This window comes from Kitasatospora sp. NPDC127111 (assembly GCF_042677465.1).
GTDB lineage: Bacteria > Actinomycetota > Actinomycetes > Streptomycetales > Streptomycetaceae > Kitasatospora.
Window position 1 is genome coordinate 1 of record NZ_JBHXTG010000012.1, and the last position, 56693, is coordinate 56693.

48 protein-coding genes, 1 tRNA gene and 2 pseudogenes (1 of these 51 running past the window's edge) are annotated in these 56693 nt (G+C 74.9%); 28 read left to right on the forward strand and 23 right to left on the reverse strand.

Annotated features, from left to right (window positions below; genetic code table 11):
• Positions 1–102: 102 nt before the first annotated feature.
• The 5 genes from ACFVHB_RS10490 to ACFVHB_RS10510 form a co-directional block, all read right to left on the reverse strand.
• Positions 103–240 (reverse strand): SapB/AmfS family lanthipeptide, encoded by a 138-nt coding sequence (locus tag ACFVHB_RS10490; protein ID WP_360199162.1) that lies wholly within the window; start codon positions 238–240, stop codon positions 103–105.
• 99 nt (positions 241–339) lie between these two features.
• Positions 340–3069, reverse strand: coding sequence for a class III lanthionine synthetase LanKC (lanKC, locus tag ACFVHB_RS10495; RefSeq protein ID WP_380318264.1), 2730 nt, complete (start codon positions 3067–3069; stop codon positions 340–342).
• Between the two features lie 765 nt (positions 3070–3834).
• On the reverse strand, positions 3835–5211 hold the full coding sequence (locus ACFVHB_RS10500) for a DHA2 family efflux MFS transporter permease subunit (RefSeq protein ID WP_380318602.1): 1377 nt from the start codon (positions 5209–5211) through the stop codon (positions 3835–3837).
• Positions 5212–5303: 92 nt separating this feature from the next.
• Positions 5304–5501: an MbtH family protein gene (locus ACFVHB_RS10505; protein WP_380318268.1), complete on the reverse strand. Its 198-nt coding sequence runs from the start codon at positions 5499–5501 to the stop codon at positions 5304–5306.
• On the reverse strand, positions 5494–13188 hold the full coding sequence (locus ACFVHB_RS10510; RefSeq protein WP_380318271.1) for an amino acid adenylation domain-containing protein: 7695 nt from the start codon (positions 13186–13188) through the stop codon (positions 5494–5496). The genes ACFVHB_RS10505 and ACFVHB_RS10510 overlap by 8 nt, the downstream gene beginning before the upstream one ends.
• Positions 13189–13399: 211 nt before the next feature.
• Between ACFVHB_RS10510 and ACFVHB_RS10515 the strand changes: the two genes are divergently transcribed.
• Entirely contained in the window at positions 13400–14542 is a 1143-nt protein-coding gene (locus ACFVHB_RS10515) for a M20 family metallopeptidase (protein ID WP_380318605.1), read from the forward strand.
• 122 nt (positions 14543–14664) lie between these two features.
• On the opposite strand, the gene ACFVHB_RS10520 is transcribed toward ACFVHB_RS10515, so the two are convergent.
• The 6 genes from ACFVHB_RS10520 to ACFVHB_RS10545 all read right to left on the reverse strand — a co-directional run bounded on the left by ACFVHB_RS10520 (position 14665) and on the right by ACFVHB_RS10545 (position 20534).
• Complete coding sequence (locus ACFVHB_RS10520; protein ID WP_380318274.1) at positions 14665–15438, reverse strand: AMP-binding protein; 774 nt, start codon at positions 15436–15438, stop codon at positions 14665–14667.
• Positions 15438–15662, reverse strand: coding sequence for a phosphopantetheine-binding protein (locus tag ACFVHB_RS10525; RefSeq protein ID WP_360188425.1), 225 nt, complete (start codon positions 15660–15662; stop codon positions 15438–15440). Before ACFVHB_RS10525 ends, ACFVHB_RS10520 begins: the two co-directional genes overlap by 1 nt.
• Before the next feature lie 5 nt (positions 15663–15667).
• Positions 15668–16300 carry an isochorismatase family protein gene (locus ACFVHB_RS10530; RefSeq protein ID WP_380318277.1) on the reverse strand — a complete coding sequence of 211 codons (633 nt, stop codon included), beginning with the start codon at positions 16298–16300 and terminating at the stop codon, positions 15668–15670.
• 12 nt (positions 16301–16312) lie between these two features.
• Positions 16313–18094, reverse strand: a complete 1782-nt coding sequence (locus ACFVHB_RS10535) for a (2,3-dihydroxybenzoyl)adenylate synthase (protein ID WP_380318608.1) — start codon at positions 18092–18094, stop codon at positions 16313–16315.
• A gap of 113 nt (positions 18095–18207) precedes the next feature.
• Positions 18208–19407 carry an isochorismate synthase DhbC gene (dhbC, locus tag ACFVHB_RS10540; protein WP_380318611.1) on the reverse strand — a complete coding sequence of 400 codons (1200 nt, stop codon included), beginning with the start codon at positions 19405–19407 and terminating at the stop codon, positions 18208–18210.
• 356 nt (positions 19408–19763) lie between these two features.
• Positions 19764–20534: a 2,3-dihydro-2,3-dihydroxybenzoate dehydrogenase gene (locus ACFVHB_RS10545; RefSeq protein WP_380318613.1), complete on the reverse strand. Its 771-nt coding sequence runs from the start codon at positions 20532–20534 to the stop codon at positions 19764–19766.
• A gap of 276 nt (positions 20535–20810) precedes the next feature.
• Here ACFVHB_RS10545 and ACFVHB_RS10550 point away from each other — a divergent pair, with 276 nt between their 5' ends.
• From ACFVHB_RS10550 to ACFVHB_RS10565, 4 genes are all read left to right on the forward strand, one after another.
• Positions 20811–22103: an MFS transporter gene (locus ACFVHB_RS10550; RefSeq protein WP_380318280.1), complete on the forward strand. Its 1293-nt coding sequence runs from the start codon at positions 20811–20813 to the stop codon at positions 22101–22103.
• Between the two features lie 4 nt (positions 22104–22107).
• Entirely contained in the window at positions 22108–22758 is a 651-nt protein-coding gene (locus ACFVHB_RS10555) for a TetR/AcrR family transcriptional regulator (RefSeq protein ID WP_380318283.1), read from the forward strand.
• Positions 22759–22860: 102 nt separating this feature from the next.
• Positions 22861–23574, forward strand: a complete 714-nt coding sequence (locus ACFVHB_RS10560) for a siderophore-interacting protein (RefSeq protein WP_380318286.1) — start codon at positions 22861–22863, stop codon at positions 23572–23574.
• Positions 23575–23832: 258 nt separating this feature from the next.
• On the forward strand, positions 23833–24237 hold the full coding sequence (locus ACFVHB_RS10565; protein ID WP_380318289.1) for a hypothetical protein: 405 nt from the start codon (positions 23833–23835) through the stop codon (positions 24235–24237).
• On the opposite strand, the gene ACFVHB_RS10570 is transcribed toward ACFVHB_RS10565, so the two are convergent.
• Positions 24173–25333: a CapA family protein gene (locus tag ACFVHB_RS10570; protein WP_380318292.1), complete on the reverse strand. Its 1161-nt coding sequence runs from the start codon at positions 25331–25333 to the stop codon at positions 24173–24175. The genes ACFVHB_RS10565 and ACFVHB_RS10570 overlap by 65 nt on opposite strands.
• A gap of 359 nt (positions 25334–25692) precedes the next feature.
• Between ACFVHB_RS10570 and ACFVHB_RS10575 the strand changes: the two genes are divergently transcribed.
• From ACFVHB_RS10575 to ACFVHB_RS10590, 4 genes are all read left to right on the forward strand, one after another.
• A complete protein-coding gene (locus tag ACFVHB_RS10575) occupies positions 25693–26487 on the forward strand; it encodes a universal stress protein (protein WP_380318295.1) in 795 nt (264 codons plus the stop codon).
• Between the two features lie 217 nt (positions 26488–26704).
• Positions 26705–27916 carry a M48 family metalloprotease gene (locus ACFVHB_RS10580; RefSeq protein ID WP_380318298.1) on the forward strand — a complete coding sequence of 404 codons (1212 nt, stop codon included), beginning with the start codon at positions 26705–26707 and terminating at the stop codon, positions 27914–27916.
• Between the two features lie 54 nt (positions 27917–27970).
• Positions 27971–28393: a MarR family winged helix-turn-helix transcriptional regulator gene (locus tag ACFVHB_RS10585; RefSeq protein ID WP_380318301.1), complete on the forward strand. Its 423-nt coding sequence runs from the start codon at positions 27971–27973 to the stop codon at positions 28391–28393.
• 144 nt (positions 28394–28537) lie between these two features.
• Complete coding sequence (locus ACFVHB_RS10590) at positions 28538–29713, forward strand: PP2C family protein-serine/threonine phosphatase (protein WP_380318304.1); 1176 nt, start codon at positions 28538–28540, stop codon at positions 29711–29713.
• Between the two features lie 24 nt (positions 29714–29737).
• Here ACFVHB_RS10590 and ACFVHB_RS10595 read toward each other — a convergent pair whose 3' ends face one another.
• Both ACFVHB_RS10595 and ACFVHB_RS10600 read right to left on the reverse strand, forming a co-directional pair.
• The gene (locus tag ACFVHB_RS10595) at positions 29738–31153 is read right to left on the reverse strand and encodes an ABC transporter substrate-binding protein (RefSeq protein ID WP_380318307.1); all 1416 of its coding nucleotides are present in this window, start codon (positions 31151–31153) and stop codon (positions 29738–29740) included.
• Entirely contained in the window at positions 31144–31764 is a 621-nt protein-coding gene (locus ACFVHB_RS10600) for a hypothetical protein (protein ID WP_380318310.1), read from the reverse strand. Before ACFVHB_RS10600 ends, ACFVHB_RS10595 begins: the two co-directional genes overlap by 10 nt.
• A gap of 212 nt (positions 31765–31976) precedes the next feature.
• Here ACFVHB_RS10600 and ACFVHB_RS10605 point away from each other — a divergent pair, with 212 nt between their 5' ends.
• The 4 genes from ACFVHB_RS10605 (at position 31977) to ACFVHB_RS10620 (ending at position 36354) form a co-directional block, all read left to right on the forward strand.
• Entirely contained in the window at positions 31977–32753 is a 777-nt protein-coding gene (locus ACFVHB_RS10605; RefSeq protein ID WP_380318313.1) for a hypothetical protein, read from the forward strand.
• A 12-nt stretch (positions 32754–32765) separates the two neighbouring features.
• Entirely contained in the window at positions 32766–34748 is a 1983-nt protein-coding gene (locus tag ACFVHB_RS10610; RefSeq protein ID WP_380318316.1) for an ABC transporter permease, read from the forward strand.
• 38 nt (positions 34749–34786) lie between these two features.
• Positions 34787–35572, forward strand: a complete 786-nt coding sequence (locus ACFVHB_RS10615) for an ABC transporter ATP-binding protein (RefSeq protein WP_380318319.1) — start codon at positions 34787–34789, stop codon at positions 35570–35572.
• 110 nt (positions 35573–35682) lie between these two features.
• Positions 35683–36354 carry an ABC transporter ATP-binding protein gene (locus ACFVHB_RS10620; protein ID WP_380318322.1) on the forward strand — a complete coding sequence of 224 codons (672 nt, stop codon included), beginning with the start codon at positions 35683–35685 and terminating at the stop codon, positions 36352–36354.
• Here the strand turns inward: ACFVHB_RS10620 and ACFVHB_RS10625 are convergent.
• The gene (locus ACFVHB_RS10625) at positions 36299–36718 is read right to left on the reverse strand and encodes a MerR family transcriptional regulator (RefSeq protein WP_380318616.1); all 420 of its coding nucleotides are present in this window, start codon (positions 36716–36718) and stop codon (positions 36299–36301) included. The two genes, ACFVHB_RS10620 and ACFVHB_RS10625, sit on opposite strands and share 56 nt — an antisense overlap.
• 230 nt (positions 36719–36948) lie before the next feature.
• Between ACFVHB_RS10625 and ACFVHB_RS10630 the strand changes: the two are divergent.
• Positions 36949–37781, forward strand: a pseudogene (locus ACFVHB_RS10630) (NAD(P)-dependent oxidoreductase).
• A 50-nt stretch (positions 37782–37831) separates the two neighbouring features.
• Here the strand turns inward: ACFVHB_RS10630 and ACFVHB_RS10635 are convergent.
• From ACFVHB_RS10635 to ACFVHB_RS10645, 3 genes are all read right to left on the reverse strand, one after another.
• A complete protein-coding gene (locus ACFVHB_RS10635) occupies positions 37832–38632 on the reverse strand; it encodes an SDR family NAD(P)-dependent oxidoreductase (RefSeq protein ID WP_380318324.1) in 801 nt (266 codons plus the stop codon).
• Positions 38633–38795: 163 nt separating this feature from the next.
• On the reverse strand, positions 38796–39953 hold the full coding sequence (locus ACFVHB_RS10640) for a CU044_5270 family protein (RefSeq protein ID WP_380318327.1): 1158 nt from the start codon (positions 39951–39953) through the stop codon (positions 38796–38798).
• Positions 39950–40570 carry an RNA polymerase sigma factor gene (locus ACFVHB_RS10645; protein WP_380318330.1) on the reverse strand — a complete coding sequence of 207 codons (621 nt, stop codon included), beginning with the start codon at positions 40568–40570 and terminating at the stop codon, positions 39950–39952. Before ACFVHB_RS10645 ends, ACFVHB_RS10640 begins: the two co-directional genes overlap by 4 nt.
• Before the next feature lie 31 nt (positions 40571–40601).
• On the opposite strand from ACFVHB_RS10645, the pseudogene ACFVHB_RS10650 reads away from it, so the two are divergent.
• Positions 40602–41177, forward strand: a pseudogene (locus tag ACFVHB_RS10650) (IS5/IS1182 family transposase); the annotation flags it as partial.
• A 124-nt stretch (positions 41178–41301) separates the two neighbouring features.
• Positions 41302–41808 carry a DUF6624 domain-containing protein gene (locus tag ACFVHB_RS10655; protein WP_380318333.1) on the forward strand — a complete coding sequence of 169 codons (507 nt, stop codon included), beginning with the start codon at positions 41302–41304 and terminating at the stop codon, positions 41806–41808.
• Between the two features lie 313 nt (positions 41809–42121).
• Here ACFVHB_RS10655 and ACFVHB_RS10660 read toward each other — a convergent pair whose 3' ends face one another.
• Positions 42122–43051, reverse strand: a complete 930-nt coding sequence (locus ACFVHB_RS10660) for an NADP-dependent oxidoreductase (protein ID WP_380318336.1) — start codon at positions 43049–43051, stop codon at positions 42122–42124.
• A 154-nt stretch (positions 43052–43205) separates the two neighbouring features.
• Between ACFVHB_RS10660 and ACFVHB_RS10665 the strand changes: the two genes are divergently transcribed.
• Positions 43206–44702: a LuxR C-terminal-related transcriptional regulator gene (locus ACFVHB_RS10665; protein WP_380318339.1), complete on the forward strand. Its 1497-nt coding sequence runs from the start codon at positions 43206–43208 to the stop codon at positions 44700–44702.
• Between the two features lie 4 nt (positions 44703–44706).
• On the opposite strand, the gene ACFVHB_RS10670 is transcribed toward ACFVHB_RS10665, so the two are convergent.
• Positions 44707–46218 (reverse strand): glycosyltransferase family 39 protein, encoded by a 1512-nt coding sequence (locus tag ACFVHB_RS10670; protein ID WP_380318342.1) that lies wholly within the window; start codon positions 46216–46218, stop codon positions 44707–44709.
• A 290-nt stretch (positions 46219–46508) separates the two neighbouring features.
• Here ACFVHB_RS10670 and ACFVHB_RS10675 point away from each other — a divergent pair, with 290 nt between their 5' ends.
• From ACFVHB_RS10675 to ACFVHB_RS10685, 3 genes are all read left to right on the forward strand, one after another.
• Positions 46509–46949, forward strand: coding sequence for a protein-tyrosine phosphatase family protein (locus tag ACFVHB_RS10675; RefSeq protein WP_380318345.1), 441 nt, complete (start codon positions 46509–46511; stop codon positions 46947–46949).
• Between the two features lie 218 nt (positions 46950–47167).
• The gene (locus tag ACFVHB_RS10680) at positions 47168–48391 is read left to right on the forward strand and encodes a glycosyltransferase (protein ID WP_380318348.1); all 1224 of its coding nucleotides are present in this window, start codon (positions 47168–47170) and stop codon (positions 48389–48391) included.
• Between the two features lie 413 nt (positions 48392–48804).
• On the forward strand, positions 48805–49431 hold the full coding sequence (locus ACFVHB_RS10685; protein WP_380318351.1) for a class I SAM-dependent methyltransferase: 627 nt from the start codon (positions 48805–48807) through the stop codon (positions 49429–49431).
• A 211-nt stretch (positions 49432–49642) separates the two neighbouring features.
• On the opposite strand, the gene ACFVHB_RS10690 is transcribed toward ACFVHB_RS10685, so the two are convergent.
• The gene (locus tag ACFVHB_RS10690; protein WP_380318354.1) at positions 49643–50395 is read right to left on the reverse strand and encodes a hypothetical protein; all 753 of its coding nucleotides are present in this window, start codon (positions 50393–50395) and stop codon (positions 49643–49645) included.
• A 404-nt stretch (positions 50396–50799) separates the two neighbouring features.
• Between ACFVHB_RS10690 and ACFVHB_RS10695 the strand changes: the two genes are divergently transcribed.
• Positions 50800–51312, forward strand: a complete 513-nt coding sequence (locus ACFVHB_RS10695) for a DinB family protein (RefSeq protein ID WP_380318357.1) — start codon at positions 50800–50802, stop codon at positions 51310–51312.
• Positions 51313–51430: 118 nt separating this feature from the next.
• Positions 51431–51868 (forward strand): SRPBCC family protein, encoded by a 438-nt coding sequence (locus ACFVHB_RS10700; RefSeq protein WP_380318360.1) that lies wholly within the window; start codon positions 51431–51433, stop codon positions 51866–51868.
• Between the two features lie 173 nt (positions 51869–52041).
• Here the strand turns inward: ACFVHB_RS10700 and ACFVHB_RS10705 are convergent, their stop codons facing one another.
• Positions 52042–52497, reverse strand: coding sequence for an ATP-binding protein (locus ACFVHB_RS10705; RefSeq protein ID WP_380318363.1), 456 nt, complete (start codon positions 52495–52497; stop codon positions 52042–52044).
• Positions 52498–52624: 127 nt separating this feature from the next.
• Here ACFVHB_RS10705 and ACFVHB_RS10710 point away from each other — a divergent pair, with 127 nt between their 5' ends.
• From ACFVHB_RS10710 to ACFVHB_RS10730, 5 genes are all read left to right on the forward strand, one after another.
• Entirely contained in the window at positions 52625–53506 is an 882-nt protein-coding gene (locus tag ACFVHB_RS10710) for a Scr1 family TA system antitoxin-like transcriptional regulator (protein ID WP_380318366.1), read from the forward strand.
• Positions 53503–53739 carry a DUF397 domain-containing protein gene (locus ACFVHB_RS10715; protein WP_380318369.1) on the forward strand — a complete coding sequence of 79 codons (237 nt, stop codon included), beginning with the start codon at positions 53503–53505 and terminating at the stop codon, positions 53737–53739. Before ACFVHB_RS10710 ends, ACFVHB_RS10715 begins: the two co-directional genes overlap by 4 nt.
• A gap of 275 nt (positions 53740–54014) precedes the next feature.
• A complete protein-coding gene (locus ACFVHB_RS10720) occupies positions 54015–54542 on the forward strand; it encodes a GNAT family N-acetyltransferase (protein ID WP_380318372.1) in 528 nt (175 codons plus the stop codon).
• Positions 54543–54717: 175 nt separating this feature from the next.
• Positions 54718–55065, forward strand: coding sequence for a hypothetical protein (locus ACFVHB_RS10725; RefSeq protein ID WP_380318375.1), 348 nt, complete (start codon positions 54718–54720; stop codon positions 55063–55065).
• Position 55066: 1 nt separating this feature from the next.
• Positions 55067–56083, forward strand: a complete 1017-nt coding sequence (locus ACFVHB_RS10730) for a tyrosinase family protein (RefSeq protein ID WP_380318378.1) — start codon at positions 55067–55069, stop codon at positions 56081–56083.
• A 67-nt stretch (positions 56084–56150) separates the two neighbouring features.
• Here the strand turns inward: ACFVHB_RS10730 and ACFVHB_RS10735 are convergent.
• Positions 56151–56219, reverse strand: a tRNA-Glu gene (locus tag ACFVHB_RS10735).
• A 171-nt stretch (positions 56220–56390) separates the two neighbouring features.
• On the opposite strand from ACFVHB_RS10735, the gene ACFVHB_RS10740 reads away from it, so the two are divergent.
• Positions 56391–56693, forward strand: partial view of a hypothetical protein gene (locus ACFVHB_RS10740; RefSeq protein WP_380318381.1) — the beginning only. Its footprint extends 861 nt past the window's final position; 303 of the gene's 1164 nt are visible here — the first part of the coding sequence; the start codon lies at positions 56391–56393; the stop codon falls past the right edge of the window.

Here is a 56693-nt window from a genome sequence, read left to right on the forward strand (position 1 = left end):
AACACCCCGGCGGTGACCGCTGCGGCCCGGGGGCCGGCCGGGTGTCCGGAGATCACCCGGCCGGCCCTCCATGCGGCCCGCCCTACGGGCGGGTGGCACGGGTCAGAGGCAGACGAGCGTGCTGACCGTGCTGGTGCCGCAGTTGAGGACGCTCAGCGAGCTGGTGCTGGCGAGGGTGTCGTCGATCGGGGCCGCCTCGGTCTCGGGCAGCTCCAGGGTCTGGAGGTCGAGGATCGCCATGACTTTCTCCTTCACTGTGCGGTGAAATCACCCGGCCGGGCGGCCGGGAGCCGGTGGGGCGCGGGAGTCGCGCCGGGGGCGGACGGGCCTGGCGGGCCGTCAGCGGGCGGTCGGGCGCTTGCGCGGCGGTGCGGTGCCGGGCGCGCCCGTGAACGGGAGGAACGGTGTGCCCGCGAGGGCGGTGCCCAGGGCCAGCAGCACGCCGGCGGAGCCGGTGGCGAGGTCCGCCGAGAGCCGCAGCAGCTGGTCGCCGGGGAAGGCGAGCCGCCCTTGGTAGGGGACTTGGTGCAGGGCGAGCAGCGCCCGCTGGCGGTCCGGCGGCGCGGCGTCGGTGCCGTGCGCCGGGACGGTGCCGGGCGCGGCGTCTGCGGCATGCCCGGTGGCCGTGCCGTGCGCGGCGTCGGGGCCGGGCGCGACGTCGGTGCCGTGCGCGACGTCGGTGCCGCTCGGGGTGACGGTGCCGCTCGGGGTGACGGCCCGGTGGCGGGTGAGGGCGAGGTGGCCGAGGAGTCCGGCCCGGCCGTTGAACAGGCCGGGCTGGATGACGAACTCCGGCTCGGCGGCCCGGCGGATGGCCGGCTCCCGGGCCGCCAGGGCGGAGTCCGGCCGGTGGGCGAGCAGCGCGTCCAGTGCCACGCCGATGCCGGTGCTGCCGGTCTCGATGTAGGGCAGGACCCGGCGGCCGTCGACCACCTGCAGCGTGCCGTCGGCGACCTCCACGCACCGGTCGAGGTCCAGCTCAAGCAGCGTTTCGGCCTGGTCGAGCAGGGCGTGGTCGCCGGTGTGCTCGTGGAGCCGGACGAGGGCGAGGGCCGCGCCCGAGGCGCCCGCGAGCAGTCCGGCACGGCGCTTGGGGTCGCCGCGGCCCGCCTTCTCCCAGGTCGCCGCGGCGGTCCTGGCGAGGGTGAGCGCCTCGTCCAGCAGGCGATCGTCGCCGGTGGCGAGCGCGAAGTGGAGCAGGGTGAGGGCGATGCCGGGACCGCCGGTGGCCAGCCCCGGCCCCGGTTCGGCCTCCGCGGACCCGGTGAGCCGCGACAGGAGCACCAGCGCCTGTTCGTCCTCGCCCAACAGGTCCAGGACGTAGGCCACGCCGTGGCCGCCGTGGTAGAGGCCGGCCGGGAGGCTGCGGTCGCGGGCGGCGTCGGCCAGCCAGCGGACGTGGCCCGGGTCGACGGCGGCTCCGGTGACGTGAAGGGCGTAGAGGACGCCGGCGGCGCCGTGGGCCAGGCCGAGCCCGCCCTGCGTGAACTGGGCGATGTCACCGGGGAAGAGCCGGTCGGTGCGGTCGGGGGTGGCCATCGCGGCGATGCCGGCGGCCAGCGAGTCCCTGATGGCCGGCCAGTCGGCGACCGGCGCCTCCAGCAGCGCCCGGGTCTCGGCCCGGCCGCGGTCCAGTTCGGGACGGGGCGTGCGGCCGTCGGACGGCGTGGCGCCGAGGAAGCGGCGGATGTCGTCGGTGTAGCCGGGCGGCACCGGGAAGCGGCGTTCCACGGCGTCGGCGAGCTGCCCGGCCTTGCCCGGGTCGAGGGCGGTCAGCTGGGCCAGCGGGTAGAAGAGCCAGAGGCGGATCGCCGCCAGCCCGTACCGGTCGACGTCCGTCCCGGTGTAGCCGGGCGGGGCGGTGAATCCGGCGGCTCCCAGCGCCGGCCGGAGGAAGTCCTCGACGGTGCTGGCGAGTTCGAAGTCGATGAGGCAGAGTTCGCCGTCCGGCCGGATGATCAGGTTCCGCGGGTGGAGGTCTCCGAAGACCACGCCGCGGGCATGGATCTCCGTGAGCGCCCGTTCCACCTGGCCGACGATCGCGAGGGCGTCCCGGGTGTACTCGGCGACGGCGTCCTCGTCGGCGCCGGGGTGGATCAGCGGGTAGCGGGCCGTCAGCCACTCGCTGAGCGACTGCCCCTCGACGTACTCCTGGACGAGGAACTCGTGCTCCCAGGCGGTCAGCAGCCCGTGCTCGGCGGGGACTCCGGGGGCGCCGGCCAGGCGGACGAGGACGTCGTGCTCGTTGCGCAGCCGGGTCACCGCGTCGACGCCCCGTTGGTCGAGGCCGGCGAAGGGACGGGCCTCCTTCAGCACCACGGGGGGCCGGTCCGCGCCGTCGCGGGCCAGGTAGACGCCGCCGGCGTTGGAGAAGTGCAGGACGCGCTCCACCGTGTAGGGCAGTCCGGTGTCCCGTTGGGCCGCGCGCTCGGCCACGGCCGGGGCGATGCACTCCGGGACGGGCGCCCAGGGCGGGACGGCGAACCCCGCCCCGCGGACGTCCGGGACGAGCCGGCCGTCCGGTCCGGTGAGCGCGAGCACCCGCTCGCCCTCCTCGTTGCGGCAGTGGCGTTCGGCGAAGCCGCCGTACCGCAGGTAGAGCGGTCCGTCCTGCCAGCGCAGGTCGCTGAGGATGTACGGGCCCTTGCGGCCGGCCAGCAGGGCGCCCAGACCGTCGAGACATCGCTCGAGTTCCGCGTCGTCCACCGGGTAGAGCGTGCAGAACTTCCCGCTGGAGCCGCGCGGGGCGTACTTGGAGTTCTGGACCTGGAGGATCGGCAGCCCGCGCAGGAACTTGAAGGTGACGCGCTCCCGCAGGCAGTAGGCGTGGACGGTCTCCAGGACCTCCTCCGCGGTCTCGATGCACGAGGAGACGTGGATCTTCCAGCCCTGGTCGGGGATGCGGACGTCGACGGGACGGACGACGGCCCACATCTCCAGGTCTCCGCGCTCCCAGCCGTCCGGCAGCGGCCGGGCGACGGCGGCGAATTCCTCGTGCGCTCCCCAGCGCCGGGGAGAGTCGTAGAAGAGCGGGTCGGCGTAGGCGTAGGCCTCGTACCGGTTGTCCAACGGAAACCCTCCTCGGTGCAGGGGTCTGCGCAGGCGGGACGGTGGAGAAAGAGGGGTGCTGGCGAAGAGCCGGTGGGTGTCGCGCCCGGCGTCGCGGAGGTGCCGGCCGGATGCCAGGGACGAGAAAGTCCTGTATGGCGATGCGACCATCCGAATAGTGGAGCCGCCAGTGATTCCTCCGCAACGGCGCACTGGGACTTCGACAAAACGATTCTGCGTACCGGATCGCACACGGAGCCGACCCGCAAGCCCGGCGCAGGGCCGTGCGCCGCCCCGTGGCGCGGCCGGGCCTCCGGTGCCGGGCGGGAGCCTGCGGGGCGATCAGTCCGCGTCGGCCGGCCCGCGGCCGGCCCGCCAGGAGGGCGGCTCCGACCTGCGATGACACCTCCCCCCTTCAGACCACCCCTCCCCTGGGGGCCGCCTCGCACCGCCGTGGCGGGCTCCGGCGCACGCCCAGCGGAGGGGACGATTCCGCCCCTTCGCGTTCACCTGCCCGCACCCGCCGATTCCTCCGGAATATCGAACTGAATCGTTTCTCTCGTATTTCTGTTCCATGGCGGGAGTATTTCGCGGAACCGGATAATTCGTTTCCGACCGACGTCCCGCAGCCGCCGGAACCGCCCGAAGGCCGGCCGGTGAGTCCCGGGAGAAGCCTTCCGGCGCGGCGCCGGTCGGCCTCGCGGAGTGCGGCCCGCAGGCGCTGGAAGCACCGCGGGCCCGCCCCCTGCGACGGGGGCGGGCCCGCTCGGGCACTGCGGCGGTTCGCTAGTCCAGCGGCGGCGGTCCCGGGGCCTCCCCGGGGAGGCGGGCCGCGATCAGCGTGCCGGCCGCTACCACCGCCGCCGTGACGAGCAGGGCGGCGCGGTACGGGCCCGGTTCGGCGGTGTGCGGGCCGTCCTCGGAGAGGGCGCCGACCAGGGCGGCCGTGACGGCGATGCCCAGCGCGCCGCCGAGGGTGCGGACGATGGTGAACAGGCCCATCGCCCGGCCCATCGCGGGCGGCGGGACGTCGGCGAACCCGGCGATCTGCAGGGTGAGCACGGCGGTGCCGAGGATCAGGCCGACGCCGAACATCAACGCCCGGACCGCCCAGGCGCGCTCGCCGACGCCCGGCACGGCCAGCGCGGCGAGGACCAGCGCGGCGAGCAGCAGGGCGGGCACCGCGAGCCGGCGCGGGCCGAACCGGGGCAGCAGCCGGTCGACCACCTGGGAGGCGGCCATCAGGCCGATCGCCTCCGGGAAGACGCTGAGGCCCGCGTCCAGGGCCGACGCCCCGAGGGCCGCCTGGTAGAGCAGCGGGAAGACGAACAGCGCGCCCATCAGCCCGGCGGCGGTCAGCAGGGCCAGCCAGGTGGCCGCCCCGAAGGCGCGGTCGGCGAGCAGCCGCAGGTCCACCAGCGGGTCTTCGGCACTCAGTTGATACCGGACGGCGAGACCGAGCAGCAGGACGCCGAGCACCCCGCCGATCGCGACGGCCGGGGAGGACCAGCCGTGCGCAGGGCCGAAGCCGAGCGCGTAGGTGAGCAGGCCGAGGCCGGGGGTGGCGAGCAGGAAGCCGGTGGTGTCGAAGCGGCCGGCCGCCTCCTCGTCCTGGTCGCCCAGTCCGAACAGGCCGGTGAGGACCGCCGCCACCCCGATCGGCACGTTGACCAGGAACAGCCAGTGCCAGGACAGGTGTTCGGTGAGGAAGCCGCCGACCGGCGGCCCGAGGGCGGGCATCAGCGCGGTCGGCACGATCAGCACCTTGCCGAGTCCGGCCCGCTCGTGCGGGGCGAAGGCGCGGAAGAGCAGGGTCATCCCGACCGGGGTGAGCAGCCCGCCCGCCACGCCCTGGACGGCCCGGGCGGCGGACAGCGTGCCGAGTCCGGGCGCGGCGGCGCACAGGGCGGAGGAGAGGGTGAAGGCGGCCAGCGAGCCGAGGAAGACCCGCCGGACGCCGAACCGGTCGCCGAGCCAGCCGGCCACCGGCAGACCGACGGCCAGACCGACCAGGAAGGCCACCTCCACCGCGTTGGCGGCGGAGACCGGGCGGCCGAAGTCCTCGGCGATGGTGAAGAGTGCCGGGTTGACGATGGTCGAGTCCAGGCCGTTCATGCACATCGCGGCCGTGTAGACGACCACCACCGCGACGCGCCCGGCCAACGGCGGGCGCGTCGCGGGGGCCTCGGCGGCGGCGTCCTCGGCGTCGGTGGCGGCGGTGGCAGCGTCCTCGGCGTCGGTGGCGTCGGTGGGGGTCACCGGACCGGACACAGGTCGGTCCAGTTCGCGGTGATCCGGTCGAGGGCCTCGGCACGGGCGCAGGGCCCGTGGGCGACGGTCCAGCCGGCCGGGACGGCGGCGAAGGCCGGCCAGAGCGAGTACTGACCCTCGTCGTTGACCAGGGCGAGGAACTCGCCGTCGCCGTCGAAGGGGTTGGCGGGCGCATCACTCATGGGTCGGGTTCTCCTGGGGTGCGGGGCGGTCGGCGTGGGCGGGGCGGTCGGGGTGGTCGAGCCGGGCCAGGCGGTCGGCGATCACGCGGGCGATGTGCGCGATCGGTTCGGGCAGGGTCATGTCCTTGTGCGAGCAGGCGACGTTCGTGTTGTCGATCCGGCCGGTGACGTACGGGGCCCAGAGCTCGGGTACCAGGGTCGCGTCGATGGTGTCGACGGTGGCGCGGAAGAAGAGCACGTCGCCGTCGAACGGGCGGTGGTCGTAGCCGCGGACCAGGTGGTTGGTGTTGAGGTAGATCCGGTTGAGCGCCTCGACCGTCGCGTCGTCCAGGCCGGCCAGCGGGCTGCCCTCGCGGCGCAGCAGCTCGGTGACGTGGGCGAGTTCGAGCGGGCGGCCGTCGAGGTCCTCGGGGCCGTAGCCGCCCATGGTCAGCAGTGCCTCGAGTGCCTCGGCCTGGTCGGGGACGGGCAACTCCCGGAACCCCTCGGCCGGGTAGGCGTCGAGGATCGCCAACAGCTCGACGGTGCAGCCGAGTTCCTGGAGCCGGACGGCCATGGCGTGGGCGATGATGCCGCCGGTGGACCAGCCGAGCAGGCGGTAGGGGCCGTCGGGCTGCACCTCGCGGAGCCGGTCGACGTAGTGGGCGGCCAGCTCCTCCATCGTCCGCGGCAGTGGCAGCGCGGCGGTGGCGGCGCCGACGCCCTGGGCCTGGAGGCCGTAGATCGGCACCTCGGCGGGGAGGTTGCGGATCAGCCCGGTGTAGCACCAGCTGAGGCCGCCGGCCGGGTGGACGGCGAACAGCGGTGCCGGTCGGCCGGGGGCGGTGGGCCGCAGCGGCAGCAGGACGTCGAGCGCGTCGGCGGCACGGGCGGCGTCCCCGGTGGCGGAGAGCGCGGCGTCCAGTGCCGCGGGCGTCGGGGCCTGGAACAACGTGCCGATGCCGGCCTCCAGCCCGAGCACGGCGCGGATCCGGCCGGCCAGCCGGACGACCAGCAGCGAGTGGCCGCCGAGGGCGAAGAAGTCGTCCTCGACGCCGACCGCGGGCAGGCCGAGCACCTCGGCGAAGAGCTCGCAGAGCTGCTGCTCGCGGGGGTTGCGCGGGGGCCGGCCGCCGCCGCTCGCCGGGGCGTCGGGGGCGGGCAGGGCGCGGCGGTCGAGCTTGCCGTTGGCGGTCAGTGGCAGCCTGTCCAGCAGCACGACCGCGGACGGAACCATGTGCACGGGCAGGTGGGCCGCGGTGTGCGTGCGCAGCTCCTCGGCGGTGACGGCGGGTGCGGCGGGTGCGGCCGGCCCGGACGGCCCGGACGGCGCGGACGGCGCGGATGATTCGGACGGCACGGACGACTCGGACGGCACGGACGACTCGGACAGCCCGGACGGCGCCGATGACTCGGGCGGCCCGGACGACGGCGAGGGCCCGGATGGTGCGGGCACGGCGTAGCCGACCAGGCGCTTGTCCCCGGGCACGTCCTCGCGGACGATCACGGCGGCGTCGGCGACGTCCGGGTGGGCGGCCAACACGGCCTCGATCTCGCCGAGTTCGATCCGGAAGCCGCGGATCTTGACCTGTTGGTCCGCCCGGCCGAAGTACTCCAGGACGCCGTCGGCGCGGCGGCGGGCGAGGTCGCCGGAGCGGTACATCCGGGTGCCGCGTTCGCCGAAGAGTTCCGCGTACGGGTCGGCGACGAAGCGCTCGGCGCTGAGGGCCGGGCGGCCGAGGTAGCCGCGGGCGAGGCCGGCGCCGGCCACGTACATCTCGCCGGTGACGCCGGGCGGGACGGGCTGGAGGTGCCGGTCGAGGACGTAGACCCGCAGGTCGGGGATGTTGACGCCGATGGTGCTGCTGGTGCCGGCGGCGGCGCTCGCCCGGTCGAGGGCGATGTGGGAGACGTGCACGGTGGTCTCGGTGATGCCGTACATGTTGACCAGGACGGGCGCGTCGTCGGCGTGCCGCCGGTACCAGTCGTCCAGGCGGGCGAGTTCGAGCGCCTCGCCGCCGAACACGACGTAGCGCAGGGCGAGTTCGGTGCCCGGCCGGTCCCGGTCGGCGGCGCTGAGCTGGTAGAAGGCGGACGGGGTCTGGTTGAGCACGGTGACCCGTTCGCGGGCCAGCAGGTCGAGGAAGGCCGCCGGGTCGCGGCTGACCAGGTGCGGGACGACGACGAGCCGGCCGCCGTGCAGCAGGGCGCCCCAGAGCTCCCAGACCGAGAAGTCGAAGGCGTAGGAGTGGAAGAGCGTCCAGACGTCCTCGGCGCCGAAGCCGAACCAGTGGTCGGTGGCGGTGAACAGCCGGACCACGTTGTGGTGGGTGACCGGGACGCCCTTGGGCCGGCCGGTGGAGCCCGAGGTGTAGATGACGTACGCGACGTCGTCCGGGCTGAGCGGCCGGGTGCGTTCGTGCTGGGCCAGCGGGGTGGCCGGGAAGCCGGCCGGCTCCGGACCGTCGACCAGGAGCCGGGGCGCCTGGTGCGCGGGCAGCCGGGGTGCGGTGGCGGCGTCGGTGAGCAGCGCGGCGGGTGCGGCGTCGGCCAGCATGTAGGCGAGCCGGTCGGCCGGGTAGTCCGGGTCCAGCGGGAGGTAGGCGGCGCCGGACTTGGCGACGGCGAGCAGGGCGACGACCAGGTCGAGCGAGCGCGGCAGGGCGAGCGCGACGATGGTGCCCGGTCCGATCGAGCGGGCGGCCAGCAGGCGGGCCAACCGGTCGGAGCGGGCGGCGAGTTCGGCGTAGTCGAGGGTGGCGCCGTCGTGACTGACGGCGGTGGCGGCCGGGTTGGCGAGAGCGGCGGCCTCGAACAGTTCGGGCAGGGTGGCGCCGGGGGTGGAGCGGACGGGTGTCCCGTTCCACTCGACCAGCGCACGCCGCCGCTCCTCGGGGCTGATCAGCGGGAGCAGGCCGATCGCGGTCTCGGGCGCGTCGGCGGCGGCGGTCAGCAGCCGGGCGAGCCGGTCGGCGAGCGCCCGGACGGTGGCCGCGTCGAACAGGTCGGTCCGGTACTCGAGGAAGCCCGCGATGCCGCCGTCCGGGCGCTCGCCCGCGTTGAGGGTGAGGTCGAACTTGGCGGTGCCGGACGGCACGGCGCCGATCCGGGCGGTGAGCCCGCCGCCGAGCGCGAACTCCTCGTCGGGGACGCTCTGCCAGGCCAGCATGACCTGGAACAGCGGGTGCCGGGCGAGGGAGCGCGGCGGGTTGAGCTCCTCGACCAGCCGGTCGAACGGCAGGTCGGCGTGGTCGTACGCGCCGAGGACGCTGCTGCGGACGCGGCCGAGCAGCTCGCGGAAGCTCGGGTCGCCGGACGTGTCGGTGCGCAGGACCACCGAGTTGACGAAGTAGCCCACCAGCGCGGCGGTTTGGTCGGAGTCACGGCCGGCGACGGGGGTGCCGATCGGGATGTCGGTGCCGCAACCGTGCCGGGTGAGCAGGGCGGCCAGGCCGGCCTGGACGGCCATGAAGACGCTGGTGCCGGTGGCGCGGGCGAGGGCGGCCAGGGCGGCGTGGGTCTCGGCGTCGAGGGCGAACGGCACGGTGGCGCCGTGGTGGCCGGCGACGGCCGGGCGCGGGCGGTCGGTGGGCAGGTCGAGCTGGTCGGGCAGGCCGGCCAGGGTCTTGCGCCAGTGGTCGAGCTGGCGGACGGCGAGCGGGGTGGGCGCCCCGGCGGCGCCGAGCAGCTGCCGCTGCCAGGTCACGTGGTCGGCGAACTGCACGTCCAGCGGCGCGAATTCAGGTGTGCGGCCGGCCTGGCGGGCGGTGTAGGCGGCGGCCAGGTCGCGGGCCAGCGGGGTGGTGGAGGCGCCGTCGCCGGCGATGTGGTGGAGCAGCAGGAGCAGCGTGTGCTGCTCGGGGCCGTCCGTGAACAGGCTTGCCCGCAGGGGCGGTTCGGCGCCGAGGTCGAAGGCGTGGCGGACGGCTTCGGCGAGCGAGTGCCCGGTGTGCAGCGGGACGTCGGCGGGCGGCAGGACGCGCTGGTACGGCTCGCCTCCGGCCGGGTCGCCGCCGTACGGCTCGTCTCCGGCCGGGTCGCCGCCGAACGGGTCGTCTCCGGCCGGGGCTCCGACGGCCGGGGCACCGATCGACGGGACATCGGCGGACGGGGCACTGGCGGACGGGGCGCCGACGGACGGGGCGCCGGCGGACCGGTCGCCGTCGGTGGGATCGACGTAGACGGTGCGCAGGATCTCGTGCCGGGCGGCCAGGTCGGTGACGGCCTGGGCGAGGGCGACACGGTCGAGCGGGCCGGTGAGGGTGAGGACCAGGGGGATGTTGTAGGTCGGGCTGGGGCCTTCGAGCCGGTGCAGGAACCAGAGGCCGCGCTGGGCGGGTGAGAGCGGCAGCCGTTCCGGGCGCGGGCCGGACCGCAGGGCCGGGCGCGGCTCGGGCGCGGAACGCTCGCGCAGCAGGGCGGCGAGGGCGGCCGGGGTGGGGTGGCGGAAGACGTCGGCGAAGCCGACGGCGGTGCCGAGGCTCTCGCGGATCCGGGCGGCGAGGCGGCCCGCCAGCAGCGAGTGGCCGCCGAGGTCGAAGAAGGACGCCGACCGGCCGGGCTCCTCGGGTAGGTCGAGGACGGCCGCGAACAGCCCGCGGATGACCTCCTCCTGCGGGGTGGCGGGGACGTCGTCGCCACCGGCGGCGGCCTCGGCGGCCGGTTCGGCGACGGCGGGCTCGGGCAGGGCGCGGTGGTCGAGCTTGTCGTTGGCGGTGCGCGGCAGTTCGTCCAGGACCAGGACGGCGGCGGGCACCATGTGGTCGGGCAGCCGTTCGGCGAGCGCGGCGCGCAGGGCGGCCGGGTCGAGGTCGGCCCCGGGGGCGGGGACGGCGTAGCCGAGCAGCCGCTTGCCGTGCGGGCCGGGGCGGGCGATCACCACGGACCGCTCCACGCCGGGGAGTCGGCCGAGGACGGCGGCGATCTCGCCGGGCTCGATCCGGAACCCGCGGATCTTCACCTGGTCGTCGGCGCGGCCGAGGAACTCCAGGGTGCTTCCCCCAGCCCCCGGCCGGGGGGACCCCCATGCGCGGCGGCGGGCGAGGTCGCCGGTGCGGTACATCCGGCTGCCGGGCGGGCCGAACGGGTCGGCGAGGAAGCGCTCGGCGGTGAGGTCGGGGCGGCCGAGGTAGCCGCGGGCCAGGCAGGCGCCGGCCACGTACAGTTCGCCGGCGACGCCGTCGGGGGCGGGGCGCAGCGAGCCGTCGAGGACGTAGACGCGGGAGCCGCGCACCACCCGGCCGACGGGGGCGCCGTCCGGGCCGGGAGTCCAGGAGTAGGCGTCGACGGTGGTCTCGGTCGGGCCGTAGAGGTTGAGCGGGGTGAGCCCGTCGACGGAGGCGAGGCGCCGCCAGAGCGCCTCGGGGGTGGCCTCGCCGCCGACGGCGACCACCGCCGGGCGGTGCCGGCCGTCCTCCAACAGGCCCTCGGCGATGAGGACTTCGAGGTAGGAGGGGGTCAGGTCGAGGTAGTCGATCCGTTCCCGGTCGACGTAGCCGGCCAGGGCGGCGGGGTCGCGGTACGTCTCGTCGTCCAGTAGGTGCAGCTCGTGGCCGTGGACCATCCAGAGCACCGGGTCCCAGGAGGCGTCGAAGGCGAACGAGGCGCTGTGGGCGACGCGCAGCTGCGCGCGGCCGGCGCGGCGGACGGCGGGGGCGATGTGGTCCTCGCCGTGACCGGCGTGCAGGTTGGCGAGCGAGGCGTGGGTGACCACGACGCCCTTGGGGCGGCCGGTGGACCCGGAGGTGTGCAGCAGGTAGGCGGTGCCGTCGAGGTCCGGCCCGGGGAGGGCGGTGGCCGGCCGGGCGTCGATCGCGGCGCGGACCGCGGGGTCGTCGAGGGTGACCGCGGACCTGCCCGCGCCACCGGGCAGGGCGGCGAGGGCTGCCGCGGTGCCGACCGCGCACACCGGCCGGGCGTCGTCCAGGATGTCGGCGATCCGCTGCCGGGGGTGGGCGAGGTCGAGCGAGAGGCAGGCGCCGCCGGCCTTGAGCACGGCGAGCATGGCGACCACGGTGTCGGCGCCGCGCGGCAGGGCGAGCGCGACGGGCGTCCCGCCGTGGACGCCGAGGGCGGCCAGGTGGTGTGCGAGGCGGTTGCTCGCGGCGTCCAACTCGGCGAAGCTGAGCGCGGTTCCGCCGCTGCGCACGGCGACGGCGCGCGGGGTGCGGGCGGCCTGCCCGGCGAACAGCGCGGGAAGGGTGCTGGTGACGGCGGGTTCGTCCCGGCCGGCGGTGGCGCGGCGCAGTGCGTCGTCGTCCAGCAGGTCGATCCGGGCGATCGGCGTCCGCGGGTCGGTGAGCAGCAGGTCGGCGAGGCCGTCGAGGTAGCGCAGCAGGCCGTCCCGGTGCGCGGCGAGCGCGGGGGTGTCGTAGCGGCCGGGGTTCGCGTCCAGGCCGATGCGCAGGGCGCCGTCGGGGCCGGGCGAGACGGCGAGGGCGAGGTCGTCGACCGGACCGGCGGCGAGGTTGCGGACGGTGCCGGGCAGGCCGGCCAGGTCGAGGTCGCGCTCGAAGGCCTTGATGTTGACCATCGGGCCGAACAGGGCGCGCCGCCCGCCGGTGAGGGCGAGGTCGCGGCGGAGGTCCTCCAGCGGGTAGCGCTGGTGGCGCCGGACGGCGCGGACCTCCAGCACGACACGGCGCAGCAGTTCGGCGGCGGTGTCCTGCGGGTGCACGGCGAGGCGCAGCGGCAGGACGTTGGCGGCGGCGATCGGGGTGCGCAGGGCGGCCGGGCCGCGGCGGTTGGCGAGCGGGAGGCCGAGCAGGACGTCGTCGGTGTTGGCCAGGCGGTGCAGGTAGCCGGCGGTGGCGGCGATGACCAGCTCGGCCCAGGTGGCGCGGGCGGCGCCGGCCGCACGCTCCAGCCGGGCGAGGGTGCCGGCGGGCAACTCGGTGGTCTGGCGGAGGAGTTCGGCGGGGGCGGCCGGAGTGGCGGCCGGTCCGCCGGCGGGCGTCTCGGCGGCGGGCGGAGTGGAGGGCGCTCCTGTGGCGGACGTTTCGGTGTCGGGCGTTTCGGTGCTGGGCGTTTCGGTGCCGGGCAGGGTGGCGGGGGATTCGGCGCCGGCCAGCCGCTCGCGCCAGAAGGCCTGGTCGGCGGCGTAGTCGGGGCCCTCGCGGTAGGCGGCCTCCTCGGCGGCGACCTCGGCGGGGGTGGCGAAGGTGCGGTCGGCGGGCTGCTCGCCGGCCGCGAGGGCGGTGTAGAGCTCGGCGACCCGGCCGCCGAGCAGGGTGAGCGCGTAGGCGTCGACGGCGAGGTGGTGCACGCGCTGGTACCAGCAGTGGCGGTCGTCGGCGAGCCGGATCAGGGCCTGGGTGAACAGCGGCCCCGCGGCGAGGTCGACCGGCCGGGCGAGGTCGGCGCGCATCCAGGCCCCGGCCTCGGCGTCCGGGTCGGCGGCGGCGCGCAGGTCGAGGTGGTGCAGCGGCCAGGCGTGGCCGGGGCGCAGCCGCTGGCGCGGGGCGCCGTCCTCGCCGGCGGTGACCACGGCGGAGAGGGCGTCCGCCTCACCGACGGCCTGCCGCAGGGCGGCTTCGAAGAGGTCCGCGTCGAGCGGGCCGGTGATCTCGACGGCGTCGCCGGTGTTGTAGACCGGGCTGTCGGGGTCGAGCGCCTGCGCGTACCAGATCGCCGCCTGGGTGGCGAGCAGCGGTACGTCGGCTGCCTCGGGGGCGGCGACGGGGTCGGACGCGGCCTGGTGGCGACGCATGGTTCTGAGAGCTCCTCGGGTCCGGCGAACGGCACGCCTACTTAGGTTAGCCTAAGCTATCTTCATATCGTCTGGTCAAACGCCCGCCGGAGTGCGGGCCCTGACGCCCCCGGAGGCGCCGATGTCCCCCCTGAACGCGAGCCGGCCCGCGCCACCCCCGGGCGCCGCGGACGGCCCGGACGGGCCGGAGGACCCGAACGGCGTGAACGGTATGAACGGACCCGAGGGCCTGGACGGCCTGAAGGCCGCCGTCCGCGAACGCGTCCTCGCGCACCGGGACGCCCTGCTCGCGCTCAGCCGCCGCATCCACGCGCACCCCGAGACGGCGTTCGAGGAACACCGGGCCGCCGCCTGGTGCGCCGAACTGCTGCGCACCCACGGCTACGCGGTCACCGCGCCCGCCCACGGTCTGGAGACCGCGTTCACCGCGAGCCTCGGCTCCGGGCCGGTCACCGTCGCCGTGGTCTGCGAGTACGACGCCCTGCCCGGGCTCGGCCACGCCTGCGGCCACAACCTGATCGCCGCCGCCGGCCTCGGTGCCGCGCTCGGCCTGGCCCCGTACGCGGACCGGCTCGGACTCACCGTCCGGGTCATCGGCGCGCCGGCCGAGGAGCGCGGCGCCGGCAAGGCACTGCTGCTGGACGGCGGGGCGTTCGCCGGGGTGGACGCGGCGATGATGGTCCACCCCTGCCCGGTCGAAGTCGCGGACTTCCGCTCCTTCGCGCTCGGCACCCTCTCCGTCCGCTACACCGGCCGCGCCGCCCACCCCAGCCTCAACCCGCACGAGGGCCGCAACGCCGCCGACGCGCTCACCGTCGCGCAGGTGGCGCTCGGGCTGCTGCGCCAGCAACTGCCGCCGCACTGGCGGGTGCACGGCATCACCACGGCGGCCGGGACGGCCCCCAACCTGATCCCGGACACCGCCACGGCCGAGTACGAGATCCGCGCCTCCGCCGCGGAGGACCTGACGGCCCTGCGCGAGCGGGTCGAGGCCTGCTTCCGCGCGGGCGCGCTCGCCACCGGCTGCGAGGTCGAGCTGACCCGGCCCGAGCCGGACTACCTCGACTTCCGCGGCGACGCCGGGCTCCTCGCCCTCTGGCGCGCCAACGCTGCCGCGCTCGGCCGGCCGGAGCCGGTCGAGAGCGGTCCGTTCGCCTGCACCGACATGGGCAACGTCTCGCACGTACTGCCCGCCATCCACCCGGTGCTGGACATCACCGGCGGCGCCTGCTCCCCGCACGAGGCCGCCTTCGCCGAGGCCGCCGTCTCGCCCGAGGCGGACCGCGCCCTACTGGACGGCGCGGTCGCCATGGCCTGGACGGCGGCCGACTTCGCGGCGACGAGGAACGGCTGACGGCTGACGGCCGATGACTGACAGATGACAGCTGACAGATTTCAACATCTGTCAGCTGTTCGCTGTCATCTGTTACCCGCCGATTTTCGCCCGCCGACTGTTCGCCCCCAGCCGTTCGCCCGTCAGCCGTTCGCCGGCACCGGGTGGGCGGCCGACTGGGCGCCGAGCGCCGCCGGGGCCGCCCGCAGCGCGGTGACGCCCAGCTCGCGGACCAGTCGGCCGACTTCGGCCGGCCGGTCCGGGTCGGTCAGCACCAGCGCCGCGCCGGTGCGCAGCGGCCAGAAGAACTCCCAGACCGGCAGGCCGAGTTGCAGCACCCGGTCGCCCACGCCCAGCCCGTACGCGGCCTGCAGGTTCCGCACCCGGCGGTCCACCTCGGCGTGGGCCACCGGGACACCCGTCGGCCGGCCGCCCGGGCCGTAGGCGAGGCAGACCGGGTGCTGCGGGGTCAGCGCGCGCGGCGGGTCGGTCGCCAAGCGGACGGCCAGCTCCTCCTCCCGCGGCCGGACGGCACCGGGCACCCCCTCCCCCAGCACGCAGACCGGCGAGGCGTCGGCCAGCAGCCAGGCCAGCCGTCCCGGCGCGTCGTCCGGGTCCAGCAGCAGGAACGCCGCACCGGACTTGGCCACCGCCAGCAGCGCCGGCACCAGCTCGGCCGGGCGGGTGAGCGCCAGGCCGACGACCGCACCGGGGCGGGCGCCGAGGCCCGCCAGGTGCCGCGCGAGCCGGTTCGCGGCCGCGTTCAGCTCGCCGTAGGACACCGTCGGGCCGTCCGCCGGCACCAGCGCGGGCGCGCCGGGCGTCCGGGCGGCCTGCGCCTCGATCGGGCCGACCACCGTCGTCGGCGGCCGCTTCACCCGCCCCTCCGGGAGCACCGTGACCTCGGCCGGGTGCATCAGGACGCGCCCAGCAGCTCGGCCCAGGCCTCGATGGCCGGCTTCTCGGCCAGCTGGACGAAGGCCACCTCCGCACCCTCCGCCCGCCACCGCTCGGCCAGCGCCATCAGGCGCACCGAGTCCAGGCCCCAGTCCGCCAGGTTCTCGTCCAGCGGGATGTCCGCCGGGTCCTCGCCGAGCAGGTCGGCGACCTCGGCCCGGATGCGCTCCACGGTGAAGGCCATGCCCGTCACTTCCCTTCGAGTACGGCGTCGGTGGTGGTGACCAGGCCGCAGCGGCCGGCCACCCAGGCGAGGGCGGCGCGGTGCTCGTCCGGCCCGAAGTCGGCGACCGCGTCGGCCACCACGAAGGCCTGGATGTCGCGCATCCAGGCGTCGCAGGCGGTGGCCTGCACGCCGATGTGCGCGTACACGCCGGTGATCACCAGCTGGTCCCGGCCCCGCGCGCGCAGCAGCTCGGCCAACTCGGTACGGACGAAGGCGCTGTACTTCCACTTGATGAGCAGGACGTCGCCGTCACCGGGGGCGACCGCGTCGGCGATCGCCACCGCGCGTGGGTCGTCCGGGATGCCGGGGCCCCAGAAGTCCTGCTGGAGACCGCGCTGTTCGGGGCTCTGTCCGCCGGGCTGCGCCGAGTAGACGACCGGGATGCCGAGGCGCTCGGCCTCCTTGCGCAACCGGCCGATGTTCGCGAACAGTTCGGTGACCGGCGCGGCGCCGGTGTCGAAGGCGTCCAGGAAGTGGTTCTGCAGGTCGTGCACCAGCAGGACGGCGCGCGACGGGTCGACCGTCCAGGTGACCCGGTTGCCGGGCAGCTCGTCGGCGGCGGGCATGGGATAGGAGGGGATGCGGGGCAGGCCCACGGCGGTGCTTCCTTAACTCTGGTTCGGGGTGGCGGGATCGGTGAGGGTGGCCGCGATGGCGGCCCGCAGGTCCTTCTTGCTGACCTTGCCGATTCCGGTGGCGGGGAAGGCGTCGACGAACTCGACCCGGTCCGGCACCTTGTAGTCGGCCAGGCCGCGCTGGCGCACGAACCGCTTCAACTCGACGGACTTCGGGGGCTGTTCGCGGGCGCTGTCGCGCAGCACCACGTAGGCGCAGGTCCGCTCGCCGAGATAGGGGTCGGGCATCGAGACCACGGCCGCGTCGTGCACGGCCGGGTGGGCGAGCAGGTGGTTCTCGATCTCCTCGGCGGCGACCTTCTCGCCGCCGCGGTTGATCTGGTCCTTGGCCCGGCCCTCGACCACGAGGTGGCCGGTGGCGGTCCGGCGGACCAGGTCGCCGGTGCGGTAGAAGCCGTCCGGGGTGAAGGAGTCGGCGTTGTGCGCGGGCGCGTTCCAGTAGCCGCGGATGGTGTACGGGCCGCGGGTGAGCAGGTGACCGGTGGTGCCGTCGGGCAGGTCGTTGTCCTGGTCGTCGACCACCCGGACCTCGTCGTCCGAGGAGATCGGCCGCCCCTGGGTGGTGACGATCACCTCCTCCGGGTCGTCGAGCCGGGTGTAGTTGACCAGCCCCTCGGCCATCCCGAACACCTGCTGGAGCGTGCAGCCCAGCACCGGGCGGACCCTGCGGGCCGCCTCCTCGCTGAACTTCGCGCCGCCGACCAGCAGCACCTCCAGGCTGGCCAGCCCCGGGTCCCCGCCGGCCGCCCGGCGCCGTTCGGCGGCGTCCAGCCAGAGCAGGGCCAGCGGCGGCACCAGGCCGGTGATCGTCACGCCCTCGCGCTCGATCAGCGGGAAGGCCGTCTCCGGGTCCGGCCGCGGGCAGAGCACCACCCGGCCGCCCGCGTACAGCGTGCCGAGCGAACCCGGCGAGCTGAGCGGGAAGTTGTGCGCGGCGGGCAGGACGCAGAGGTAGACGCTCCGCTCGTCCTGGCCGCAGATCCCGACCGAGCCGCGCAGCGAGTAGATGTAGTCGTCGTGGGTGCGCGGGATCAGCTTCGGCACGCCGGTGCTGCCGCCCGACAACTGGAGGAACGCGACGTCCCCGGGCCGGGGCTCGGGCTGCGTACCGGGCTGAGCGTCGGACTCCGGGCCCGCCCCGCCAGCCGCACCGTCCGCCGGGACGTTCGGCAGCGCGTCCGCCGGGACGTCGGCCAGCCGGAGGTGCTCGCCCGGGTCCTCGCCGGCCACCAGGACGAGCCGTAGCGAGGGCGTCTCCGCCCTGATCCGGCTCGCCAGTTCGCGGTAGTCGAAGCCGCCCTCGACCGCCGGGACGACGTAGCCGGCCGCTCCCGTGAACGAGCAGAAGTAGGACACCTCGGTGTAGCGGTGGGCGGGCAGCGCGAAGACCGGCAGTGCGCCGATCCGGAAGAGCGCGAAGACCACCTCGAAGAACTCGGCCACGTTGGGGAGTTGGACCACCACCCGGTCGCCCCGGCCGAGGCCGCGGGCGCGCAGCCCGGCCGCCATCCGGTCGGCCCTGCGGTCGAGTTCGGCGTACGTCCAGCGGCGGGGGCTGCCGACCCCGTCGGGGCTGCCGACCCCGTCGGGGCTGCCCGGCCCGACGGGGTCGACGATGGCGATCCGGTCGGGGTGCGCGGCCGCGCGCTCGCGCAGCATCGTCCCGAAGGTCTCGCCACGCCAGTGGCCGGCCGCACGGTAGCGCTCGGCGAACTCGGCGGGGTAGGGGGTGAATCCGGCCAGCACCTCGGCCATCGGACCAGCCGCCGGACCGGCCGTCGCGCCGGCCGCCGGAGAGGTCGTCGAACCGGCCGGTGCCTCGGCCGTCGGATCGGTCACCGGACCGGTCACGGCTCGTTCCAAGCGGCTCATCGCGGCACCCCCGCGGCGTCCAGGAAGGTGCGGAACTTGGCGCTGGTTTCGGCCAGTTCGGCCTCCGGACGGGACTCGGCGACCACGCCCGCCCCCGCGTACACCCGCAGCGTCCGCTCGTCGGCCTCGGCGCAGCGCAGGGTGACGACCCACTCGCCGTCGCCGTCCGCGTCGCCCCAGCCGACCATGCCGGCGTAGAGGCCGCGGTCGAAGGGCTCGATCTCGCCGATGGCCTGCCGGGCCAGCGACGTCGGCGTGCCGCAGACGGCCGGGGTCGGGTGCAGCGCGGTGGCCAGTTCGAGCGCCGAGACGGCCGGGTCGGCCAGTTCGGCGGTGATGGTGGTGGCCAGGTGCCACATCGCGGCGGTGCGGACCAGGGTGGGCCGCTCCGGCACGTCCAGCGTCCGGCAGTACGGCGCTAGCGCGGCGCGGATCGCGTCCACCACGACGGCGTGCTCGTGCAGGTCCTTGGGCGACTCGAGCAGCGCGGCCGCCCGGCGGACGTCCTCGCCGAGGTCGGCGCTGCGCGGGACCGACCCGGCGAGCGGGTTGGCCAGCACGGCGGTGCCGCGGCGGGAGAGGAGCAGTTCGGGGCTGGCCCCGATCAGCGTCCGGCCGCCGGCCGGGACGGCGAAGGTGTAGCCGCCGGGGTCGCGGCGGGCGAGCCGCTGGAGGATCGCGGGGAGGTCGAGCGGCCGACCGGCGTCCAGCTCCAGCGTGCGGGCCAGCACCACCTTGCTCAACTCGCCCGCGCGGAGCCGCCGGACGGCCTCCGCGACGCCGGCGCCGTAGGCCTCGGGTGCGGGGACCGGGCGGACGTCCCAGTCGATCCGGTCGGCGGCTGGGGCGGGCAGGGCGATCAGCGGGTCGTCGCTCAGGGCGCCGCACTCGCGGACCCGTGCGGGGACGGCGAGTTCGGCGCGGCTGTCGTGGTCGAACGCCACCGCGCCGACCACCAGCGGGCGTTCCACGCCGGCGCGGCGGGCCCGGTCGAGCGTCTCGGCGACCCGGACGGGCAGCGGGCGGACGTCCTGCGGCACCCGGGCGTGCACGCCGTGGGTGAGCAGTGTGCGGGTCGGTGAGGCGAAGAACGCCTCGTCGGGCGCGGCCCGGTACTGGCCCAGCAGCCCGCTGGCCGCGCCGATGACGGTGTGGTCCGTCCCGGCGGGGGCGTGGTGCACCGTGGTCACCTGGATTCTCCAGTCTGCGAGTGGTCGCCGGGCGCTGCTCGTGGCGCCGGCCGGCGGGTGGTGTGGTTCGGGTGGGGCTGTGGGCCGCCTGTGGCCTTGTGGGCCGGCCCGGCGGCCCCGACGGCCCCGAGGGCCCCGACGACCCCGGAGGATGTCCGCCGGGTGCCGCAGGACCGACGGTGCGGCCTGCCGTGGGGGTCGATCGGTCGGGATCGGCCGGCCCGGGGCCGGTCGACCGGAGCGGACGGTCGGGTACCGGACGGGCCGGGACCGGACGGGCCGGGACCGAACGAGCCGGGACCGAACGAGCCGGGACCGAACGGGCCGGGGCCGGACGGGCCGGGGCCGGACGGCCGGCGGGCTCAGGCCCGCAGGGTGGCGCCGCCGTCCACGTACAGGTCGTGCATGGTGATGTGCCGCGCGCGGTCGGAGACCAGGAATACCACCGCCTCGGCGACGTCGGCGGGTTGGGCGATCCGGCCGAGCGGGATGCCCACCCGCCAGCCGGCCGGATCGCCGTCGATGACCCGCCGCTCGGCGGCCTCGGCGTCGTCCTCCCAGAGCGCGCGCTGCATCTCGGTGTCGGTGGACCCGGGCGAGACGATGTTGCAGCGCACGCCGGAACGGGCGAGTTCCAGGCCGAGGCAGCGGGTGAACATGGTGGCCGCGGCCTTGGACGCCGCGTAGGCGGCCATGCCGGCCCGGGGGACCCCGGCGGCGTTGGACCCGACGGTGACCACGGCCCCCGTGCCGCGTTCGGCCATCCGGCGGCCGATCGCCCGGCAGGTGTGGAAGACCCCGGTGGTGTTGACCGCGAAGGTGGCGGCCCAGTCCTCGTCGGTCAGGTCGACGGCGGGCCCCGGCCGGAGGATCCCGGCCACGTTCACCAGCACGCCGATCGGCCCGAGCTGACGTTCCACCAGCTCGACCGCGGACTCGACGGCGGCCGCGTCGGTGACGTCCAGTACGTACGGACGGACGGGGCCCCCGTCGGGCGCTCCCCCGTCCGCGAGCTCGCGGGCGAGCGAGGTGAGCGGGCCCGGATTGCGGTCGACCGCCGCGACGACGGCGCCCGCGGCGACGAGCGCGCGCGTCACGGCCGCGCCGATGCCCTGCCCGGCTCCGGTGACCATCGCGGTGGTACCGACCAGTTCGGACTGCAGCACAGGAAATCCCCTCCGACCAGCGACATTAGGCAAGCCTAACCTAACACAGGCGTTCGGATGCGCCGAGAGGGCACGGCAGCGCGGGCGGCAGACCTGCACGACCGTCAACTGCCGCCACAGCGACCGATCGCGGCCGGATGGCCGGCGACCAATAAAGGTAGACGCAACGTTGCGTCCAGTGTTACCGTCCAGCCGAGACGCACCGTTGCGTCTACCTTCATTCGCATCCTCGAGGAGCACCGCATGAGGAGCACCAGCCCGCGGCCCACCCGTGTGCCGGGCCCACTCGCCCGTGCCGCCGTCGCCCTGGCCTTCTGGGTCACGATGGCCGGCACCACCGTCCCGACTCCCCTCTACCCGCTGTACCAACACGCCTTCGGCTTCTCGCCGTTCATAGTCACGGTGATCTTCGCCGTCTACGCCCTCGGCGTCGTGGCCGGCCTGCTCACCCTCGGCCGGCTCTCCGACGAGGTCGGCCGCCGCCCGGTGATGGCCACCGCCCTGCTGCTCGCCGCGGCCGCCGCCGGACTCTTCGAGGCCGCCGACTCGCTGCCCTGGCTGCTCATCGCCCGGGTGGTCTCCGGCCTCGCCGCCGCCCTGATCACCGGCGCCGCCACCGCCGCCCTGCTCGACCTCGCCCCGCCCGAGAAGCGGCTGCGCGCCCAAACCCTCGCGCTCGCCGCCAACATGGGCGGCCTGGCCGGCGGCACCCTGCTGTCCGGCGCGCTCGCCGAATGGGCCGGCTCCCCGCTGCGCCTGCCTTGGACGGTGACGCTGGCCCTCACCACCGTCGCGCTGGCCGCCCTGCCCACCGTCCCCGAGACGGTCACCCGGACCGTGCGCGGCCCCGGCGGCGTCCGCCTGCGGTTCCAGCCGCTGCGCGTCCCGGCCGGCATCCGGCCCGCCTTCCTGCGGGCCGCACTCGCCGGCGGCTCCGGGTTCGCCGTGCTCGGCGTGCTGACCTCGGTCAGCGGCCTCTTCCTCGGCACCGTGCTGAACATCCACCACCACGCGCTGACCGGCCTGGTCGTCTGCCTCGCCTTCGCCGCCACCGCCCTCGGCCAGCTGCTCGCCCGCGTCCTGCCCAAACCACGCGCGCTGCCGATCGCCTGCGCCGGCCTGGTGCTGGCGGCGGCCCTGATCGCCACCGCGCTGCTCACCGAGACGCTCCCGCCGCTGCTGCTCGGGGCCTGCGTCAACGGCCTCGCCACCGGCACCGCCGTGGGCACCGGCCTCGGCGCCGTCAACGGCGGCGTCGCCCCGCAACAGCGCGGCGCGGCGGTCTCCACCTTCTTCGCCATCCTGTACGCGATGCTCTCGGTGCCGGTGGTCGGCGTCGGTGTCCTCATCCAGGCCACCGACCTGCGCACGGCGGGCGTCACCTTCAGTGCGCTGGTCGCCCTGCTGGCCCTCGGCGTGGCGGCCGGGCTGCTCCGGCGGCCCCGGCCGGCGTCCGCCCCGGGCCCGGCGCTCGCCGAGCCGGCCGCGCGGTCGGCGGCCACCCGGCCGTCCGGTCACATGGCGGAGGAGGCATGAGAGGATGAGCCCGACCAGCAACCACGGCCGATCACCGCACCGGCCCGCCCGTGAGGACGCCAGCGCCATCGCCGCCCAGCCCCGCACCGCCACCGGCAGCAGCAGCGCGAACAGCAGCCGCCGGAGCGAGGCCGCGCGCCTGGCCGTCCTCAACGCCGCCGACGACCTCCTGGTGGAGCACGGCTTCGAGGGCCTCACCATCGAGGGCATCGCCGCGGCCGCCGGAGTCGCCAAGCAGACCATCTACCGCTGGTGGAAGTCCAAGGTCGACATCCTCTTCGACAACCTGGTCCTCGACGCCGGCTCCGGCCTCGTCTGGCCCACCGACCCGGCCGACCCCGCCGACCTGCGCGCGTACATCCACCGCTTCGCCGCCTTCCTCGGCACCGAGCCGGCCGGCCACGTCCTGCAGGCCCTCCTCGGGCACGCCCAACTCGACCCCCGAACGGCCGAGTTGCTGCACACCGGGTTCCTCGACGCGCTCCGTGCCCGCGACGTCGCGCACACCCGGACCGCCCTCGGGATCCCCGAGGACGAGGCCGCGGCGCTCCTCGACGCGCTGCTCGCCCCGCTCTACCACCGTGCCCTGGTGCTGCGCCTCCCGCTCGACCCCGCCTACGTCGACGGGCTGCTCGACCAGCACGTCCCGCGCTGAGCGTCCCCGCTCCCGCGTCGCCGGGCCACCGCGTGCGGCCCGGTCCTCGTTCAACTCCCCTTCATCCGGCCCGTGTCCACCTCCGGGCCCCCAGGAGTCACCATGTTCCGACGCCCCCGGCCGACCTACGACGTCGAGGTCGGCGCGGTCACCCCGCTGACCTCCACCCTCCTCCGGCTCACCTTCAGCGGCCCCGGCCTGGCCGACCTGACCATCGAACACCCCACCCAATGGGTCAAGTTGGCCATCCCGGAGGGATCGTCCCGGGCCTACACCATCCGGCACCACCGCCCCGCCGCACGCGAGGTCGACATCGACGTCGTCCTGCACGGCAACGGCCCGCTCGCCCGCTGGGCGGCCGCCGCCCGCCCCGGCGACCGTGCCCGCCTCGCCGGACCGCGCGGACGCCACCCCGACTTCGACGGCGCCGCCCACGTCCTCCTCGCCGCCGACGAGAGCGCCCTCCCCGCCGCGCTCACCATCCTCGAACAACTCGGGCCCACCACAGAGGTGTCCGCCTACTTCGAGATCGCCACGCCCGAGGACACCGTGCCGCTCCCCGACCGCCCCGGCATCACCACCAGTTGGCTCGCCCGCAGCACCGGCCCCGGTTCCTTCGGCCATCCCAAGGGCGTTCTGCTCACCGACACGCTGCTCGCCACCGACATCCCGCCCGGGACCGTCGCGTGGCTCGCCGGCGAGGCCACGGCGGTCGCCACCCTCCGGCGCCACCTGCTCTCCGACTGGTCGCTCCCCCGCGAGCACGTCCACGCCAAGGGCTACTGGAAGCACGGCGAGGCGGACCACAAGGGCTGACCCGCCGACAGTCAACCCCGACGGTCACCCAGGCGGACGCACCGACGACGCACCGGCGGGCGCACCGACGACGCACCGACGGGCGCACCGACCGGCCCGCCGTCGGTCACCGACGAAGGCCGCGCACCCCACGGGGAGTGCGCGGCCTCGGTGCTCGACCGGCCGGCGCGTCGGCCCGCGGGGAGGGCCTCTCAAGTCGCCGTGCATCCACGGAAAACCGCGCGCCCAGACGGCGCCACGCCGCCTACCGTGGGCAGCATGTGCTTTCGGATCATCCCGCACCAGCGGCACCACGTCTGCCTCCCCTGCCGGGTCTCGGTGAAGCGGCGCCCGGTACCGGGGCGCAGCCCGTGCCCGCGCTGCCAGGGGGAGTTGATCGACGCGGGGCAGGATCTCGCCGTGCCGAAGCGGCGGGACGACGCGGGCTGGCGGGCGCTGTCCGCGGTGCTCGCCGCCGGGGTGACGTTCCACTCCCGGTGCTGCTACGGGCCCGGCTGGCGGCCGCGGACGCCGCGCGAGGTGCGGGAGCGCCTGGCCCTGGTGGGGCGGAGCGGCATCCCGGTGGCGGAGGCGATCACCACCCGTGATCTGGACGAGCTCAGTGCGCGGAGCCGGGCGCGGGGGCCAGGCCGGTGCAACCGCGAAGGCCGTCCCGCCGCTTGAGGGCGGCCTCGGCGGCGGCGCCGGTCAGCGGGACGGGCACGCCCTGGCCGTCGACGGTGGCCGGGGTGAAGGCCTCGCCGGTGACCTTGCCGGCCGGACCGATGGTCAGCGTGGTGACGCCGGTCTCGTTGGAGAAGGCGTAGTTGGACGTGCCGTACCAGAGGAAGTTGCCGAAGCCGTAGCCGACGTAGGTGTTGCCGAGCATGCCCGCGCCGAGCATGGTGTGCGCGTGCGTGCCGACCACCGCCGTGGCGCCGGCCGCCGCGAGCTTCTTGGCGATGGTGGTCTGGGGACCGGTCGGGCAGGCCTTGCCCTCGTCGCCCCAGTGCAGGTAGACGAGGACGACGGGGGCCTGCTTCTTCGCCGCCTCCACCGCCTTGACCAGGGCGGCGGCGTCCAGCGCCGAGGCGATGCCCGGCTTGTCGGCGCCGGCCCGCCACTTCTGGTTGGTGATGTCCTCGACCTGGCTGGCCGCGACCACCGCGACCTTCACCCCGCGCACGGTGGTGACGTACGGCGCGTACGCCTCCTTGGCGTTGCGGCCGACGCCGACGACCGGGATCGGCGAGGACTCCTTGGCGGCGAGGGTGTCGGCGAGGCCGTCGGCGCCGAAGTCGACGGCGTGGTTGTTGGCCATCGAGACGACGTCGACGCCGGAGTCCCTGAGTGCGGTGAGTGCCTGGGGCGAGGTGCGGAAGGTGTAGGTCTTCTGTTCGGGGGCGCCGCGGTCGGTGATCGCGGTCTCCAGGTTGAGCACGGCGAGGTCGGCGTCGGAGATGGTCTTGGAGATCGGGCCGAGGGCCTGTTCGGGGGCCTTGACCGCGAGCCGGGACTCGGTCCGGCCCTCGAAGTGGACGTCGCCGGCGAACGCGACCGTGATGCTGCCGTCGGGGCGGGGCGCGGCGGGGCTGCCGGAGGGCGTGGCGGGGCTGCCGGAGGCCGCGGTGCCGGCGGCGCTCGCCGGTGCGGACCCGCCGGTCGCGGGCGCGGCGGCGTCGGCGGCCTTGGCGGGGGCGGGGTCCGGGTCGTCCGGTCCACAGGCGGCCAGGGGTACGAGCCCGAGCAGCAGTGCGACGGCGGCCGCGACACGGCGCATGTGAGATCCCCCCGGGGTCGGTCCAAGAGCGGTCAGCCTACGCCACTCCCCCGCGCGGCCTTCGCCCCGCCTCCACACCGTGTTCGCCGCCGTTCGGCACCGCGCTCCACCGTTCGCCACCGGTCGACGCGCGGGGTGGACCGGTGCCCGCCGGTACGGGTCGGACCGGTGGCCGTCAGCCGGCGCGGACCGCCGGGAGCCGGGAGCCGGGAGCCGGGAGCCGGGAGCCGGCGGGGCGGCTCGGACCGGCCGTCCCAATCGGCTGCCCGATCCGGCCGGCGCGTCCCTGGCGCCGCGCCCGCCCCGGCGGGCAGCGTGGAGGGAGGGCACCCGAGAGCCCGGACGGCAGGTGGTGGGCCATGGCCAGCAACGGGACGGCGACGGCCGGCCGGGGGCAGATCGTGGTCGGGATCGACGGATCGGCGCCGTCGAGGGCGGCGCTGCGCTGGGCGGTCGGGCAGGCGGTGCTGACCGGGGCCACCGTGCACGCGGTGGCGGCGTGGGAGCACCCGTCGCTCTACGGCTGGTTCGCGCCGATGGTGGACGACGGGTTCGAGCAGGCGGCGCGCCGCACGCTGACCGCCGAGGTGGACGAGGTGGTCGGCCGGGACCGGCCGGTGGAGGTCCGGGAGAGCCTGGTGCTCGGGCACGCGGCCGAGGTGTTGCTGGAGCTCTCGGAGGACGCGGATCTGCTGGTGCTCGGCAGCCGGGGGCGGGGCACCTTCGCCCGGACGCTGCTCGGCTCGGTGAGCGCCCGGTGCGCGGCGCACGGCGTCTGCCCGGTGGTGATCGTCCGCGCCGACGGTTCGGCCTCGACGCCGCAGCGGGCTGCCGCGGCCACGGAGAGCGCGGGCGGCGAGGAGACCGCGGGCGACGAGGAGGGCGCGGGCGACGAGGAGGGCGCGACCGTCCGCACCAAGGACTGGCGGTTGAACCTGCACGTGGTCGAGGACCGGGACACGACCCGGGTGCACGCCGTGCTCGACGCCGACGGCAACGTGCTGCACAGCGACGCCCTCGCCCGCCGCAACCCGCGTGACGATCCGGCGCCGGCGGTCGGCGACGAGTTCGCGGTCGGGCGGGCCCTGGTCGACCTCGGGCACCAACTGCTCCGCGCGGGCACCCACGCGGCGACCGGCCAGGCGGAGCAGTGAGCCGGCCGAGCCCACCACCCGAACCCGAGCCGACAACCCGAGCCCACAACCCGAGCCCACAACCCGAGCCCACAACCCGGGCCGACGCACCCATCCGACATGATGATCCGACATGCTGACCCCGGCGGTCGGCGCGGCGGTTGAGGGCCGGCCGCTGACAGAATTCAACTGACAGACAACAGCCGACAGACAACAGAAAACGGATGACAGATAACAGATGACAGATTCTGTCAGCCCAACCCCGGGCACCCCCACCGACCCCGCCGACGACTTCACCCCCGCCCAGCGCTCCCGGGGCCGCGCGTTGCGCCGGGCCCAGCTGCCGTGGGCGCTCGGCGGCCGGGTGGCCGGCCTGGGGCTCACCCTCGCTCTCGGACTGACGCCCGCCGGGGCCGGCCTGATCTCGGGCGTGGGCGGCTGGTTCGGCGGCTCGTGGACGGCGGAGGTGCTGGCCGGGGCGGCCGCACTCGTCATCCTCGGGCAGGCGGTGCGGCTGCCGTTCGGCGCGGGGGTCCGCAGGGTGCGGGCCCGGTACGGACTGGTGACCCAGGGCTGGAGCGGCTGGGCGGTGGACGCGCTGCGCGGGCTGGCGCTCGCCCTGGCGCTGACGCTCCCCCTCGCGCTCGGCCTGTTCGCGCTCACCGGCCGCTCACCGGAGTACTGGTGGATCCCCGCGGCGGGCGCGGCGGCGCTGCTCACGGTGGCGCTCTCGTTCCTCTACCCACTGCTGGTCGAGCCGGTTTTCAACCGCTTCACGCCGATGCCGCCGGGCCCGCTGCGCAGCGCGCTGCTCGGGCTCGCCGAGCGGGACGGCATCCGGGTGCGGGACGTCCTGGTGGCGGACGCGTCCCGGCGGACGACGGCGCTGAACGCCTACGTGTCCGGGCTGGGCGCCACCCGCCGGATCGTCGCGTACGACACGCTGCTGTCGACGGCCGAGCCGCGCGAGGTGGAGTTGGTGGTGGCGCACGAGCTGGGGCACGTCAAGCACCGGGACGTGCTGACCGGCACGGTGCTGGGCGCGGTGGGGGCGGCCGGGGTGGTGGTCCTGCTCGGCGGTCTGTCCGGCTGGGGCCCGCTGCTGTCGGCGGCCGGGGTGGTGGACGTGTCGGATCCGCGCGCACTGCCGTTGCTCGCCGCCTGCGCGGCGCTGCTGGGCGCCCTGTCGGGCCCCGTGCAGTGCGCGGTGAGCCGCCGGGTCGAGGCCCGGGCGGACCGGCACGCACTCGAACTCACCTCGGACGCCGAGCAGTTCATCGCGATGCAGCGCAGACTGGCACTGGTCAACGTGTCGGATGTCGACCCGCCGCGGGTGCTTGAGCTACTGTTCGCCACTCACCCGAGCGCGACCCGCCGGATCGCGGCCGCCCGCGCGTGGGCCGCGGCCCCGGCGCTCGACGCGTCGGCGGTCGGCCGACGGCGCCGATGACCCGACAGAATCGTTGTATAGTGCAACAAAATTTCCCGAGGAGGTAGGCCCGCCGTGCCCGGCCGCGAGACGTCGATCGACACCATCCAGCGCGAGCTGACCGCCTTCGCCCGGCGCGCCCGCCACAAGGCCAGCCAGCTCCACCCGGACCTCTCCCTGGTGACCTACAGCATCCTCGACCTGATCAACGAGCGCGGCGGCTGCCGGGCCGCCGACGTCGCCATGCACTTCATGCTGGACAAGTCCACCGTCAGCCGGCAGGTCACGGCACTGGAGAAGCTCGGCCTGCTGCGCCGCGAGACCGACCCGGACGACCAGCGCGGCCAGATCCTGCGCGCCACCGAGGCCGGCCTGACGCTGCTGCGCGAGGCCAACGAGCAGCGCCGGGCGTCCTTCGCCGTCCGCTTCACCGACTGGTCGGACGAGGACGTCGCCCGCTTCGCCGACTACCTGGCCCGCTACGGCGCCGAGGGCTGACGCCACCCGGGGCCGACCCCGCCCGGCGCCGAACACCGCACGACCGACCCCGCCCAGCCCTGCACCCCGCCCGGGCCGCGCCCCGGCCACGGGCGAGCGGCAGCCGAAGTGCGGCCCACCGCCCGAACGGTGTACAGAGGAGAGGTGCCACTTCGGCAGCGTCCCCGTGACCGCCGCCGGTCGTGGCGGCCCGGCCGCCACGCGCTGACGGTACTGCCGCTCGCACTGATCGCGGCGATCACCGTGGTCGACGTCCTCACCCCGCCGGACATCCACCTGGGTCCGCTGCTGATCGTCGCCCCCGCGATCACCGCCTCCTTCGCGGGCGCCCGGGCCACCACCGTCGTCGCCGTGCTCGCGCTCGCCGCGCTCACCGTGATCGGCATCCTGCGCGACGGCCTCACCACCGCCAACCACGAGACCCAGCTCGGCGCGCTGATCGCCGTCTCGGCGCTGATCGTCGGTCTGCGGGTGCTGCGCGACCGGCACGAGCGGGAGCTGGCACAGGTCCGCTCGGTTTCCGAGGCGGCCCAGCGCGTCCTGCTGCGCCCGCTGCCCGACCGGATCGGGCCGCTCCACCTCGCCTCCGTCTACCTGGCCGCCGAGGCCGAGGCGCAGGTCGGCGGGGACCTCTACGCGGCGGCCCGCACCACCACCGGCACCCGGCTGCTGGTCGGCGACGTCCGCGGCAAGGGCCTCTCCTCGCTCGGTGACGCGGCCCTGTTGCTGGGCGCGTTCCGGGCCGCCGCGCACCTCCACGCCGACCTGCCGGAGCTCGCCGGCTACCTGGACGGCAGCGTCTGCTGGGACCTCGCCCAGCTCGGCGAGCAGAACCGGCTGCGCCGGGCCGTCACGCCCGTGCTCGGCGAGACGGACGGCCCCGGTGTGAGCCCGGGCGCGGACGACAGCGGGGAGTCGTTCATCACCGCCGTCATCCTGGACATCCCGGACGACGGCTCGACGCTGCGCCTGATCGACTGCGGCCATCCGCCCCCGCTGCTGCTCCACGACGGCACCACCACCGCGCTCAACGCCCGCCACCCGGCGCCCCCGCTCGGGCTCGGCGAGCTGGCCCCGACCACGTACGAGGTGGAGGTGTTCCCGTTCCTGCCGGGCGACCGGCTGCTGATCTACACCGACGGCGTGATCGAGGCCCGGGACGCCGAGCGGCGCTTCTACCCGCTCACCGAGCGGGTCGCCGCCTGGCACACCGACCGGCCGGCCGCGCTGCTGCAGCACCTCCGGCGCGACCTGCTCGCCCACGTCGGCGGCCGGCTGGACGACGACGCGGCGATCGTCGTGGTCGAACGGCTCGCCTGAACCCGCCCCCACCGGCGCACCCGCTCAAGGCTTGTAGGGCAGCTGGGGCACGTCGAAGCAGTTGGTGGTCATCGACGCCACCTGGGTGACCCAGCCGCCCCGGCCGCCCTCCGCGGCGTCCTGCCAGCGGGCGGCGTCGAGGCAGGCCCGGGCGGGCCCGGTCGGCGGCGGCTGCGGCACGAAGGAGGCCGGCAGGATCAGCCCGTGCGCGTCGTACGGCTCGGCGCGTTCCATGAACCGCCCGACGCAGGCCCTGGTGAGGTCCGCCCCGCAGGAGTCCATCGCGTCGGTGAGCCACTGCGCGCCCGCCCAGCCCTCCAGCTCCCAGGCCGAGAGCAGCGGCGCGCGGTCGGGGTAGTAGCGGGCCATCGCGGCGCGGAACTCCTGCACCGCCGGGTAGCGCACGTCCTCGTAGTTGAGGCTGGACGAGGTCGCCCAGAGCACGTTGCGGCAGGTCGGCGAGGACTGGTAGTCGGTCCGGACGGTCTCGGACCAGTTCTGGACGTTGGTCACCTTCGCCGTGACCCTCACCCCGGCCTCGTCCAGCGCCCGGCAGAGCGCGGCGTTGCCACGCGTGTCCATCGCGTCGAACAGCAGCTGCGAGCCGTCGGCCCGGACGGCGGCGGCCACCGCCTGGAAGTTCGGCAGCGCGAAGTCGACCGTCTGGACCAGGACCCGGTAGCCCTCCGCCTCCAGACCGGCTTTCAGCTGGGCGGCGTAGCGGGCCGAGTCGGCCTGGTTGTAGGCGACCACGGCGGCGCTGTCGGCGCCCAGCCGTTCCTTGAAGAAACGGAACACCTCGGTGCTCTGGTAGAGCGTCCCGTTCCAGCCGACGGCGTGCCCGTCGCGCGGCGCGCTGCTGCCGTAGATGCCGTACAGGTGCGGCCAGCGCTCGTACGCCGTGCCGATCGGCTGACCGCCGACGTCCGGCACGCCCTTCTCGCTGACGTACGGGGCGCCGGCGTAGTCCAGCACGCTGCCGGAGACGAACGCGAAGACGTGCGCCTGGTCGATCAGGCGGTGCACGCAGTCCTGGTTGCCGATGCCGCTGCCGCCGTCGTCGCAGGTGACCAGTTTGACGGTGCGCCCGTGCAGGCCGCCGCGGTCGTTCAGCGCCTGGACGAAGGCCTGGGCGCCGTAGCGGGGGCCGCTGAACACCTCGCTGCCGACCGGGCTGGTCAGCGAGGTGACGATGCCGATCCGGATCTCGGTGGCGGTGACGCCGGTGTCGGAGGCGGGGTTGCCGCCCGGGGTGCTGCCCGCCGTGGCCCCCGGCGTGGGGCGGTGGCCGAAGGCGCTGTCCGGCAACCGGGTGCCGCAGCCGTCGGCGCCCGCGCCGGCGATCAGCAGGGCGGCCAGCAGGACGAGCAGCCGGACGGGCCGCCGGCGGGCGGGTGGCCCGCCGGCGGCCGGGCGTGGTGGCAGGACCGTCAGCTGCATCCGGGGATCGGGGTGCCGCTCGCGCCGCCGGCCTGGGCGAGCAGGCCGCAGAGGGTGGAGCGGGAGACCTTCCAGGTGCCGTTGTCGAGCACGGCCTGGCCGGTGGCGGCGGGCTCGACCACGGTGCCCTGGAGAGAGAGTTCGTAGGTGACGGTGGCGTCGGTCGGCGAGGTGAACGTCACTGCCGTCACCCTGGCCTTCACCTGGCCGACGCGCGGGTCCTGGGAGAAGCCCTCCAGGACGGGGAGCAGCACGTCGCCGCCTTGGAGCAGGCTGGCCTTCTCCGGGATCGGGGTGCTGGGGTCGAAGAACTTCTCCCAGTTGGCGGTGATCTCGTTCGTGGCGGTCGCCGGGTCGGCGGGCGCGGTGGCTCCGGCGCTCGGGCTGGCACCGGTGCTCGGGCTCGCGCTGGCACTGGCACTGGCGCTGGCGCTCGCCGACGCCGACGCGGAGGCCGTTCCCGAGGCCGTGGAGCTGGACTTGCCGCTGCTGCACGCGGCCACCGAGCCCGCCAGCAGCAGCGCGAGCAGCAGGCTCACCGACCGCGGGGCCGGGCCGCTTCGCCTCTGCGTGCCGCGGGTATCGCGGGTGCCGCTCTGCCTCACGTGCATGGTGTTCCTCTCGACTGCGGCGAGTGGCGTCCCTGCGACCCGCGCTCTGCTGCGACCCGCTCCGCCGATGTCCGGATGCTGTTCCAGGCCGATCCTGGAAATGTCGCAAGTGACACCATGAAGGCGGATCCATGGACGAATCGCAATCCGAGGCCGAAATCGGGCGTTCCGGCGCGCGGCGGACGGGCGGCGCTGGGCCGCGGATGCCCGTGTTGCGGCGCCCCGCGGCGCGGGCGGCGCGGACGGTCCGGGACGCGCGCGAATGGGCCGGCTGGCTCATCGCGGCCGCCGGGGCCGCCCTCTGCGTGCTCGGCTGGTACGGGGTCTCCGGCGAGAGCTTCGCCGAGCAGCAGATCCCCTACCTGGCCTCGTCCACCATCCCGGGTGCGGCGCTGATCGTGGCGGGCGTCGTGCTGGTCGCACTGCGCCCGTCCGACCGCACCCGCGGCCCGACGGGGCCATCCGAGGAGGCTGACCTGACGAGCCGGCGGGTCGAGCGGCTCTACGCGCTGCTGGTCGAGCCCGAGGAGCACGGGCGCGTCGGGAACGGACCCGGAGGGAACGGGCCGGACGAGAGCGGACCCGGCGGGAACGGGCCCCCGGAGAGCGGACCCGGAGGGAACGGGCCGGACGAGAGCGGGCCCGGCGAGCGCGCGGCGGACCGTACCGGGCCGGGCGGGACCAGGGCCGCGCCAGGCCGGACCGGGGCGGCCGACGTCGGCGCGGACGACGAACCGGCGGGCGCCTCCGGCCCGCTCGCCGTGCCCGGGGGCACCCTGTACCACCGGCCGGACTGCCCGCTGGTGACCGGCAAGCCCGACGCCCGCCCGGTGGACGCCGCCACCGTGCGGGCGCGCGGGCTCACCGCCTGCCGGCTCTGCGAACCCGGCCCGCCACCCGGCCCACCACCCGCCCCACCCGCCGACGCCGAAGGGCCCGCCGCCCCACCCAGCACCCGTCCGGGCGACACCGCCCCGCCGGCCGACTGAGGCGGCGCTCCCGTGCCGGACGCCCTCGCCCCCGACTCCCTCGGCCTCACCATCGACCTCGCGCTCGCCGGCCTCACCGTGGGCAGCGCCGCCGCGCTCAGCGGCATCGGCCTGGTGGTGTGCCACCGTGCCACCGGCGTGCTCAACCTCGCCCAGGGAGCGCAGGCGATGCTGGTCGCCTACCTGCTGCGCGACCTCGTCGTGGTGCGGAACTGGCCGGTCTGGCCGGCCGTCGCGTGCTGCCTGCTGCTGGTCGCGCCCGCGCTCGGGGTGGTGCTGGACGCCCTGGTGTACCGGCCGTTGCAGCGGCGCGGAGCCGGACCGGCCGAGACGATGGTGGCCGGCATCGGCGTCTTCGTGCTGCTCATCGGGGTGGTGGTGCTGGTCTGGGGCAGCGCCCCGCTGGGCGGCGCGCCGTCCCCGTTCGGCGGCGATCCGATCGAGCTGCCGGGGGGGCACAGCCTGCGGCCGGACACGGTCGCACAGCTCACCGCCATCCTGGTGCTCGCGCTGACGGTGGCCGCCGTCACCCGCTTCACCCGGTTCGGCCTCCACCTGCGCGCCGTCGTGGACGACCGCCGGCTCGCCCGGCTGGCCGGCGTGGACGCCGACCGGGTGTCCGCGGCGGGCTGGGCGTTCGGCTCGTTCACGGCCGGCCTGGTCGGCGTCGCGCTCGCCCCGTACCTGCTGCTCGACCCGTACGGGCTGCCGCTGCTGGTGATGGAGACGATGGCGGTCGCCGTGGCGGCGCGGCTGCGCAGCATCCCGGTGGCGGTGGCGGTCGGCCTCGGCCTCGGGATCGCCCAGGCCGAGCTGACCCGGCTGCGCCCGTCCGGCCAGCTGCTGCCGCTGGTGCAGGCGGTGCAGGCCAACCTGTTCGTGGTGGCGCTGCTGGCCACCGCGCTGCTGGCCGGTTCCCGGATCGCCGGCGAGCGGCGCGACCGCACCCCGCTGGTCGCCCGTCGGACGCCCGGCGGCGGCCGCGCGGCCCGGGCCGTGTGCCTGGTGCTGCTCCTGCTGCCGCTCGGCTTCCGCGGCAACGACCTGCGCAGCGCGCTGCTGGTGCCGGCGCTGGCGCTCGTCCTGCTCTCCGTCGTGGTGGTGACCGGCTACGGCGGGCAGATCTCGCTCGGCCAGGCCGGGTACGCGGGGCTGGGCGCGCTGGGGACGGCGCTGCTGATGTCGGGGCGGATCCCCGGCGTACCGGCGCTGCCCGCCGCTCCCGCGCTGCTGTTCGCGGTCCTGGTGACCGCGCCGCTCGGGCTGCTCACCGGCTGGCCGGCGATCCGGCGGCGCGGGCTGGCGCTGGCCCTGGTCACCTTCGCGGTCGGCACGGCGATGAGCCGCTTCGTCTTCCAGCAGCCGTACGCGACCACCGGGCTGACGCTGGACCGGCCCGCCTTCCTGGCCGGCGACCGGGCCTACTACCTGGCCGAACTACTGCTGCTCGGGTTGGGCCTGGTGGTGGTGCACGGGCTGCACCGGGGGCGGCTCGGCCGGGCGCTGACGGCGATGCGCGACCACGAGCCGGGCGCGGTCGCGGCGGGGGTGGACGTACCGGGGCTGAAGCTGTTCGCGTTCGTGGTGGGCGCGGCGCTGGCCGCGCTCGGCGGCGGGCTGATGGGCATGGCCGGGCGCGCCTTCGACGCGGCCTCGTTCGACCCGGTGCGCGGGTTGCTCTGGTTCGCGGCGGTGGTGGTGGCCGGCGCGGACAGCGCGCTCGGGGCGGTGCTGGCCGCCGCCCTGCTGATCGGCCTGGACGCGGGCACGGTGGCCGGGGTGTCGGCGGTCGCGGTCGGCTTCCTGGCGGCGGCGATCGGCCGGCTGCCCGGCGGGTTGGCGGGCGTGGTGGCCCGGCTGCCGCTCCGCCGTCCGCCGGAACCGCCCTCGCCGCCCCCGCCGCTCCCGCCGGGCCGGCTCAGCCCGGCGGGGCTGCGCGCCCGCACCCTGATCGCGGCCCGCCGGGGCGGGCCGTCCCGGGAGGCGGCGCCGTGAACCGCGCGGGTCGGGCCGCGCATCGCGCGGGCGGGGCCGTGACGCACACCGCCGGCGGCCGGGCCCGGCTGACGGCGCGGGGGCTGGTGCGCCGGTACGGCGGGATCGAGGCGGTCGCCGGGGTGGACCTGACCGCGCCGCCGGGGCGGATCACCGCGCTCATCGGGCCGAACGGCGCCGGGAAGAGCACCCTGTTCGACTGCCTGGCCGGGACGGCCCGCCCGGACGCCGGCCACGTGCTGCTCGGCGGCCGCGACGTCACCCGGCTGCCCGCGCACACCCGGGTCCGGCTCGGCCTGGCCCGCACGTTCCAGCAGATCGCCGTCTTTCCGACCCTGCCGGTGGCGGACAACGTCCGGATCGGCGCCGAACAGCAGCGCGGCCGCCACCCGGACACCCGGGCCGTGGACGCGGCGACCGCGCGCGCCCTGGCCCTGTTCGGCCTCCAGGACGTCGCGGCGCAGCCGGCCGGGGACCAGCCGACCGGGGTGCTGCGCCTGGTGGAGCTGGCCCGTGCGCTGGCGGGGGATCCGCGCGTCCTGCTGCTGGACGAACCGGCGGCCGGCCTGGACGCGGCGCAGACCGCCCGGCTGGTCTCCGTGCTGCGCGGCCTGGCCGACCGGGGCATGGCGCTGCTGCTGGTCGAGCACGACCCCGACCTGGTCCGTGAGCTCGCCGACACCGTGTACGTGATGGCGGGCGGCCGGGTGGTGGCCCGGGGTCCGGTCGGCGGCGTCCTCGGTGACGCCCGGGTGGCCCGGCTGTGGGGCGAGGCGGCGGGGGCGGGTGACGGGAGGGGGCGGCGGCCGGCGGGTGACAGCTGACAAATGACAGATAACAGACGACAGATAACAGATGACAACTTTCAACTTTCAGATTTCCACTTCTGTTCGCGCCCGTCCGTCGGCGCGCGCTCCCCGGAGGTGAGCCGTCGATGACCGTCGAAGCCGCACTGCACGGCGTCCGGGTGCGGTACGGCCCGCTGGAGGCCCTGCACGGCGTGGACCTGGCGTTCCCGGCCGGTGCGGTCACCGTGCTGCTCGGCCGCAACGGCTCCGGGCGGACGAGTGCGCTGCACGCGCTGGCGGGCCTGGTCCGCCCGGTCGCCGGGCGGGTGACCTGGCGGGGGCGGGATGTCACGGCGCTCGGCGCGCACCAGCGGGTCCGGCTGGGCCTGGCCCTGGTGCCGGCCGAGCGGGCGGTGTTCGGCTCGCTGACGGTGGCCGAGAACCTCGGCCTGGGGGGCGCGACGGCCGGGGAGGCGCTCGGGCTCTTCCCCGAGCTGTCGGCCCTGCTGCCCCGGCAGGCCGGCACGCTCTCCGGCGGACAGCAGCAACTCGTCGCCATCGCCCGGGCGTTGACCTCGAATCCGCGCCTCCTGCTGCTCGACGAGCCGGACCGGGGGCTGGCGCCCGCCGTCACCGCGCGGCTGCACGCGCACCTGCTGGCCACGGCCGCCGCCGAGGGCCGGACCGTCGTCCTGACCGCGCAGTCGCTGCCCCGCGGCCTGACCGGCGCGGCCGTCGTCCACGTGCTGCACCGCGGCGAGGTCAGCTTCTCCGGGGAGCCCTCCGAGCTGAGGACGCGCCCGGCCGGGGCGTGGTGATCAGTTCGGAAGGCGCCGCGGCGGCCATGATGGTGTCCAACAGGCCACGGGCGGCGTCGAGTTCACGGATGGCCTCGGTGATCCGGTCGCGTTCGGCGGCCAGGCCGGCGAGCAGTTCGGGGCAGGTCGGCCCGGCGCGACGCTCCCCCGCGGCGGGCAGGCCCGGCAGGATCTCGGCGATCACCGTGCTGTTGAGGCCCGCCGCGAGCAGCGTGCGGATGCCGTGGACGGTGCGCACGTCGCCCTCGCCGTACTCGCGGTAGCCGCTGGGGCGGCGTTCGGGGCTGAGCAGGCCCTGTTCCTCGTAGTAGCGCAGCGCGCGGGTGCTCACCCCGGTGCGCCGGGCCAGTTCTCCGATCCGCAACCCGCTCCCCCGCTCGCCCTCGCCCACGCCCACGCCCACGCCCACGACGCTCGGCCCCGAGGCTTGCCCGCCAGGCTCTCCTCCACGGCTTGACCTTCACGTCGACGTGAAGGTCTAGCTTAATCGCCGTGACAGACTTCCGATCTTCCACATCCGCATCCGCCGCCGAATCCGAGTCCGCATCAACCAGCCCTTCCCGTACGCCGGTTACCGTGCTCGGGCTCGGCCCGATGGGCCGGTCGCTGGCCACCGCGCTGCTCGCCGGCGGCCACCCGGTCACGGTCTGGAACCGCACGCCGGGCCGGGACGCCGAGCTGCTCGCGCTCGGCGCGAAGCCCGCCGCGCGGGCCGCCGAGGCGGTGGCGGCGAGCCCGCTCGCGATCCTGTGCGTCCGCGACCACGCCGCCGCCCGGGCCGTCCTCGACGAGGCGGCCGACGCCCTCGCCGACGGCCGGACGACCGTGGTCAACGCCACCTCCGTCGCCCCCGACCAGGCCCGGGAGAGCGCCGGTTGGGCCGCCGAACGCGGTGTCCGCCTGCTCAACGCCGCGATCCTGACCCCCACCGCGACCATCGGTCGGCCGACCGGCGTGATCGTCTGCAGCGGCGACGAGGAACTGTTCCGCGCCCACCGTCAGGCCCTGGCCTCGCTCGCCGGCACGGTGAACCACCTGGGCGCCGACCCCGGCCGGGCGGCGGCCTACGACACCGCTCTGCTCGATCTCTTCTGGACCACCGTCCACGGATACCTGCACGCCCTCGCGCTGGCCGCGCCGAGGGCATCGCCGCCACCGAACTCGCCCCGTACGCTCAGGGGTTGCCGCGCATCCTGCCCGCGGTCATCGACGACTACGCCCGGCGCGTGGACGACGGCCGCCACCCGGGTGACCGGGCCAGCGTCGCCTCCGCGGCGGCCGGGTTGGCCCACGTCGCCCACACCGCCCGCGCCCGGGGCCTGGACACCGGCGTCCTCGACGCGGCGCTCGCCGTCACCGAACGGGCGGTGGCCGCCGGCCGCGGACCGGACGGGGTCTCGGCGTTGGCCGGACTCCTGGGTGGCTGACCTGGCCCGTGGGCGGCTGACCTGGCCCGCGGCGCCGCCCACGCCGTCGACTACTGCGCGAGATAGCCGCCGTCGACGGGGAGGACGGTGCCGGTGATGAAGGAGGCCTCGTCGGAGGCGAGGAAGAGGACGGCGGCGGCCACCTCCTCGGGGGCGCCGAGGCGGCCCATGGGGTGGAGCTTCTCGATCGCGGCCAGGTACTCGGGGCCGCCGGGCTCGTCCCGGAGGCGGCGGACGCGTTCGGTGGTGATGGTGCCGGGGGCGACGGCGTTGACCCGGATGCCCCGGTCGGCCCACTCGACGGCGAGGTGCTTGGTGAGGCCGGAGGCGACGAACTTGGCGGGCCCGTAGACGGCCTGGCCGCGCTGCCCGGCCTCGCCGGAGATCGAGGAGACACAGACGACGGAGCCGCCCGCGCCCCGCGGGGCGGCCATCGCCTCCACGGCGTACTTGCAGGTGAGGAACATGCCGCGGCCGTCGACGGCCATCACGTGGTCCCAGTCCTCGGCGCTCGCCTCGGTGATCTCCATCAGCGGGATCACGCCCGCGTTGGCCACCAGGACGTCGAGGCGGCCATAGCGTGCGACGGCGGCCTCGATCATCCGCCGGGCGTCCCCGTCCCGGGAGACGTCGCCGACCACCGTGGTGACGGCCTGCGGCAGCCGCTCCGCGAGCTTCCGCAGGCCGTCGACGTCGACGTCGGTCGCGACGACCGACGCCCCCTCCCGGGCGAAGCGTTCGGCCACCGCGCGGCCGATGCCGCTCGCCGCTCCCGTCACCACGCACGCCTTGCCGGCCAGCCGGCCACCCGACACGGAACCGTCCTGGGGCCATCCGCTCACCTCGGTCATGGCACCGGACTCTACCGACGGAACGTCAGATCGCCACCGAGGCACGGCCCACCGGCCGGTCCGGCGCCCCGGGGGGCTGTCCGGCAGATCCCCACCGGACAGCCCCCGGCCCCACACGCCCCGCGACGCCCCGGCCGGCCCGGGGCCGGTGCGGCCGGGCCGGTCACCCGGCCTGGGCGGGCGCCTGCTTGATCCGGTCGACCACCGCGCGGGTCATGACGGCCTGCGTGAACACGACCGTGCCCGGCTTGATCAGGCCCTGTTCGCCGGAGCTGCCCTCCACCTGGACGGTCCGCTCGCCGAGGAACGCGAGGCTCTCCCGGTCGAAGATCCACTCGGTGCGCTGCCCGGAGGTCTCGTCCAGCCGGGCGACCGCGACCCCGTGCCGGCCCGCGGCGTCGACCGCGTCGTCGACCGTGACCACGCCGGGGATCTTCGCTGCGGCCTTGTAGAGCGCGACGGTGAGGGCGGCCGGCGGGTAGCTCTCCCGCAGCAGGTCACCGATCGTGGTGAACGCCTCCTGGTCCGGGCCGCGGCCGTGGCCCTTGGTCTCCGTGTAGATCTTCGGCAGCAGCTGGTCGGGGTCGGTGGGCAGCCCGGCGAGGTAGTCGTACGTGGGTGCGTTGAGGTTCGCCGTCGGCATCGCGCCCGTCTCGGTGGGCCCCGCCAGGGTGATGCCGTCGGCGCCGGTGTTGCCGGGCTCGATCAGCCAGCCCTTGGCGCCGTCCGGGGAGTGCCAGGTCTGGCGCAGGTGCAGCTCTTCGCTGACCAGGGTGCTCTTGCCGTTGACGGTCTTCACGTACGTGGTGGCCGTCGTCGAACCGACGTAGATGAACTGGTCCTCGCGCACCGCCGGTCCGGAGACGTGAGCGGCCGCCAGGGAGATGCGGCCCAGGAGTTGCGTCGCGCCGTTGGGGTCGGCGGCGCCGATCCGGGTGGTCAGCACCGGGCCCGTGGCGATCCCCGGGCCGGAGCCGGCGCCCGTGCCGTCCTGGCTCGACAGGACGTGGACGCCGGTCGCGACCGCGCCGGCCAGGACGCAGACGGCCACGGGCAGGAGGATCGCGCGGCGCAGGAACGGGCTGCGCGGCTTCGCGGCGGGGGCGGAACGGGCAGGCGTGGCGAGGGCGGCGGGTGCGGCAGGTGTGGCGGGGGCGGCGGTGGTGGCGTCGGCGGGTCGGAGGTCGTCGCGGATCCGGGCCATGAGGCGCTCCTTGTGGAACTGGTGGCGGCCCGCCGGTAGCTCGCGCTCCGCGGACGGCAGGAGGTGCTTGGTCTCCTCCCACGCGGCCGGGTGAGGCTGCGAAAGCTTGCCGTTCATCGGATTCCTTCCTTTGCGGGCCGGACCGCGTTCGCGCGGTCGCCATAGGTCTGTCGGGGGCGGTCGGCGGGTTCCCGTCGGTTCGTCCTCAGTTCGGCATCGGCGAGTTTGCGCAGTTTCGTGCGGGCCCGGGACAGCCGCGAGCGGACGGTGCCGACCGGGATGCCCAGGACCTGGGCGGCCTCGCTGTACTCAAGGCCCTCCAGGCACAGCAGGAGCACCTCACGCTCGGGCCGCCGCAGCGCGCTCAGCCGGGTCAGCGTGACCGCGATGCGCCGCCGGTCGTCGAGCCGGCCGGCCACCTCGTCGGCGTGGTCGGGCACCGGGGCCACCGCCGCGGCCGCCGCATTGGCCGCGTCCCGGTAGCGCCGGTTGCTGCGGCAGTGGTTGCGGGCCAGGTTGGTGGCGATGCCCAGCAGCCACGGCCGGAGCGAGCCGCCCTCGGGGTCCACCCGTTCGCGCAGCCGCCACGCCTCCATGAAGACCGCCGACATGACGTCCTCGGCGACGGACCAGTCCCCGGTCAGCCGGAAGGCGTGGTTGTAGACGGTGCGTGCGTAGCCGTCGAAGAGCTCCGCGAAGACGTCAGGGTCCCCGGACCGCACCCGGGTTCGCATTTCTGTGGTCACTCCTGTCGGCTGTCCGGCACCACGGGCGGGTTCCCGTGGCGCGCGTCACAGTCGCCGCCCCCGGTGGGCGCCCCTCCGGCCCAGCCCGGCCCGGCCCGCCACCGCCTGCGCCTCCGCCATCCTTCAGGCCGTGCTGGCCGACGCCGACGCTCAGGCGCGAGTGGACTGGAGCATGGTCAGCATCGACTCGACCTCGTGCCGAGCTCACCAGCACGCAGCCGGGGCTCCGCACAGAGCACCACGGATCCCGAAAAAGATCAACGCCTCGGCAGCATCGCCCCGACGAGGGACTCGGACGCTCCCGGGTCGGACTGACGAGCAAGATCCATCTCGCCGGGGAAGGCGGCTGTCGGCCGCTGGCTCTACTGATCACGCCGGGCCAGTGGGGTGACAGTCCCCAGCTGATCCCCGTGCTGGAGCGCACGGTGGTCGGCCCGCGGGCTTCGACAAGGAGATGTACAGGCGCCGCAATGAAGGCGAGCGCACGATCAATCGGTTGAAGCACTTCCGCGCCGTTGCGACGCGCTTCGACAAACGGGCTTACGTCTTCCACGGGACGGTCGGCGTTGCGTCGATCCGGCTCTGGCTCCGGTGAGTAGATCAAGTATCCCAAGATCGGGACGGGTCTGTCACCGTCCCACGGGAGGAGATTTTGTCGTGATTTGCACCCCTAAGGTTGCGGATGACCAGCGAGAACTTCGATCTGACTTGGAGCCGGGATGGCATCTGACATCGCCGCAGTGGCTGCGGAGCTCAACAGGATGGTTGCGGCAGATCACCAGGCCGCGCGCCATGCGAACAGCGAAGACCCGGCGGAGCAGTTGGCCTGGCGGCGCTTGACCGCGCAGCACGCGGACCGTCTCAGCGCGATCATGGACGCGCATGGATGGCCGACCGCGGAGTTGGTCGGTGAGGACGCGGCCCGGGCCGCGTGGCTGATCGCGCAGCACGCCGACCGGCAGCTCGACGTTCAGCGGCGCGCACTGCGGCTGATGGAGCAGGCGGTGGCCGACGGCGCCGCCAGCCCGCGAGATCTTGCCTTCCTGCGGGATCGCACCCTTGTGAACGAAGGGAGGAAGCAGATCTACGGAACGCAGATCGCCGCCGTGAAGGACGGCGCGCCGATCCCGTGGCCCTGCGAGGAACCCGAGCGCGTGGACGAGCGCCGTGCAGAAGTCGGAATCCCGCCGTTCACCGAGTACATCGCTCAGTTCTCCATCGCCTGAGTCACCCCGGCATCCGACGGATCACGCTCGCGCCTGATCCGCGGGACAGACCCTGGCCGAGGATGGCCCGCTCGTTCTCGGGCACGGCCCCGGACGCCGTCTCCTCCACAGCCGCCGGCGCCGGAGTGCGCACCGCGGCGACCAGTCGGGAGTCGACCGCCGGCATCGAACTGACCGCGCGCTCCGGGGCGTTGATCCGCTCGGCCCCGGGCGCCCGTATCAACCGATCGGTTGATACGGGCGCCGCAGGCCCCCCTGCGTCCCCGGCGGCCCCCCTGCGTCCCCGGCGGCCCCCCTCCGCCCGCCGCCGTGGTCAGCCGACCGTGAGGACGATCTTGCCCCGCAGGTGCCCGCGCTCGCTCTCGCGCTGCGCCTCGGCCGCCTCCGCCAGCGGGTACACCCTGTGCAGCGGCAGCCGGAGGGTGCCCGCCTCGTGCAGTGCGAGGGCGCTCGCCAGGGCGGGGGCGTGGTACTCGGCGACCTCGGAGCCGCCGGTGAAGCGCACCCCGTGCTCGGCCGCGCCCGCGAAGTCGGCGATGGTCAGCACGTGCTCGGCGCCGCCGGTCAGCTCGATCGAGTACGGCAGGACGTCGCCCTGGCCGGCCGCGTCCAGCACCTTGTCCACGCCCTCCGGCGCGGCGGCCCGCACCCGCTCGGCCAGGCCGTCTCCGTAGGCGACGGGCGTCGCGCCGAGCTCGCGCAGGTGGGCGTGGTTGGCCTCGCTCGCGGTGCCGACGACCCGGATCCCGCGCGAGCGGGCGAACTGCAGCAGCACCGTGCCGACGCCGCCGGCCGCGCCGTGCACCAACAGGGTCTGGCCCTCGGTGACGCCCAGCAGGTCCAGCGAGCGCCAGGCCGTCTCGGCCGCCACCGGGATCGCCGCGGCCTCCTCCCAGCCGAGCGTGGCGGGCTTGCGGGCCAGCTTGCCGGCGTCCACCACCGCGTGCTCGGCGTACCCGCCGCCGAGGCTCAGGCCGAACACCTCGTCACCGGCCTGCCACTCGGTGACGCCCTCGCCGACCGCCTCGACCACGCCGGCCACCTCGGAGCCGGCGACGTACGGGAAGGTGAGCGGGAAGAGCGCGGTCAGCGCGCCGTTGCGCAGCTTGTGGTCCAGCGGGTTGACGCCCGCGGCGCGGACGGCGACCAGCACCTGGCCCGGGCCGGGGGCGGGCAGGTCGAGGTCGAGCGGACGCAGCACGTCCGGGCCGCCGTACTCGGAGAAGCCGATGGCCTTGGTCATGGGTATCCCACCGTTCTTGGTGTCAGGGGAGGTTCGTCGTGGTGACGGTTCCAGCCTGGTGGCCCGTCGGGCGGTCACCGGCCCGCCGTTCGGCCGGTTCCACCTGTCCGAACGGCCAGGCCGGGGCGGGGCCCGCCCGGCTAGGCTCGACGGCATGACGAGCGAGGTGGCGGACCACATGGCCGACGGGACGGCGGACGGGCTGCCGGACGCGACGGCCGAGGACGCGGCGAGGCACGCGAAGGGCACGCCGGAGGAGCACCCCCGCCGGACGCACCCCGACCAGACGCGTCCCGACCAGACGCGTCCCGACCAGACGCGTCCCGGCCGGACGCGTCCCGACTCGGAGCTCCCCGGCTGGGAGCGCCCCGAGGACGCGCTGGCGCGGGCCGTCGAGGTGCTGCGCACGCCCCGGCCGGCCATCCTGCCGCGGTTGTCCGCGACCCTCGCCGGTCTCGTCCCGCACACCGCGGTCGCGCAGCTCAGCGGCGTCTGCACCTATTCGCCCACCAACGCCCACGGCGCCGCCGACCTGGCCGGGCGGATCACCAGCCTGGAGCTGGCCGACCTGGCGGGTGCCGTGGAGCCAGGCCGCCCGTGGCAGGGCGAGGCGGTCCTGGCGGGCCGGCCGCGGCCGGCCGTGGCGGTGGCCTCGGCGCCGGCCGGGAGCAACGGCGCGCTGCTGGTGCTGGTCCGCGAGCACGGCACGCCGCTGCCCGCGCGGCCGCTCGCCGTCCTCCAGCAGTTCTGGGAGCTGGTCACCACCCACTCCCACCACCGCGCCGTCGACGCGGCCCCCGTGCACGCGGCCGCCTCCCGCGCCTCGGCGGGCGCCCGGGGCCGCGCCATCGCCGAGCTGAGCGGCGCGCACGCCTCGGCGCTCACCGCGATCCTCGCCCCGCTGCGCTCGGCCGCCCTGGACGACGCGACCGCCCGCCGCAGCGCCACCGAACTCGCCGTGGACGCCCTGCTGGGGCTGCGCGCGGGCGCCGACCTCGACCGGGAGCTGAGCGAGGAGCCCGCCGCCACCGCCTTCGCCCGGCTGGCCGACGAACTGCGCCCGTTGCTGCGGCACAGCCCCGTCCGGCTCGACCTGCTGGCGCCTTCGGCCGGTGACCGTTCCGTTCCCGCCGACACCGCGCACACCGCCCGGGCCGCCGTCCGCTCCGCCGTGCTCACCATGCTGGAGCAGGATGACCTCACGCGCCTGCACGTGAGTTGGCAGTTCGCCGGGGACGCGCTGCGGGCCGTCGTCCGGGACGACGGGCCCGGCCTGCTGGCCCCCGACGCGCTGGCCGTCCACCGGACGACCGACCGGGTCGCCGCGCTGGCCGGCCGGCTGACCGTCGACGCCGTCCCCGGCTGGGGCACCACCGTCACCGTCGACCTGCCGCTCGAACTGCCGGCGGCGCCGGTCGCCCAGGATCCGCTGGAGGGGCTGCAGCCACGGGAGTTGGAGGTCCTCGACCAGCTCGCCCAGGGCCGCCGCAACCGCGACATCGCCCGGGCGCTGCACATCAGCGAGTCCACGGTGAAGTTCCATGTCGCCAACATCCTGGCCAAGTTGGGCGTCGCCTCACGCGGCGAGGCGGCCGCCCTGGCCCACCGGGCCGGCCTGCCTTCCGCTCCCGCCCTGTTCGCGGCGTCGTGAGTCGTCAGTAGTAGTGCCGTAGTTGGGGCCAGAGCACCGACCAGGGCGCGGTGGTGCCGGCGCAGAGCAGGACGGGGGCGTGCTGCTCCTGGTTCGGCACGCCGTGGCCGTTGTCGACGCGGGCGACCACCCGGCAGCCGGTGAAGTGGCGTTCCACCGCCGGGTACTCGTCGGGGTGGATCAGCAGGACGGGGCCGTTCGAGCCGTCCGGCGGCGGGCCCCAGTCGGCGAGGCTCATGTGCCCGGAGTACGGGCCCGGCAGGCCGAGGGCCGGCCCGTACCGGGCGAGTGCGCCCGCCTCGCCGTAGTTGGAGACGAAGACCACCGCCCGGTCGCGCTGGTCGGCCGGGACCGCCGACCAGCCCTCGGCGGCCGCCGCGGCCAGTTCGGGCCAGCCGATCTGCTCGCCCTGCTCCTGGTAGATCCAGGTCACCGCGGGCGTCAGCCGGGCCGGGAGCACCGGCAGGGTGATCACCACGTTGACCGCCGCGGCGAGCGCCAGCCGGCGCGCGAGCACCGCCCGTCGGCGCCGCGGGTCGGGCCGGGCCGCCAGCCGCCGCACGAGCGGCTCGCAGCCGGCGGCCACCAGCACGAACAGCAGTGGGAACGCGTAGTACGGCTTGCCGCCGCCGGCGATCACCAGCGCGCAGAGCACGGGGTAGGCGACGGCGAAGGCCTTCGCCCAGCGCAGCGCGGGGTCGCGGAGCAGCCGCCGGAAGCCCGCGACCCAGACCGGGACGAGCACCGGGGACAGGTACAGGATCTGCATCGGCACGAACATCAGCCGGTTGTCGGCGCCGTCCTTGTCGCTGATCCCCCCGGCCACGGTGAGCTGGGGCCAGCCGTGCGCGGCCTGCCACCACAGGTTCGGCAGCCCGACGAGCAGCGCCACGGCCGCCCCCGCCACCGGCCACCAGCCGCGCAGCACCCGTCGGGGCCCGACCACCAGCACGGCGGGGAGCACGGCCGCGGCGAGCAGCGGCACGAGGTCCTTGTTCAGCAGCGCCGCCCCGGTCGCCGCGCCGACCGCGGGCCACCAGCGGCCGTCACCGGTGCGCAGCAGCCGTAGCGCGAGCAGGCAGACCGTCAGCCAGGCGACCAGGTCGAAGGTGCTGGTGTTCAGCAGGTGGCCGATCGCCAGGACGAACGCCGAGGCCGCCGCGCAGCAGGCGGCGAGCAGCTGGCCGCGCCGGCCGGAGCCCAACTCCCGCGCCAGCAGCGCCACCAGGGTGATGGTGGCGGCGGCCATCAGCGCCGGGACGACCCGCAGGCCGGTCGGGCCGTCGCCGAACAGTGCCGTCGACGCCCGCCCGAGCAGCGGGGTCAGCGGCGGCTGGTCGACGTAGCCCCAGGCGGGGTGGTGCCCGGCGATCAGGAAGTACAGCTCGTCGCGGTGGTAGCCGTAGCGGCCCGCGAGCAGGATCAGCAGCGCGGCCACGCCGCCGGCGACCCCGGCCACGGGCTTCGCCGCGAACGGGCTCAGCGCGGGCGGCCCCTGGGCGGGCGGCCCCTGCACGGGCGGTTCCGCCGTCAGCGGTTCCGCCGTAGAGGCTTCCGCGGTACGTGGTTCCGCCGCGACCGCTTCCGCCGTGAGCGGTTCCGCCGCGACCGCTTCCGCCGCGACCGCTTCCGCCGTCAGTGGTTCCGTCAGCCGTTCCGTCGCCGACGCCTCCGTCGCGGACGGTCCCGGCACCCCGGACGGTTCGTCCGGCGCATCCCCCCGAATGCCCATGAGGGCAGTGTGGCAGGCGGCTTGCCGTCGCGGAAGTCGGGCGCGCCACGCGGGTCGCGGCGTAGGCTCGGCCCGTGACCGCCTCCGCTTCGAACCTCTGGGACGCCGCCGCCGCCGGCGTGCTGCGTCTGCCGTCCGGCCGGCTGGTCCGGGGCCGCGGACTGCGCCGCCCCCTGCCGCCTGGTCCGCAACCGACCTTCGGCCTCTACCTGTTGGGCCGCCGGCCGGCGGACCTCCCGTGGGAGAGCAGGTGGCTGCGCTGGCCCGACTTCCGGCTGCCCGCCGACCGCGCCGAGGCGGCCGAGGCGTTCCGCGAGGCCTGGGAGCGTTCGGCCGGCGAACGGGTCGAAGTCGCCTGTGCCGGCGGCCGCGGTCGGACGGGAACGGCGCTCGCCTGCGTGGCGGTGCTCGACGGCGTGCCGGCCGGCGAGGCGGTGGCGTACGTCCGCGAGCACTACGACCGGCACGCGGTCGAAACGCCTTGGCAGCGACGGTTCGTGGCGCGGTTCGGGTGAGCGGGGCCGGCGCTCGCCGCGGTGACCCACCGCGGAAGGACCCCTGAAGGCGGAGGTGCCCAACACCTCGGAACACCCTTGGTAACAAAAGAAACAGACGGGGACTCACTCCCCGCCACCCTCAACTTATAGCGCACCGGGGGCCTTGCGGCAAGACCCCGTACGTGACGCAGAATCGGCAGCCGACGCCGAGAACTGCGGAAATGAGAGTTGTGAACATGCGTGTGTTGTTGATGGCCTACGGGTCGCGCGGGGACGTCGAGCCGATGCTGGCCCTGGCGGCGCAGTTGCGGGCGGTCGGCTCGGAGGTGCGGGTGTGCGCACCGCCGGACTTCGCGGAGTTGCTGGCCGCCGCCGGGATCCCGCTGGCGCCGATCGGCGCGCCGGTGCGTCAGATGGTGGCGGGGGCGGTGACCGGGAAGGCGCCGATGCCGGCGGAGGGCTTGGCCCAGCGCGCGGCCGCGTTGGTCGCCACGACCTACGACGCCGTCCTCGCGGCGGCCGAGGGGTGCGACGCGGTGGTGGCGACCGGTCTGCTCCCGGCGGCGGCGGCCGCGCGGTCGGCGGCCGAGAAGCTGGGCCTCCCGTACGCGTTCGTGGCCTACTTCCCGAGCTACCTGCCGTCGCCGCACCACCCGCCGTTCCCCCGGCCGGGCCGGCCGTTCCCGCCGGGGGTGACCGACAACCGGGTGCTGTGGGAGCTGGACGTCGAGAACATGAACCTGCTGTTCGGCACGGGCCTCAACGCCCACCGGGAGACGGTCGGCCTGCCGCCGGTGGACGACTTCCGCGACTACGTCCTCACCGACCGGCCGTGGCTGGCGGCGGACCCGACGCTGAGCCCGTGGCTGCAGCCGGCGGACCTCGACGTCGAGCAGACCGGCGCGTGGCTGCGGGCGGACGAGCGGCCGCTCCCGGCCGAGCTGGCGGCGTTCCTGGACGCCGGCGAGGCCCCGGTGTACGTGGGCTTCGGCAGCATGCCCATCCGCGACGCGCAGGAGGTCGCCCGGGCGGCCATCGCGGCGGTCCGCGCGCAGGGCCGGCGGGTGCTCGTGTCGGGCGGCTGGGCCGACCTGGCGCTGACCGACGACCAGGACGACTGCTTCGCCGTCGGCGAGGTCAACCACCACGCGCTGTTCCCGCGGGTGGCCGCGGTCGTGCACCACGGCGGCGCGGGCACGACGACGACGGCCGCGCTGGCCGGTGCGCCGCAGGTGCTGGTGCCCCAGATGGCGGACCAGCCGTACTGGGCCGCGCGCGTGGCCGAGCTTGGCATCGGCGCGGCCCACGACGGCCCGACCCCCACCTTCGAGTCCCTGTCGGCCGCGCTCACGACGGCCCTGGCCCCCGGGACCCGCGAGCGCGCGGCCGCCGTCGCCGGCACGATCCGCACCGACGGCGCGGCGGCCGCCGCGAAGCTGCTGCTCGGCCTGGCGGGCTGACGGCGCTCGTCTGGTCCCTCGCCGGGCGGTGGGCTCCCGCCGACCGCCACCGCGTACGGGGAGTCGGCGGGGTCGACTTCCCGTACGCGCTGAACGGCCGCGAACGGCGGGCCTGTCCGAGGTGAGCGTCAGCGGGTGCGGCCATGGCTGACATCCATGAACTCCTGCTCAGCTTGTTCTACGGTCTGATCCGGTCCCGTTCGATGATGCTTTCGGGGCGTCGGAGGTCCAGCCGAGCGTCTGCTTGATCATTCGGAACGTGTGCTCCAGGTCGAATCTTCGCAGGAACGCCTGCCAGCGCAGATCGACGTCGGCGCCCGGTTCTGGAGAGACAGTGGAAGTCGCCGGTCCCGGCCAGCGGCAGCCCGAATAGGTGTCGCTCCGCCAGCGGGTGCCCGATAGCGTGCGCCGTTATGGATGTTGAAGATCCGAAGGCCGTGGTCCGGCGTGGGTACGACCTGCTGTCCGCGCATTATGAGCGCGTGTTCAACAGCGCGACGAAGTACGGATCGTGGATCGAGGATCTGCTCGGTCGCCTCCCGAACACGGCAGCAGTGCTGGATGTGGGGTGCGGGACCGGAGTCCCCGTGGCCCGGTCCCTCGCCGTGGCAGGGCACCGCGTGACGGGCGTCGACATCAGCGATGTACAGATCCAGCGGGCTCGGGAGCTGGTGCCGAACGCCGAGTTCGTCCGAGCGGACGCCACGACCTTGGCGTTCCCGTCGGAGACCTTCGATTCCGTGATCTGCCTCTACGCGCTCATCCACATCCCGGTAGAGGAACAGCCGGCCCTGCTGGAGCGGATGGCATCGTGGCTGCGGCCGGGAGGCTGGCTGCTGATCACCACGGGGCACCAGGCCTGGACCGGGACCGACGAGAACTGGCTCGGTGGCGGGGCCGCGATGTGGTGGAGTCACGCGGACGCTGACACGAACCGGTCCTGGCTGCTGCGAGCCGGCTTGGAGGTGTTGCACGAGGAGTTCGTCCCGGAAGGCGACAGCGGCCATGTCCTGTTCTGGGCACGGCGTCCGCAGAACTGACAGCTGGGGAGAAGCGAGTCGTTGCCGCTGTTGCCATGAGTTCCGTGTCACCGGCACGCTGCTCGGCCGGCTCGCGGCCAAGGCCGGGGACCGTCACCGTGGGCCCGACCGACGTGTGCACCTGGGATGAACCAGGTGCTACGAAACGACGGCGTCGTCATCCGGCCGTCGTGGCCGCCGCAGCCGGCCGTCCACCTCGGCCGCACGGGCGCTACCGGTCCGAAGCGGCGGCGGCTGCTGCTGCGGCGGCGGCGGCCAGGAGGTGGCGGGGTTGGGTGAGGATGGTGGCCCACCAGGTGGAGGTGTCGTCGTCGGGGTCGTCCGGGAGGGGGGTGCGCCAGCTGACGGCGGCGTGGAGGAGGGCGTGGTCGCCGGGGGCGAACGGGGGGAGCGCCCAGGTCAGGCCCTGGTGGTCGGGCCGGTACTCGACGCCCCACGTGGGGTGGGAGCGGCGGTGGACGTCGTCGAGGAGGGCGGCCCAGCGGCGGGGCAGGGAGTCGCCGGCGCCCGCGCGGGCGCAGAGCTCCTCCTCGTCCGAGCCGCTCAGGGTGAGGTCGGTGCCGGCGTTCCAGAGTTCGACGGCGGCCACCGCCTGGCCCACCGCGGCGTCGCTCCGCACGTCGGCCGGTACGTCGCGGAAGGACGCGGACAGCCGCACCCGCTCCAGCGCGGTCCGGGCGCGGACGCTCCAGACGGCGCCCCAGCAGGCGGCCACGGGCAGGGTGAACTCGGTCTCCTCCGCCTCGTACGAGCAGATCAGCAGCTCCAGTTCGGCCGACGCGTGCTCCCAGCGGTGGACCAGCGCGCCGCCGGGCAGGCGGAAGGCCCGCTGGGGCCGGCGCGGCACCGACCACGCGCCGATCCGGGCGGAGAACTCCAGCTCGCCGACGGGCGTGGCGATCGCGGCCCCGCCGGAGGTCGGCGGCCCCGGGGAGCGGGGGACGGAGGGCAGCAGATCAGGCACGTCAGGATCCTACGTGCGCCACCGGACGAAGCCCTGCACAGGAAGTCGGCCAGGCCAACTTCCTGTGCAGGAGGGGCGGGGGCTGGCAGCTGTCCGGCCGATCACGTGACGTCCCGCGACGAAGCGGCCCGCGTCGAAGCAATTCCAACGCCCCCAGGTCGAGCATCGGTGCGACGGGAACGGCCGGCACGCCCTGGGCAGTCGCGGCAACGGGCGGGTGGAGGCCGAGCAGACCGGTGCTCGTTCCGACGAGAGAGCGCCGTGAGTCCCGGTCGGCTGACGGGGGGTGCTCGCAGGTCCGCCGGCTGGGCGTTCCGGTCGTCCGCAGGGCGCTGACCGACGGGTTGGCCGGCGCCCCCAATTTCGGTTGCCGAGCCGTTGCGGGCCGTCCGACACTGACCGCCATGACCTTCACCTCTCCCCTCCGGCGCGTCGATCCGCCCACCGTCAGCCCCGAGATGGCGGCCCTGAACAGCTGGCTCGACCACGAGCGGGCGAACTTGCTGTCCAAGCTGGAGGGCCTCACCGCCGAGCAGACCGGTCGGCGCACGGTTCCGTCCGACACCACGCTGCACGGCCTCGTCCGGCACCTGACGACGATCGAGCAGTGGTGGTTCGTCGAGTGCGTCGCCGGCCTCAAGGAGCCGTACCCGTACTACGACGGCGAGGAGATCGACTGGGACTGGGAACTCGACCGCAGCGAGGGCCTGGACGCCGACGTCGACCGCTTCGTCGCCCTGTGCGAGCGCAGCCGGGCCATCACGGCCGACCTCGACCCGAACGCCACCGTCACCACCCGGCGCGGCCGGGTGTACGACGTCCGCGGCATCATGCTCGGCATGATCCGGGAGTACGCGCGGCACAACGGCCACGCCGACGTCGTGCGCGAGCTGATCGACGGGGTCACCGGCCGGTGACGCACTGATCGGGGTTCCGGTTGTCACATTCCCGGGCCGTGTCCCGTCCACCTGCCGCGCGGGGCCGCCGTCCCGCGCGGCGGGCAGCGGCCGGCGGGCAGGAGAAGGGACAACACCGGTGGAGACCTTGACCGTTCGACGGGTCGTCGCGGCGCCGATCGCGGACGTGTTCGACTGGTGCGCCACGACCACCAACTACACCCGTTCACCGCTCATCCTCCGGGCCCGGCTGGCGCGCCCGGGCGCGGGGGCGCCGTACGGGGTGGGGGCGGTCCGGGCGCACACGTGGGCGATCGGGTGGTTCCGCGAGCGGGTGACCACCTACAACGCGCCGCACGACTTCGAGTACACCGTGGAGCGCAGCTTCCCGCCGTCCCGGCACGAGCTCGGCCGGATGACCTTCCGGGAGGTCACCGGGGGCACCGAGGTGGAGTGGACGACCACCTTCGAGGTCCGTGCGCCCTTCGGCGCCGCGCTCACCCGGGTGGTCGCCAAGCCGCTGATCGCCCACACCTTCGGCAGGATCCTCGACGCCGCGGCGAGCGCGCTCGCGTAGGAAGTCGGCTGGGCCGACTTCCTGTGCGCGGTCAGGGGGTTGGGGTCGAGGTGGCGCTCGGGGTGGGGGCGGGTTCGGTGGGGTGGGTGGGGTAGGCCCAAGTGAGGAGAGCGAGGAGGAGGCTGATCGGGAGCAGGGTGAGGGCGGTGACGCGGGTGACGGTGGCGGGGCGCTCAGACGGCACGGGCAGCGGGGAGGTCGAGTTCGGCCCAGACGGTCTTGGCGTTGGGGTGGCGGGGGTCGGACCCCCAGCGGTCGGCGAGGGCGTCGATGAGGGTGAGACCGCGCCCGGACCGGGAGTTGGGGGCGCAGACGGCCGGGAGGACGGGGTGCCGGTCGCCCCGGCAGTCGGAGACCTCGATGCGGAGCACGTGCGGGTCGACGGTGAGAGCGAGGGCGAGCTCGAAGCGCCGACCGGGGACGCGGCCGTGGGTGGAGGCGTTGGCGGCGAGCTCGGCGATGATCAGCAGGGCGGAGTGGAACGGCTCCTCGGCAAGGGAGTTGATGCGCCAGGCGGTGAGTTGCTGGCGGGCGATGCGGCGCCCGAGCGCGGCCCCCTTGGGGGTGGGCGTGAGAAGGGTCGCGAGACGGCGCGGGGCGACGGTGTCTACGGGAATTTCGGACTTCATGTGATCCAGCGTGGAGGGCCGGGCGTACCCTGACCATGCATCAGGCGGACACGGGGAGTGTTTGTCCGGGTGCATACCGTGTCCTGTTTGGGCTGTTGGGCGTGACCTGGAATCAGGGGTGGTCGCAATGGGTGACGTACGGGGTGGCGGCGCGAGCGGCGAGGCCAGGCCGGAGTTGGCGGAGGACCTCGCGGAGGTGTCGGACTTCTTCCGCGCCCTCGGCAAGCAGCTCAAGCTGCTGCGCGAGCGGGCGGGGATGACGCAGAAGGAGCTGGGCAACCACGTCGGCTACACCGAGGCCATGATCGGCTCGGTGGAACGGGGTAAGCGCACGCCGCAGCCGGAGCTGCTGGACGCGGCGGACAAACTCCTCAATGCCGGTGGGCTGTTGAGCATCGCGAAGGACGATGTGCAGCAGGCGAAGGCGAAGGCCCGGGTGCGGCACCCGGCGTGGTTCCGGGACTTCGCGGGACTGGAGGCCGAGGCTGTCGAATACCACGACTACAGCACGCTCCTCATTCCCGGTCTCCTGCAAACCGAAGCGCACGCCCGGGCTCTGTTCGAGATGCGGCAGCCGCTGCTCTCGGAGGAGGTGATCGAGATCCGGGTTGCGGCACGAATGGCGCGACAGGAGATCCTGGCTCGATGGCCCCGGGCCGTGTTCAGCTGGGTAATCGACGAGAGTGTCCTGCGAAGGCCTCTGGGCGGTTGGGACGTCCACTCGGGGCAGCTTCACCGTCTCCTGGAAGTCGGCCAGACACGCGGCATGGTCGTCCAAGTCTTGCCGTTGGACAGAACCGAGCACGCGGGCATGGGTGGCTCGTTCATTCTGATCACCCCCAAGGGCCGACCCCAGAACGGCTATATCGAAGTTCAGACGAGCAGTAGGCTGATCACAGATCAGGACGAAGTCCGTATCATGAACGCGCGATACGGCACCCTCAGGGCGCAGGCCCTCACTCCACACGAGTCCCTGTCTCTGATCGAGAAGATGCTGGGAGAGCGATGAGCACGAAGCTGGCATGGTTCAAGAGCAGCTACAGCAGCAACGAAGGCGGCGCGTGCGTCGAGATCGCCTGGCGCAAGAGCAGCTACAGCAGCAATGAAGGCGGCCAGTGCATCGAGATCGCCGAGGCGACCGAGGCCGTCCACGTCCGTGACTCCAAGGACAAGGCCGGCCCGCAGCTCACCTTCGAGCCGGCCGCGTGGCAGGCGTTCGTGGAGTTCGCCGCCTCGCTCTGACGCACCACCCCCGCCTCGGCCGTCCACCACCCGGTGGGCGGCCGGCGGTGCATCCGGGCGGAAAACGGGGAGCGCCCTCGCTCCCCGCCCTGCTACGGTCGGCCCGTCCGTGCTTGACCAGGATGCCGAGAGAGACGGGGAAGGTGAGATTGTGGCCGCGGTGATGACCGCTGCGCCTGTGCTGCGCAGCGCCCGGACGCCCGTACTCATCTCCCGGGCCCTGGTCTGACCGTACTTCCGCGTTGCGCCAGGGCCCTTCACCCGAGGGTTTCCCCATGTCTTCTTCGTCCTCCTCCTGGCTCACCCGCACCGAGACCACCTCGGACGTCCCCACCGTCCAGGCCCTCACCCTCGCCGCCTTCGGCCGGGCGCACGAGGCCGACCTCCTCGCGGCTCTCCGTACCGACGCGGGCTGGATCGACGGCCTCTCCTTCGTCGCCACCGTGGCCACCGACGCCACCGACACGCCCGTCGCCCACGTCGTCCTCTCCCGCGCGCACATCGGTGACGTCCCGGCCCTCGCCATGGGCCCGGTGTCCGTGCACCCGGACCACCAGCGCACCGGGGCCGGCTCGGCCACCGTCCGGGCCGCGCTGGCTGCCGCCCGCGCGATGGGCGAGCGCTTCGTGTTCCTGCTCGGGCACCCGACGTACTACCCGCGGTTCGGCTTCGTCCGCGCCTCCGCGCACGGCGTGGTGCTCACCATGGACGCGCCCGACGAGGCGTGGATGGCGCTCAGCCTGAACGAGGGTGACCCGCTGCCGTCCGGCACCGCCCGCTGGGCGGCGGCGTTCGCGGTCTGACGACCGCTCCGGTCACTGTCCGTCCACCTCCGCCCCTCCCACCCGGCCCGGCGGTCGCCCTGCGTGGCCGCCGGGCCGTCCGAGCTGCGGAGCCGCGCGCCCGGCGGGATGGTGGGACGTGGACGGCGTCCGCACTCCGGCGGCGCGCCGGAAGCGCGACCCCCGGGATGCAGACATGGACCCGACCATCACCCCGGCAGACCTGACCACTGCCGCCGAACCGGAGACGCTCGGGCGCTACCTCGCGAGCATCAAACCCGCGCACGACCACATGGGAGGCATGGGCCACCATGCCGGCCACTCGTCGTCCGTCCGAACGGCGGAGTTCGAGGGCCGCCAGATCAAGATCGTCACCACCTACGAGGTCACCGTGGACGGCAAGCCGCTGACGGCCGGGCTCGACGTGGACGACGACGGCATGCTGTCCTGCCACGGCCTGCCCGCCTACCAGTTCACCTCGGCGCTGGACACCGTCCGGGAGCTGATCCGCAAGTTCCCCAGGCACTTCCCGAAGGGCCAGTGAGATGTCCGTCGTCCGGAAGAACATCCTCACCGACGCGACCGCACGGGACGACTACATCCAGGGCGTCCTCGCGCTCAAGCAGGAACAGACCACCTTCACCACCGACCAGCTCGGCGTCCCCGGGACCCCCGCCCCGGTGTTCACCTACGACCTGTTCGTGATCTGGCACTGCTGGACGATGATGACCCCCATTCCGCCGGGCGGGAATCCCCGGAACCGCAACGCCGCCCACCGCGGGCCGATCTTCCTGCCGTGGCACCGGGTGATGCTCGGTCTGCTGGAGTCGAACATCCAGCGCGTGCTGAACAAGCCGTCCTTCGCTCTCCCCTACTGGGACTGGGCGGCCGACGGCGACCTCGGCTCGCCCACCAGTGCCGAGATCTTCACGTCCGCGTACCTCGGCGGGCAGAGCGACCCGCTCACCGGAACGCCGGTCAGCGACGGGCCGTTCGCCTTCGACCCCGCCAATCCGAACACCTTCGCCATCCGCATCGAGAGCGACCCCTCCGGGATGCCCGTCCAGGCCGAACCCGTGCGTGGCCTGGACCGCTTCTTCGCCACGGACTGGCCCACCCTGCCGACCAGTGCGGAGGTCAAGACCACACTCGCCTACACACCGCCGGCCGGCAGCACCGACCCGGCCGACCGGTACGACACGCTGAACTTCAACAGCACCTCGCAGGGCTTCCGCAACCTGCTGGAAGGCTGGATCCCGAGGGAGCTGACCCGGCCGGTCCACATGCACAACCAGGTCCACGTGTGGATCAGCGGCGACATGGCGCCCGGCACCTCCCCCAACGACCCGGTGTTCTTCCTCCACCACTGCAACGTGGACCGGATCTGGGAGGGCTGGATGAACCGCTTCGGCCGGCTCTACGCCCCGGACATGACCGCCCCGGCGGCCACGTACAAGGGCGAGCGGATCGACGACCCGATCATCTCCCCACTCGGGGCACCCGCGACGCCGAGGTCCGTGCTCGACATCTCCTCGGTCTACACCTACGACGTACTCCCCTGAAGCCGTTAACGGCCCGGAAAGCCGACAGGGGCGGAAGTCGAATGCGACTTCCGCCCCTGCGATGTTGAGCGCCGGGCCCGAATCGAACGAACCCCTCCCACTGAAAGTGGGCGTGCTACCGCTGCACCACCGACGCCTGACGGTCCGGGTCTCGATCACTTCCGCGATCTCGTCCCGCCGACATGGAAGAACTTATCAGCGGATGATCGAAAGACGAAATCGGCCCCTGCCTGCGGAATCGCACCCGGAGGGCACATGACCTCCGAGGTAATCGACGCCCCGTCCGCCGTCCGCGAGGGTGATGCCCGTGCCCGGGGCCGACCGCCCGGGCACGGCCACCGACCACGAGGGACGAGGTATCACCATGCTCGCCAACACCGCCCGCCGGACCGGACCGCTCACCGCCGCCGCCGCCGTCGCCGTCGGACTCTCCTTCACCGCCGTGGCGACCGGGGCCGCCGGGGCCGCCGCCGACCCGCGGGACGGCGGCGTGGAGTGCGGCGAGGTCCGGGCGAAGGTCGAGCGGCTGGAGGGCCGGGTCACCCCGAACGCGTGCGCCTTCATGAAGCGTCAGATCGCGTTCGGCGAGATCCCGACCGGCACGCCGCCG

Bases quoted from the DNA above. Each gene is read 5' to 3' on its own strand.
- ACFVHB_RS10550 (WP_380318280.1), top strand. From the start codon at position 20,811: ATGAGGAGCACCAGCCCGCGGCCCACCCGTGTGCCGGGCCCACTCGCC.
- ACFVHB_RS10725 (WP_380318375.1), top strand. From the start codon at position 54,718: ATGGACCCGACCATCACCCCGGCAGACCTGACCACTGCCGCCGAACCG.
- ACFVHB_RS10660 (WP_380318336.1), bottom strand. From the start codon at position 43,051: ATGACCAAGGCCATCGGCTTCTCCGAGTACGGCGGCCCGGACGTGCTG.
- ACFVHB_RS10510 (WP_380318271.1), bottom strand. From the start codon at position 13,188: ATGCGTCGCCACCAGGCCGCGTCCGACCCCGTCGCCGCCCCCGAGGCA.
- ACFVHB_RS10560 (WP_380318286.1), top strand. From the start codon at position 22,861: ATGTTCCGACGCCCCCGGCCGACCTACGACGTCGAGGTCGGCGCGGTC.
- ACFVHB_RS10680 (WP_380318348.1), top strand. From the start codon at position 47,168: ATGCGTGTGTTGTTGATGGCCTACGGGTCGCGCGGGGACGTCGAGCCG.
- ACFVHB_RS10665 (WP_380318339.1), top strand. From the start codon at position 43,206: ATGACGAGCGAGGTGGCGGACCACATGGCCGACGGGACGGCGGACGGG.
- ACFVHB_RS10555 (WP_380318283.1), top strand. From the start codon at position 22,108: ATGAGCCCGACCAGCAACCACGGCCGATCACCGCACCGGCCCGCCCGT.
- ACFVHB_RS10505 (WP_380318268.1), bottom strand. From the start codon at position 5,501: ATGAGTGATGCGCCCGCCAACCCCTTCGACGGCGACGGCGAGTTCCTC.
- ACFVHB_RS10655 (WP_380318333.1), top strand. From the start codon at position 41,302: ATGGCATCTGACATCGCCGCAGTGGCTGCGGAGCTCAACAGGATGGTT.
- ACFVHB_RS10535 (WP_380318608.1), bottom strand. From the start codon at position 18,094: ATGGCCGAGGTGCTGGCCGGATTCACCCCCTACCCCGCCGAGTTCGCC.
- ACFVHB_RS10570 (WP_380318292.1), bottom strand. From the start codon at position 25,333: ATGCGCCGTGTCGCGGCCGCCGTCGCACTGCTGCTCGGGCTCGTACCC.
- ACFVHB_RS10600 (WP_380318310.1), bottom strand. From the start codon at position 31,764: ATGCACGTGAGGCAGAGCGGCACCCGCGATACCCGCGGCACGCAGAGG.
- ACFVHB_RS10515 (WP_380318605.1), top strand. From the start codon at position 13,400: ATGAACGGACCCGAGGGCCTGGACGGCCTGAAGGCCGCCGTCCGCGAA.
- ACFVHB_RS10715 (WP_380318369.1), top strand. From the start codon at position 53,503: ATGAGCACGAAGCTGGCATGGTTCAAGAGCAGCTACAGCAGCAACGAA.
- ACFVHB_RS10520 (WP_380318274.1), bottom strand. From the start codon at position 15,438: ATGCACCCGGCCGAGGTCACGGTGCTCCCGGAGGGGCGGGTGAAGCGG.
- ACFVHB_RS10730 (WP_380318378.1), top strand. From the start codon at position 55,067: ATGTCCGTCGTCCGGAAGAACATCCTCACCGACGCGACCGCACGGGAC.
- ACFVHB_RS10685 (WP_380318351.1), top strand. From the start codon at position 48,805: ATGGATGTTGAAGATCCGAAGGCCGTGGTCCGGCGTGGGTACGACCTG.
- ACFVHB_RS10525 (WP_360188425.1), bottom strand. From the start codon at position 15,662: ATGGCCTTCACCGTGGAGCGCATCCGGGCCGAGGTCGCCGACCTGCTC.
- ACFVHB_RS10545 (WP_380318613.1), bottom strand. From the start codon at position 20,534: ATGGTCACCGGAGCCGGGCAGGGCATCGGCGCGGCCGTGACGCGCGCG.
- ACFVHB_RS10645 (WP_380318330.1), bottom strand. From the start codon at position 40,570: ATGCGAACCCGGGTGCGGTCCGGGGACCCTGACGTCTTCGCGGAGCTC.
- ACFVHB_RS10635 (WP_380318324.1), bottom strand. From the start codon at position 38,632: ATGACCGAGGTGAGCGGATGGCCCCAGGACGGTTCCGTGTCGGGTGGC.
- ACFVHB_RS10575 (WP_380318295.1), top strand. From the start codon at position 25,693: ATGGCCAGCAACGGGACGGCGACGGCCGGCCGGGGGCAGATCGTGGTC.
- ACFVHB_RS10710 (WP_380318366.1), top strand. From the start codon at position 52,625: ATGGGTGACGTACGGGGTGGCGGCGCGAGCGGCGAGGCCAGGCCGGAG.
- ACFVHB_RS10705 (WP_380318363.1), bottom strand. From the start codon at position 52,497: ATGAAGTCCGAAATTCCCGTAGACACCGTCGCCCCGCGCCGTCTCGCG.
- ACFVHB_RS10620 (WP_380318322.1), top strand. From the start codon at position 35,683: ATGACCGTCGAAGCCGCACTGCACGGCGTCCGGGTGCGGTACGGCCCG.
- ACFVHB_RS10720 (WP_380318372.1), top strand. From the start codon at position 54,015: ATGTCTTCTTCGTCCTCCTCCTGGCTCACCCGCACCGAGACCACCTCG.
- ACFVHB_RS10565 (WP_380318289.1), top strand. From the start codon at position 23,833: ATGTGCTTTCGGATCATCCCGCACCAGCGGCACCACGTCTGCCTCCCC.
- ACFVHB_RS10580 (WP_380318298.1), top strand. From the start codon at position 26,705: ATGACAGATTCTGTCAGCCCAACCCCGGGCACCCCCACCGACCCCGCC.
- ACFVHB_RS10490 (WP_360199162.1), bottom strand. From the start codon at position 240: ATGGCGATCCTCGACCTCCAGACCCTGGAGCTGCCCGAGACCGAGGCG.
- ACFVHB_RS10595 (WP_380318307.1), bottom strand. From the start codon at position 31,153: ATGCAGCTGACGGTCCTGCCACCACGCCCGGCCGCCGGCGGGCCACCC.
- ACFVHB_RS10695 (WP_380318357.1), top strand. From the start codon at position 50,800: ATGACCTTCACCTCTCCCCTCCGGCGCGTCGATCCGCCCACCGTCAGC.
- ACFVHB_RS10640 (WP_380318327.1), bottom strand. From the start codon at position 39,953: ATGAACGGCAAGCTTTCGCAGCCTCACCCGGCCGCGTGGGAGGAGACC.